This window comes from Isoptericola sp. NPDC056134 (genome assembly GCF_042264825.1).
Taxonomy (GTDB): domain Bacteria; phylum Actinomycetota; class Actinomycetes; order Actinomycetales; family Cellulomonadaceae; genus Isoptericola; species Isoptericola nanjingensis.
The window spans coordinates 1-55983 of the sequence record NZ_JBHJVM010000003.1 but is presented as its reverse complement, the minus strand read 5'-3'; the positions used below and the strand labels follow the sequence as shown (position 1 = coordinate 55983).

Annotated in this window: 52 protein-coding genes and 1 pseudogene (1 of these 53 only partly in view); 31 read left to right on the top strand and 22 right to left on the bottom strand. The window is 75.5% G+C overall.

All coding sequences use genetic code 11. From position 1 onward, the window contains the following. On the top strand, nt 1-448 hold the 3' portion of the coding sequence (locus tag ACFCZN_RS04220; RefSeq protein ID WP_430555921.1) for an HAD-IA family hydrolase. It extends 281 nt beyond the left edge of the window; the window shows 448 of its 729 coding nt (coding positions 282-729); its start codon lies beyond the left edge, outside the window; the stop codon is at nt 446-448. 4 nt (nt 449-452) lie between these two features. Here ACFCZN_RS04220 and ACFCZN_RS04215 read toward each other — a convergent pair whose 3' ends face one another. The 3 genes from ACFCZN_RS04215 to ACFCZN_RS04205 all read right to left on the bottom strand — a co-directional run bounded on the left by ACFCZN_RS04215 (nt 453) and on the right by ACFCZN_RS04205 (nt 4740). After that, complete coding sequence (locus tag ACFCZN_RS04215; RefSeq protein ID WP_430555920.1) at nt 453-1616, bottom strand: trans-sulfuration enzyme family protein; 1164 nt, start codon at nt 1614-1616, stop codon at nt 453-455. A gap of 131 nt (nt 1617-1747) precedes the next feature. Beyond that, a complete protein-coding gene (locus ACFCZN_RS04210; protein ID WP_430555919.1) occupies nt 1748-3310 on the bottom strand; it encodes a pyridoxal phosphate-dependent decarboxylase family protein in 1563 nt (520 codons plus the stop codon). After that, nucleotides 3307-4740: an MFS transporter gene (locus ACFCZN_RS04205; RefSeq protein ID WP_430555918.1), complete on the bottom strand. Its 1434-nt coding sequence runs from the start codon at nt 4738-4740 to the stop codon at nt 3307-3309. Before ACFCZN_RS04205 ends, ACFCZN_RS04210 begins: the two co-directional genes overlap by 4 nt. Before the next feature lie 57 nt (nt 4741-4797). Between ACFCZN_RS04205 and ACFCZN_RS04200 the strand changes: the two genes are divergently transcribed. Then, on the top strand, nt 4798-5757 hold the full coding sequence (locus tag ACFCZN_RS04200; protein WP_430555917.1) for an aldo/keto reductase: 960 nt from the start codon (nt 4798-4800) through the stop codon (nt 5755-5757). Between the two features lie 76 nt (nt 5758-5833). On the opposite strand, the gene ACFCZN_RS04195 is transcribed toward ACFCZN_RS04200, so the two are convergent. The 3 genes from ACFCZN_RS04195 to ACFCZN_RS04185 all read right to left on the bottom strand — a co-directional run bounded on the left by ACFCZN_RS04195 (nt 5834) and on the right by ACFCZN_RS04185 (nt 9550). Then, nucleotides 5834-7042 carry an acyl-CoA dehydrogenase family protein gene (locus ACFCZN_RS04195; protein ID WP_430555916.1) on the bottom strand — a complete coding sequence of 403 codons (1209 nt, stop codon included), beginning with the start codon at nt 7040-7042 and terminating at the stop codon, nt 5834-5836. 67 nt (nt 7043-7109) lie between these two features. Beyond that, nucleotides 7110-8141 (bottom strand): CNNM domain-containing protein, encoded by a 1032-nt coding sequence (locus ACFCZN_RS04190; protein WP_430555915.1) that lies wholly within the window; start codon nt 8139-8141, stop codon nt 7110-7112. After that, entirely contained in the window at nt 8138-9550 is a 1413-nt protein-coding gene (locus ACFCZN_RS04185) for a hemolysin family protein (RefSeq protein WP_430555914.1), read from the bottom strand. Before ACFCZN_RS04185 ends, ACFCZN_RS04190 begins: the two co-directional genes overlap by 4 nt. 230 nt (nt 9551-9780) lie before the next feature. On the opposite strand from ACFCZN_RS04185, the gene ACFCZN_RS04180 reads away from it, so the two are divergent. Then, nucleotides 9781-11385: an AMP-binding protein gene (locus ACFCZN_RS04180; protein WP_430555913.1), complete on the top strand. Its 1605-nt coding sequence runs from the start codon at nt 9781-9783 to the stop codon at nt 11383-11385. 43 nt (nt 11386-11428) lie between these two features. Beyond that, the gene (locus tag ACFCZN_RS04175; protein ID WP_430555912.1) at nt 11429-12610 is read left to right on the top strand and encodes a D-alanine--D-alanine ligase family protein; all 1182 of its coding nucleotides are present in this window, start codon (nt 11429-11431) and stop codon (nt 12608-12610) included. Between the two features lie 19 nt (nt 12611-12629). Here ACFCZN_RS04175 and ACFCZN_RS04170 read toward each other — a convergent pair whose 3' ends face one another. Both ACFCZN_RS04170 and ACFCZN_RS04165 read right to left on the bottom strand, forming a co-directional pair. Then, complete coding sequence (locus ACFCZN_RS04170; protein ID WP_430555911.1) at nt 12630-13043, bottom strand: VOC family protein; 414 nt, start codon at nt 13041-13043, stop codon at nt 12630-12632. 46 nt (nt 13044-13089) lie between these two features. Then, nucleotides 13090-13590, bottom strand: coding sequence for a DUF3515 family protein (locus tag ACFCZN_RS04165; RefSeq protein ID WP_430555910.1), 501 nt, complete (start codon nt 13588-13590; stop codon nt 13090-13092). Between the two features lie 53 nt (nt 13591-13643). On the opposite strand from ACFCZN_RS04165, the gene ACFCZN_RS04160 reads away from it, so the two are divergent. Beyond that, nucleotides 13644-14666: a thiamine-phosphate kinase gene (locus tag ACFCZN_RS04160; protein ID WP_430555909.1), complete on the top strand. Its 1023-nt coding sequence runs from the start codon at nt 13644-13646 to the stop codon at nt 14664-14666. 17 nt (nt 14667-14683) lie between these two features. On the opposite strand, the gene ACFCZN_RS04155 is transcribed toward ACFCZN_RS04160, so the two are convergent. Next, on the bottom strand, nt 14684-15202 hold the full coding sequence (locus ACFCZN_RS04155) for an N-acetyltransferase family protein (protein WP_429763999.1): 519 nt from the start codon (nt 15200-15202) through the stop codon (nt 14684-14686). 199 nt (nt 15203-15401) lie between these two features. Next, nucleotides 15402-15593, bottom strand: coding sequence for a 50S ribosomal protein L28 (rpmB, locus tag ACFCZN_RS04150; protein WP_069984843.1), 192 nt, complete (start codon nt 15591-15593; stop codon nt 15402-15404). Nucleotides 15594-15700: 107 nt separating this feature from the next. Here rpmB and ACFCZN_RS04145 point away from each other — a divergent pair, with 107 nt between their 5' ends. The 3 genes from ACFCZN_RS04145 to rsmD are packed head-to-tail and all read left to right on the top strand — an operon-like array spanning nt 15701 to nt 20387. Continuing rightward, on the top strand, nt 15701-17482 hold the full coding sequence (locus ACFCZN_RS04145) for a DAK2 domain-containing protein (protein WP_430555908.1): 1782 nt from the start codon (nt 15701-15703) through the stop codon (nt 17480-17482). Beyond that, the gene (locus ACFCZN_RS04140; protein ID WP_430555907.1) at nt 17479-19734 is read left to right on the top strand and encodes an ATP-dependent DNA helicase RecG; all 2256 of its coding nucleotides are present in this window, start codon (nt 17479-17481) and stop codon (nt 19732-19734) included. The genes ACFCZN_RS04145 and ACFCZN_RS04140 overlap by 4 nt, the downstream gene beginning before the upstream one ends. Nucleotides 19735-19760: 26 nt before the next feature. Continuing rightward, nucleotides 19761-20387, top strand: a complete 627-nt coding sequence (gene rsmD, locus ACFCZN_RS04135) for a 16S rRNA (guanine(966)-N(2))-methyltransferase RsmD (protein WP_429764002.1) — start codon at nt 19761-19763, stop codon at nt 20385-20387. Here the strand turns inward: rsmD and ACFCZN_RS04130 are convergent. Beyond that, nucleotides 20321-21136 (bottom strand): GNAT family N-acetyltransferase, encoded by an 816-nt coding sequence (locus ACFCZN_RS04130; protein ID WP_429764003.1) that lies wholly within the window; start codon nt 21134-21136, stop codon nt 20321-20323. The two genes, rsmD and ACFCZN_RS04130, sit on opposite strands and share 67 nt — an antisense overlap. A gap of 84 nt (nt 21137-21220) precedes the next feature. Between ACFCZN_RS04130 and coaD the strand changes: the two genes are divergently transcribed. The 6 genes from coaD to mutM all read left to right on the top strand — a co-directional run bounded on the left by coaD (nt 21221) and on the right by mutM (nt 24947). Further along, the gene (gene coaD, locus ACFCZN_RS04125) at nt 21221-21706 is read left to right on the top strand and encodes a pantetheine-phosphate adenylyltransferase (protein ID WP_429764004.1); all 486 of its coding nucleotides are present in this window, start codon (nt 21221-21223) and stop codon (nt 21704-21706) included. 46 nt (nt 21707-21752) lie between these two features. Beyond that, nucleotides 21753-22322, top strand: coding sequence for a hypothetical protein (locus ACFCZN_RS04120; RefSeq protein WP_429764005.1), 570 nt, complete (start codon nt 21753-21755; stop codon nt 22320-22322). 182 nt (nt 22323-22504) lie between these two features. Beyond that, nucleotides 22505-23056 (top strand): YceD family protein, encoded by a 552-nt coding sequence (locus ACFCZN_RS04115; RefSeq protein ID WP_429764006.1) that lies wholly within the window; start codon nt 22505-22507, stop codon nt 23054-23056. 2 nt (nt 23057-23058) lie between these two features. Continuing rightward, on the top strand, nt 23059-23253 hold the full coding sequence (gene rpmF / locus ACFCZN_RS04110) for a 50S ribosomal protein L32 (RefSeq protein WP_079574722.1): 195 nt from the start codon (nt 23059-23061) through the stop codon (nt 23251-23253). Nucleotide 23254: 1 nt separating this feature from the next. After that, entirely contained in the window at nt 23255-24010 is a 756-nt protein-coding gene (gene rnc / locus ACFCZN_RS04105; protein ID WP_429764007.1) for a ribonuclease III, read from the top strand. Next, entirely contained in the window at nt 24003-24947 is a 945-nt protein-coding gene (gene mutM / locus ACFCZN_RS04100) for a bifunctional DNA-formamidopyrimidine glycosylase/DNA-(apurinic or apyrimidinic site) lyase (protein WP_429764008.1), read from the top strand. The genes rnc and mutM overlap by 8 nt, the downstream gene beginning before the upstream one ends. A gap of 21 nt (nt 24948-24968) precedes the next feature. Here mutM and ACFCZN_RS04095 read toward each other — a convergent pair whose 3' ends face one another. Continuing rightward, the gene (locus ACFCZN_RS04095) at nt 24969-25529 is read right to left on the bottom strand and encodes a TetR/AcrR family transcriptional regulator (protein ID WP_430555906.1); all 561 of its coding nucleotides are present in this window, start codon (nt 25527-25529) and stop codon (nt 24969-24971) included. Between the two features lie 60 nt (nt 25530-25589). Here ACFCZN_RS04095 and ACFCZN_RS04090 point away from each other — a divergent pair, with 60 nt between their 5' ends. After that, complete coding sequence (locus ACFCZN_RS04090) at nt 25590-26354, top strand: DUF3995 domain-containing protein (RefSeq protein ID WP_430555905.1); 765 nt, start codon at nt 25590-25592, stop codon at nt 26352-26354. Nucleotides 26355-26376: 22 nt separating this feature from the next. Here ACFCZN_RS04090 and ACFCZN_RS04085 read toward each other — a convergent pair whose 3' ends face one another. Further along, nucleotides 26377-27315 (bottom strand): NAD(P)-dependent oxidoreductase, encoded by a 939-nt coding sequence (locus ACFCZN_RS04085; protein WP_429764011.1) that lies wholly within the window; start codon nt 27313-27315, stop codon nt 26377-26379. Nucleotides 27316-27441: 126 nt separating this feature from the next. Here ACFCZN_RS04085 and ACFCZN_RS04080 point away from each other — a divergent pair, with 126 nt between their 5' ends. From ACFCZN_RS04080 to ACFCZN_RS04065, 4 genes are read left to right on the top strand one after another with little or no spacing between them, the layout of a single operon-like run. Continuing rightward, nucleotides 27442-28923 (top strand): APC family permease, encoded by a 1482-nt coding sequence (locus tag ACFCZN_RS04080; RefSeq protein WP_430555904.1) that lies wholly within the window; start codon nt 27442-27444, stop codon nt 28921-28923. A 1-nt stretch (nt 28924) separates the two neighbouring features. Continuing rightward, nucleotides 28925-29464, top strand: coding sequence for a hypothetical protein (locus ACFCZN_RS04075; protein WP_430555903.1), 540 nt, complete (start codon nt 28925-28927; stop codon nt 29462-29464). After that, nucleotides 29461-30825, top strand: coding sequence for a dipeptidase (locus tag ACFCZN_RS04070; protein ID WP_430555902.1), 1365 nt, complete (start codon nt 29461-29463; stop codon nt 30823-30825). Before ACFCZN_RS04075 ends, ACFCZN_RS04070 begins: the two co-directional genes overlap by 4 nt. Next, a complete protein-coding gene (locus ACFCZN_RS04065; RefSeq protein ID WP_430555901.1) occupies nt 30822-32444 on the top strand; it encodes a phytoene desaturase family protein in 1623 nt (540 codons plus the stop codon). The genes ACFCZN_RS04070 and ACFCZN_RS04065 overlap by 4 nt, the downstream gene beginning before the upstream one ends. On the opposite strand, the gene ACFCZN_RS04060 is transcribed toward ACFCZN_RS04065, so the two are convergent. From ACFCZN_RS04060 to ACFCZN_RS04035, 6 genes are all read right to left on the bottom strand, one after another. Beyond that, entirely contained in the window at nt 32441-33256 is an 816-nt protein-coding gene (locus ACFCZN_RS04060; RefSeq protein WP_430555900.1) for an ABC transporter permease, read from the bottom strand. The two genes, ACFCZN_RS04065 and ACFCZN_RS04060, sit on opposite strands and share 4 nt — an antisense overlap. Next, a complete protein-coding gene (locus ACFCZN_RS04055) occupies nt 33253-34176 on the bottom strand; it encodes an ABC transporter ATP-binding protein (RefSeq protein WP_429764017.1) in 924 nt (307 codons plus the stop codon). Before ACFCZN_RS04055 ends, ACFCZN_RS04060 begins: the two co-directional genes overlap by 4 nt. A 66-nt stretch (nt 34177-34242) precedes the next feature. Continuing rightward, nucleotides 34243-36003 carry a thiol reductant ABC exporter subunit CydC gene (cydC, locus tag ACFCZN_RS04050; RefSeq protein WP_430555899.1) on the bottom strand — a complete coding sequence of 587 codons (1761 nt, stop codon included), beginning with the start codon at nt 36001-36003 and terminating at the stop codon, nt 34243-34245. Then, nucleotides 36000-37784, bottom strand: a complete 1785-nt coding sequence (gene cydD / locus ACFCZN_RS04045; RefSeq protein WP_430555898.1) for a thiol reductant ABC exporter subunit CydD — start codon at nt 37782-37784, stop codon at nt 36000-36002. Before cydD ends, cydC begins: the two co-directional genes overlap by 4 nt. Nucleotides 37785-37836: 52 nt before the next feature. Continuing rightward, the gene (gene cydB / locus ACFCZN_RS04040; RefSeq protein ID WP_430555897.1) at nt 37837-38886 is read right to left on the bottom strand and encodes a cytochrome d ubiquinol oxidase subunit II; all 1050 of its coding nucleotides are present in this window, start codon (nt 38884-38886) and stop codon (nt 37837-37839) included. A 43-nt stretch (nt 38887-38929) separates the two neighbouring features. Further along, nucleotides 38930-40429, bottom strand: coding sequence for a cytochrome ubiquinol oxidase subunit I (locus ACFCZN_RS04035; protein ID WP_429764020.1), 1500 nt, complete (start codon nt 40427-40429; stop codon nt 38930-38932). Between the two features lie 459 nt (nt 40430-40888). On the opposite strand from ACFCZN_RS04035, the gene ACFCZN_RS04030 reads away from it, so the two are divergent. Together ACFCZN_RS04030 and ACFCZN_RS04025 are read left to right on the top strand one after the other, a co-directional pair. After that, entirely contained in the window at nt 40889-44392 is a 3504-nt protein-coding gene (locus tag ACFCZN_RS04030; protein WP_430555896.1) for an Rne/Rng family ribonuclease, read from the top strand. Between the two features lie 108 nt (nt 44393-44500). Then, nucleotides 44501-45079 carry a thymidine kinase gene (locus ACFCZN_RS04025; RefSeq protein ID WP_429764022.1) on the top strand — a complete coding sequence of 193 codons (579 nt, stop codon included), beginning with the start codon at nt 44501-44503 and terminating at the stop codon, nt 45077-45079. 29 nt (nt 45080-45108) lie between these two features. Here the strand turns inward: ACFCZN_RS04025 and ACFCZN_RS04020 are convergent, their stop codons facing one another. From ACFCZN_RS04020 to ACFCZN_RS04010, 3 genes are all read right to left on the bottom strand, one after another. Then, a complete protein-coding gene (locus ACFCZN_RS04020) occupies nt 45109-46212 on the bottom strand; it encodes a fatty acid desaturase family protein (RefSeq protein WP_429764023.1) in 1104 nt (367 codons plus the stop codon). 76 nt (nt 46213-46288) lie between these two features. Then, nucleotides 46289-47137 carry an inositol monophosphatase family protein gene (locus ACFCZN_RS04015; RefSeq protein WP_430555895.1) on the bottom strand — a complete coding sequence of 283 codons (849 nt, stop codon included), beginning with the start codon at nt 47135-47137 and terminating at the stop codon, nt 46289-46291. Between the two features lie 34 nt (nt 47138-47171). Continuing rightward, entirely contained in the window at nt 47172-47789 is a 618-nt protein-coding gene (locus ACFCZN_RS04010) for a protein-L-isoaspartate O-methyltransferase (RefSeq protein ID WP_430555894.1), read from the bottom strand. Here ACFCZN_RS04010 and ACFCZN_RS04005 point away from each other — a divergent pair. From ACFCZN_RS04005 to ACFCZN_RS03960, 10 genes and pseudogenes are all read left to right on the top strand, one after another. Then, nucleotides 47788-48126, top strand: a complete 339-nt coding sequence (locus ACFCZN_RS04005; protein WP_430556057.1) for a dodecin family protein — start codon at nt 47788-47790, stop codon at nt 48124-48126. The two genes, ACFCZN_RS04010 and ACFCZN_RS04005, sit on opposite strands and share 2 nt — an antisense overlap. 234 nt (nt 48127-48360) lie before the next feature. Beyond that, nucleotides 48361-48669, top strand: coding sequence for a 50S ribosomal protein L21 (gene rplU, locus ACFCZN_RS04000; RefSeq protein WP_429764291.1), 309 nt, complete (start codon nt 48361-48363; stop codon nt 48667-48669). An 84-nt stretch (nt 48670-48753) separates the two neighbouring features. Next, nucleotides 48754-49011, top strand: a complete 258-nt coding sequence (gene rpmA, locus ACFCZN_RS03995; RefSeq protein WP_429764026.1) for a 50S ribosomal protein L27 — start codon at nt 48754-48756, stop codon at nt 49009-49011. 92 nt (nt 49012-49103) lie between these two features. After that, the gene (gene obgE, locus ACFCZN_RS03990; RefSeq protein ID WP_429764027.1) at nt 49104-50621 is read left to right on the top strand and encodes a GTPase ObgE; all 1518 of its coding nucleotides are present in this window, start codon (nt 49104-49106) and stop codon (nt 50619-50621) included. Between the two features lie 25 nt (nt 50622-50646). Further along, nucleotides 50647-51777: a glutamate 5-kinase gene (proB, locus tag ACFCZN_RS03985; protein ID WP_430555893.1), complete on the top strand. Its 1131-nt coding sequence runs from the start codon at nt 50647-50649 to the stop codon at nt 51775-51777. 72 nt (nt 51778-51849) lie between these two features. Next, nucleotides 51850-53334, top strand: a complete 1485-nt coding sequence (locus ACFCZN_RS03980) for an alpha/beta hydrolase family protein (protein ID WP_430555892.1) — start codon at nt 51850-51852, stop codon at nt 53332-53334. A gap of 43 nt (nt 53335-53377) precedes the next feature. Continuing rightward, entirely contained in the window at nt 53378-54706 is a 1329-nt protein-coding gene (locus ACFCZN_RS03975) for a glutamate-5-semialdehyde dehydrogenase (protein WP_430555891.1), read from the top strand. Nucleotides 54707-54757: 51 nt separating this feature from the next. Further along, a complete protein-coding gene (locus ACFCZN_RS03970) occupies nt 54758-54910 on the top strand; it encodes a hypothetical protein (protein ID WP_429764031.1) in 153 nt (50 codons plus the stop codon). 18 nt (nt 54911-54928) lie between these two features. Further along, nucleotides 54929-55546, top strand: a complete 618-nt coding sequence (gene nadD, locus ACFCZN_RS03965; protein WP_430555890.1) for a nicotinate-nucleotide adenylyltransferase — start codon at nt 54929-54931, stop codon at nt 55544-55546. Beyond that, nucleotides 55539-55983 (top strand): annotated as a pseudogene (locus ACFCZN_RS03960) (hypothetical protein); the annotation flags it as partial. The gene nadD and the pseudogene ACFCZN_RS03960, both read left to right, overlap by 8 nt.

Genomic DNA, 55983 nt, shown 5'->3' with positions numbered 1-55983 from the left:
CCTCGCGACCGCCGCCGAGCGGCTGCGCCCCTGGCCGGACTCCGTGGCGGGCGTGGCGGCGCTGGCGCGGGACTTCACCGTGCTCGGCCTGTCCAACGCGGACCGTCGCACGCTCGCCGCGCTGCGCGGGGACGCCGGCCTGGCATGGCACGAGGTGCTGTCGGCGGAGGACGTCGGCACCTACAAACCGGATCCTGCGCTCTACGTCGCGGCGGTCGCGGCGGCGACGGGCGGTGCGACGGGCGAGGCGAGCGCCGGCCCGCCCGTCATGGTCGCCGCCCACGCCTGGGACCTGCGCGCGGCCGCCGCCGCGGGGATGCGCACCGCCTACGTGCCGCGGCCCCAGGGCGACGCCCCGCGGGACGACGACGCGTTCGACCTGCACGCCGCCGACCTGGCGGACCTGCACGGCCGCCTGCTCGACGGGGAGCTGCGGACGGTGGGCTGACGCGTCAGGTGGCGGGGCCGGCCCCCGAGCGCAGCGCCTGGTCGAGGTCCGCCCAGAGGTCCTCGACGTCCTCGACGCCCACGGACAGGCGCAGCAGGTCCTCGGGCACGGTGCGCGACTCGGTGGCGAACCGCCGGCGACGCTCGAGCGTGGACTCGACGCCGCCGAGGGACGTGGCGGGCACCCAGAGGCGCACGGCGGCGACGACGGCGTCGGCGGCGGCGGGACCGCCGTGCGGACGGACGCCGAGGATCGCGCCGAAGCCGTTCATGAGGCCGGCGGCACGCTCGTGCCCGGGGTCGCCGGGCAGCGACGGGTGCCGCACCTCGGCCACGCCCGGGTGCTCGGCGAGGCGGCGGGCGAGCTCGGCCGCCGACGCGTTCGCCCGCTCCACCCGCAGGTGCAGCGTGCGCAGGCCACGCAGTGCCAGCCACACCTCCATCGGGCCGGGGATGGCGCCGTGCAGCGTGCGGTACGCCCGCAGCCCGGCGACGATCTCGTCGTCGCGGGCGACGGCGGCGCCCAGCACGACGTCGGAGTGCCCGGCCAGGTACTTGGTCACCGAGTGCACGACGACGTCCGCACCGAGGTCGAGCGGGCGCTGGCCGAGCGGCGTCGCGAACGTGTTGTCGACGACGCTGCGCACGCCGCGCTCGCGCGCCGCCGTGAGGATCGCGGGCAGGTCCGCGACCTCCAGCATGGGGTTGGTGGGCGACTCGGCGAGCAGCACGTCGGCGCCGTCGAGCGCCGCGACCACCTGCGCGGTGTCGGAGATGTCGACCCGGCGCACGTCGACCCCGTGCCGGGCGGCGAGGTCGTCGAGGTAGCCCAGCGACACCTGGTACGCGTGCCGCGGCACCACGACCGCGCCGCCGTGGGGCACGTCGCCGACCGCCGCGATCACGGCCGCCATGCCCGAGCCGAAGACCACGCCGTGCCGGGCGCCCTCCAGCGCCGCCAGCGCCTCCTCGAACGGGTGCCACGTCTCGGTGTCCATCCGCGTGTACAGCAGCTCGCCGGGGCCGGTCACGCCCTGGTTGACGTAGGTCGAGCTGAGCACGACCGGCGGGTTCACGGGACCGCCCTGGACCCGGGGCGGGCGGCCCGCCGTCACGGCGAGGGTGGCGGGGGAGAGCGGCACATGCGGTCCGTGCGGGTCGTGCGTCATGGCCGCAGGGTACGACGGCGCACCCGGCCGGCGACGCGCCGTCCCATCGACCTGGCTCTGACACGTCCTGGGCAGCACGGACCGTCAGAGCTGCGGCGGGATCCATGCCGACGTGACTCTGACACCTCGGGTCAGACGGCGGCGCGTGGCTCGACGAGGCGGGCCAGCAGCTCGACCAGCAGGCGTTCGACGAGCGGCGCGGGCAGCGCCTCCACGAGTGCCAGCAGCGGTGCCATCGGACCGACGCCGGGAGCGGCGTCCGGGTCGTCGCCGACCGTCCCCAGGCCGACCGCGTCGAGCAGGGCCGCCGCCGTCGCGGAGTCGAGAGGTGCGGCGGGGTCGAGGGGCGGGAGGGAGCCGAGCAGCGCGCCGGCGTCGGGCCGTGGCAGGCCGCGGACGTCGTCGGCCGCCGCGCGCAGCACGGGCACGAGCTCGCCGAGCACCCCCTCGGTGACCGGGGTGACGGTGAGGTGCGTGGTGTGCGGCAGTCGGGTGCCGTCGCCCTGCTCCAGCCCGGGCTGGGCCTGGAGGGTCCAGCCCCGGGTGGAGACGGCGTCCGCCCACAGGTGCGGGTCCACGCGGCGCTCCGCCGGCACGGCGTCGTCGGCGGCGACGGCGAGCAGCGGCCCGACGGGGGAGCCGACGACGCGCAGCCCGTCGATCCCGGCCGGTCCGTCGACGGCGTCGCGCAGCGCGAGGGTGGCGCGCCGGGCGCGGCCGGCGAGCGTCGCGAGCCCGTCCGCGCCGAGGGCCTGCAGGATCGCCCACGCGGCGGCGAGCGGGCCGCCGGAGCGGGAGCCGAGCAGCGTCGGGTTCACCACGGGGTACCCGGGCCAGCGGGTGGTGGCGAAGTACTGCGCGCGCTGCCGGTCGCGGTCCCGGTGCAGCAGCACGGACGCGCCCTTGGGTGCGAAGGCGTACTTGTGCAGGTCGGCGCTCACGCTGGTGACGCCCGGCACGCGCAGGTCCCAGGCGGGCAGGCCGGGCCAGAACGGCAGGGCGAACCCGCCGATGCACGCGTCCACGTGCACGGGCACGCCCGCCGCGGAGGCGAGGGCCGCGACGTCGGCCACCGGGTCGGCGGCGGCGTGCGGGTACGACGGCGCTGAGACGACGACGAGGGCGACGTCGGCGGCTCCCTCCGGGCCGGCGGCCAGGCGCGCGCCGAGGGCCGCGGCGTCCACGGCTCCCGCCGCCGGGCCGTCGGCGGCGACGGGCACGAGGTCGAGCTCCAACCCGTACAGGTGCGCGGCCTTCTGGAACGCGGCGTGCACCGTGACGGGCGCGACCAGCCGGGGTCGCGCCTCGCCCGGCCGCAGCCCACGGGCGGTGAGCCACATGTCCCGCGCGGACTGCACCGCGAGCAGGCAGCTCTCCGTGCCGCCGCTGGTCACGGTGCCGACGGTGTCGGCATCGCCGCCGAGCAGGTCGCGGGCGAAGGCCACGACGTCGCGCTCCAGGGCGGCCACCGAGCCGAACGTCGTCGGGTCGAGCCCGTTGACGGGCTGCATCGCGCGCGCGGCGTCGCCGGCGAGCGCGTCCAGCTCGGGGACGCCGGGGTCGTACACGTAGCTGAGCACCCGGCCGCCGTGGGTGGGGGCGTCGCGGTGGCGCAGGGTGGCCAGCGCGGCGAGCACGGCGGCAGGGTCCTGGGCCAGGTCGAGCGCGCCGTCGGGCAGGGCAGGGCGGTTCACGGGGCCTCCTGGGGTCGGGGAGCGGGAGTGTCGGCCCGGGTGGGGCCGGGGTCCGCGGAGGAGTAGGGGGCGACGTCGGGGGCGGCGTCGGGCGCGTCGACGTCGCGGCGGCGCAGCGGGTACCGGCCGAGGGGCAGGAGGCTCGCGGCCACGAGCAGCGCGGGCAGGAGGCTGAACGACGCGACGACGCCGAGCACGGCGGCGGCGGGCTGGACGACGGTCTGCCCGCCCGTGGACTCCACGTAGCCGGTCACGGCGAGCACCACGGTCAGCAGGGTGGTACCGAGCGCCATGCCGGTGGTCTCGCCCGCGGTCCAGACGCCGCCGAACGCGCCGGCGCGGTCGGTGCGCGTCGTGCGGGCGTCGTGCGCGATGACGTCGGGGAGCATCGCCATCGGCAGCGACTGCATGCCCGCGTACGCCGCGCCGGCCAGGGCCACGGGCCCGTACACCCAGGCGCCGGGCGACCAGGCGAGGGGCAGCAGCGCGAGCGCCGCCACGGCGAACAGCACCGACGCCAGCCGGAACGCACGCTCCTTCCCGACGCGCCGGGCGAGCACGCCCCACGCCGGCGTCACGACGAGCGCCGGCCCCACCAGCGCGACGAACAGGAACGTCACGGCGGCGGTGTCGTGCAGCACCCAGGTGGCGACGTACTGGGCGCCCGCGAGCATGGCGCCGGTGGCGAGCGCCTGCAGCACGAAGGTGCCGAGCAGCGTGCGGAACGGACGGCTCGAGCGCAGCAGCCCGAGTCCCTCGCGGTAGTGCGCGGCGAGCCGCGCCCGCGCTCGTACCGGCCGTGGCGGGGCGGGCGGCCCCGCCGAGCGCTCGGCCGTCGACGCGAGCAGCAGCGCCGCCCCGAGCACCAGCGACGCGGCCACCGCCATGAGCAGGTACCCGAGCCTCTCGTCGTCGCCCCCGAGCCCGCGCAGCGCGGGCCCGCCGCCGCCGAACAGCAGGATCGCGGCGGTGAGCACCACCACCCGCGCGGTGAGCAGGCGGGTCCGGGCGTCGTAGGTGGCGGCCAGCTCGGCAGGCAGGGCGATGTACGGCACCTGGAACAGGCTGAACGCCGTCGCCGCCGCGAGGAACGCGAGGAGCACCCAGGTCGCGGCGCCCGCCGGGGCGAGGGAGGCGGGGACGGCGAACGTCAGGGTGAAGAACACCGGCAGGGCGAGGCCGCCCACCACCATGAGGCGGCGACGACGGCCGGTGCGGGCGCGCTCGCGATCGCTGGCGGCGCCGATGAGCGGGTCGATGACGACGTCCCACACCTTCGCGGCGGTGACCAGGAGGCCCGCGAGGCCCGCGGCGACGCCGAGCGTGTCGGTGAGGTAGAAGACCAGCACCAGGCCGGGGAGCGTCGCGAACCCGCCGGTGCCGACGGACCCGACGGCGTACCGGGCGACCGTGCCCCTGCGCAGCGTCATGACGCGGGATCGTAGCGGTCCGGGAATGCCGCGGGCGCCACCGTGCTTGTGCGTGCTGTGACCCAGGCGACGAACTCTGCCCCGGCCGGCCCCGCGCTCGGCTCCCTCGACGTCGACGCGGCGCCCCTGGTGCTCGGCGGCAACGTGTTCGGCTGGACGGCGGACGACGCGGCGTCCTTCGCCGTCCTCGACGCGTTCGCCGACGCCGGTGGCCGCATGATCGACACCGCCGACGGCTACTCCGCGTGGGTGCCGGGCAACTCCGGGGGCGAGAGCGAGGAGACGATCGGGCGCTGGCTGGCGCGCACGGGTCGCCGCGACGACCTGCTGGTCGCGACCAAGGTCGCCGCGCACCCGCAGTTCCGCGGGCTCTCGGCGTCGAACGTGCGCGCCGCCGCGGAGGCGTCGCTGAAGCGCCTCGGCACCGACCGCATCGACCTGTACTACGCGCACTTCGACGACGCCGACACCCCACTTTCGGAGACTGCCGCGGCGTTCTCGGCCCTCGTCGACGACGGCCTCGTGCGCGAGATCGGCGTCTCGAACTACACGCCGGAGCGGATCGACGAGTGGTTCGCCGCCGTCGACGCCGGCGGGCTGCACCGTCCCGTGGCCCTGCAGCCGCACTACAACCTCGTGGAGCGCGGGTTCGAGGACGGGCTGCGGCGGCCCGCCGAGCGGCACGGGCTCGGGGTGCTGCCGTACTACGCGCTCGCCTCCGGCTTCCTCGCCGGGACCTACCGTGACGGTGAGGCGCCCGACAGCCCGCGTGCGCACGGCGCGGCGCGCTACCTCGACGACCGCGGGCGGCGCGTGCTGGCCGCGCTCGACGACGTCGCGGCCGCCCACGACGTGCCCGTCGCGTCCGTCGCGCTGGCCTGGCTGCGCGCGCAGCCGACCGTCGTCGCTCCCATCGCAAGCGCCCGGCACACGGGCCAGCTCGGCGCCCTGCTGCGCTCGATGACGCTGGAGCTCACCCCCGACGAGCTCGCCCGGCTGGACGGCGCCTCGTCCTGAACCCGGAGCTGTCAGGGCCACGGTGACGCCAACCTCCACGTGGCTCTGACAGCTCGGGAGGCGGGTCGGTCCTCGCTCAGTCCTCGAGGGGGCCGAGCACCGCCTGCGCGACGGTGGAGTGCGCCGACTCGTCGTCGGACGGGTGGAAGATCCCGGCCAGCACGTCGCGGTAGAGCCGCCCCAGCTCGGAGCGGTTGAAGTACGTGGAGCCGCCGGAGCAGCGGATCGCCTCGTCCACGACCTGCCGTGCGGTCTCGGTGACGCGGACCTTGAGCCCCGCCGTCGAGCGGAAGAAGCCGGCACCCTTGTCGACCTGGGCGTCGACCTCCCCGGCCACCAGGTCGAGCTGCGGCCACAGGCCGTCGAGCGCGAGGGCGGCCGTGCCGATGCGCCAGCGGATGTCCGGGTCCTGCGAGTAGGCCTTGCCGGTCTTCATCGAGCGCCGCTTCCCGACCGTCTCGACGGCGAGCGTCAGCGCGCGGTCCGCGATACCGAGGTACACGCTCGCGAGCAGGATCTCGAAGCTGGTGAAGATGCCCAGCACGTACGGGTCGAGGCTGGGGCCGGGCGCGATGCGGCGCAGCACGCGGTCGGCGGGCGCGAGCGCGCCGTCGAGCACCGTGGTGCAGGACTGCGACGCCCGCATGCCGAGCGTGTCCCAGTCGTCCTTGATCTCGAAGCCGCCGCCGTCGCGGGTGACGAACGCGTGCACGACGCGCGGGTCGTCGGGGTCGGTCGCGTTGTCCAGCCCCATGACGCCCAGGCGGGTCCAGCCGGGGGAGTTGGACGTGAAGATCTTCGTGCCGTGGAAGGAGTACCCGCCCTCGCCGTCCGGGCGCGCCTCGGTGCGCGAGCCGAGCAGCACCAGGTCGTTGCCCGCCTCGGAGTAGCCGAAGCCGAAGACCTCGCCGTGCGCCGTCTCCTCGAGCAGCCAGTCCAGCGAGTGGTCGCCGCGCTCGTGCAGGAACCGGGCCACGCCGACCCACACGTGGTGCATGTTCACCGCGAGGGCCGTGGCGGGGGCGGCACCGGCGAGCCGCGCCTGCTCGCGTGCGGCCTCCCGCAGGGTCAGCCCGGCGCCGCCCAGGTGCTGGGGCACCATCGCCTGCAGGTACCCGGCGGCCTTCAGGTCGGCGAGGTCGTCGGCGAAGAACGCGTTCTCGCGGTCGTACGCCGCCGCCCGGCCGCGGATCGTCTCCAGCAGCTCGTCGGTGAGGATCTGGCGAGGGGCGGAGAGCGGCGAGGGGAAGGGCGACGGCGCGGCGTCCGGCGAGGTCACAGGCATGACCTCACCGTACGCCGCGCCCTGGCCCGGCCGCCCGGGCTTCGACGGCGGCGGGCCTGACGACGGGTCAGACGTCCGCCGTCGCCTCCTGCGCCTGCGGCAGCAGGCGGTACAGCACGTCCGCCAGCGTGACGACGCCCAGCGTGCGCCCGTCGTGCCGCACCAGCGCGAGCTGCTCTCCCGCCTCGCGCAGCAGCGAGATCGCCGCGTGCACGGTGGTCGCCGCGTCGAGCACGAACGGCGCGCGCGCCACGGGTGCCACGGGGGCGGCGTCGTCGAGCAGCAGGGTGTCGCGCACGTGCACGACGCCGGTCACCTCGCCGTCGACACCGCCGTCGCGCAGCAGGATGCGCAGGTGGCCGGAGGTCACGGACGCCGCCCGCACGTCGGCCGCCGTCGCGTCCGCCGGCACCGCGGTGGGCCGCGCGCCCGCGGCCAGGAGCGTGTCGACCGTGAGGGTCTCCAGCTCCAGAGCGCCCGCGATCTGCGAGGAGTACGCGGCGTCGAGGGCGCCGACGTTCGCCGAGTGCTCCACGAGGTGACGCAGCGTGGTCGGGTCGTGACCCGCCTCGATGTGGTCCACCGGCTCCACGCCGACGGCCCGCAGGCACCGGTTGGCCAGCGCGTTGAGCCAGCGCAGCACCGGCCGGGTGAGCCACATGAACGCCCGCATCGGCAGGGCGAGCAGCGTGGCGGACGCCTCGGGGTGCGCGATGGCCCACGACTTGGGCGCCATCTCGCCCACCACGAGGTGCAGGAAGGTGACGATGATCAGCGCGAGCACGAAGCCTGCGACGTCGGCCACCCAGTACGGCGCCCCCCACCCGGCGAAGAGCGGCGTGAGCCAGTGGTGCACGGCGGGCTTGGTCACGGCGCCGAGCGCCAGGGTGCACGCCGTGATGCCGAGCTGGGACCCGGCGAGCAGCAGCGTGAGCTCGGACGAGCTGCGCAGCGCGGCCCGCGCGGACCGGCTGCGCGGAGCGGCGTCCTCCAGCCGGTGGCGGCGCGCCCCCAGCAGGGCGAACTCCACCGCCACGAAGAACGCGCTCAGCGCGATGATGACGACGGTCGCCGCGACGACGACCCAGGGGTTGCTCATCGGTCGTCCTCCTTCGCGGGGGCGGGCGTGGCGTCCGGGACCGGCTCGACCGTGCCCTCCGCGGTGCCCTCGAACAGGCGCACGCGCACCAGGTGGGGCACGTGGCGCTCGACCGAGATCACGTCGACCTCCAGCCAGCGACGGCGGGGCTCGTCGTGCACGAGGTCCGCCGGGTCCGGCGGCAGCTCGACCGTCACCGCGTCGCCCGCGCGGGGCAGCGCGCCGGTCTGCGCGATGAGCAGCCCGGCGACCGTCTCGTGGTCGCCGCGCGGCAGGTCGTGCCCGATGGCGCGCTCCGCCTCGTCCAGGTGGACGTCGCCGCCCATCACCCAGGCGCCGTCGTCCTCGGGCGAGACGGTGACCGGCAGGGCCGGGTCGTGCTCGTCGGTGATCTCGCCGACCAGCTCCTCCGCGAGGTCCTCGAGGGTGAGCACGCCCGCGAACCCGCCGTACTCGTCGACGACGACGGCGAGCTGGTTGCGGGTGCGCGTCAGCTCGGTGAGGGCGTCCGGCAGCGCCATGAGGGTGGGCAGCACCGTGACCGGTCGCATGAGCTCGGTGACGGGCGCGGCGTCGCCGAGGCCGGTCCGCAGCAGGTCGGTGAGCTGGACGACGCCGAGCGCACGGTCCTCGGCGTCCACCACGGGGTAGCGGGAGTGGCCGCCGGCCATGAGCGTGCGCAGCTCGCCCACCGTGAGGGCGGGGTCGACGGTGCCGACGCGCGAGCGCGGGATCATGGCGTGCTCGACGTCGTGCTGCGGGAAGTCGAGGATGCGGTCCAGCAGCACCGACAGGTCGTCGGGCAGGTCGCCGCTCTCGCGGGAGTCCGCGACGATGTGCTCGAGGTCGCGGGCGGTGGCGGAGTGCTCGACGTCGTGCACGGGCTCGATGCGCAGCAGCCGCAGCAGGGCGTTCGACGCCTTGTCGAAGACGGCGATGAGCCAGCCGAGCACCGTGAGGTACGCCGTCGTCGAGCCGGCCAGGCGCAGGGCCGTGGGCTCGGGGCGGGCGATGGCGAGGTTCTTCGGGAACAGCTCGCCGAAGAGCATCTGCACCAGCGTCGAGACGACGAGGGCCGCGACGGTGCCGACGGCCACGCCGACCCCGGTCGGGACGCCGACGCCGCCGAGCAGGGTGCCCAGCGCGTCGCCCACCAGGGGCTCGGCCACGTAGCCGACCAGCAGGCCGGTCACGGTGATGCCGAGCTGGGCGCCCGAGAGCACGAAGGACGTGCGGCGCGTGACGGCGAGGGCACGCTTCGCGGTCGCGTCACCGGCCTCCGCGCGGGCGGCGAGCCGGGAGCGGTCCACGGTCATGTAGGCGAACTCCTGGGCGACGAAGTAGGCCGTCGCCGCCGTGATCACGAGGATCACCAGGATGCCGAGGAGGAGGGAGAGGACGGCGGTCACCGGTGGTGCACCGCCTCAGGGTCGTGCGGAGTCGGGGGCTGCGAGGAGCCCGGACTATGACTGGGATCGTCGGCGGGCGCGGCCTGGTCCTCGGCCGCGGGCGCCGCGATGGCGTTCGCGTCGTTCGTGATGTCCACGATCGCCCCAACGTCGCTCCCGTGCCATCGGTTCCCGGCGCTACGCTCCCGTGCACACGGTCGACGAGGACCGTGCCGCACGAAGGGACCGCCATGTCCGAGACCAGCACCGACCGCTCCGTCATCCGCAGCCCGCACGCCGACGTCGAGATCCCCGACGTCACCCTCCACGAGTTCCTCTTCGCCTCGTTGGACGACGCTGACCGGGGTCGTGTCGCCCTGGTCGACGGTCCGAGCGGTGCCACGACCACGTACGGCGAGCTGCGCGACCGCGTGGACGCCATCGCCGGGGCGTTCGCCGCCCGCGGCCTGGGCGTCGGGGACGTGGTGGCCCTGCACAGCCCCAACGTGCCCGCGTTCGTCGCCGTGTTCCACGGCCTGCTGCGGGCCGGGATCACCGTGACGACGATCAACGCGCTCGCGTCCGGGCGCGAGGTCGCCAAGCAGCTGGGGTCGTCGGGGGCGAAGGCGCTCGTGACGGTCTCCGCGCTGCTGCCGGCGGCCGAGGCGGGTGCCGACGCCGTCGGGATGGCGACCGCCGACGTGGTCGTGCTCGACGGCGCGGACGGCCACCCGTCGCTCGGCGAGCTCCTCGCGGGCGGCCACGCCGCGCCCGACGTCGCGTTCGACCCCCGCACGCACCTCGCCGTCCTGCCGTACTCGTCCGGCACGACCGGGCTGCCGAAGGGCGTGATGCTCACCCACCGCAATCTCGTGGCGAACGTGGTGCAGACGGAGGCGTACCTGCCCCTCACGCGCGACGACGTCATCCCCGCGGTGCTCCCGTTCTTCCACATCTACGGCATGACGGTGCTGATGAACGGCGCGATCTACCAGCGTTCGACGCTCGTCACGCTGCCGCGGTTCGACCTCGCCGAGTACCTGCGCGTCGTCGAGCAGCACCGGGCCACCGTGCTGTTCGTCGCGCCGCCCATCGCGCTGGCGCTCGCCAAGCACCCCGCGGCCGCCGGTCGTGACCTGTCGAGCGTGCGGATGCTCATGTCGGGGGCGGCGCCGTTCGACGAGCACCTGGCCGAGGCCGTGGCCCGACGCCTGCCGGGCGCCCGGGTGCTGCAGGGGTACGGGATGTCGGAGATGTCGCCGGTCTCGCACGTCGTGCCCGTCGACCGGACCGACATCTCCCCGGGCACCGTCGGCCTGCTGGTGCCGAACATGCTCGCCCGGGTCGTCGACCCGGCCACGGGGGAGGCGATCGCGCAGCCGGCCGAGGGCGTGAGCGCGCCCGGCGAGCTGCTGTGCGCCGGTCCGAACGTCATGGTCGGGTACCTCGCGGACGAGCAGGCCACCCGCGACACCCTCGAGCCGGACGGCTTCCTGCACACCGGCGACATCGTGACGGTCGACTCCGACGGCGCGTTCACCGTCGTCGACCGGCTCAAGGAGCTCATCAAGCACAAGGGCTACCAGGTGGCGCCGGCGGAGCTGGAGGCGCTGCTGCTCACGCACCCCGAGATCGCGGACGCGGCCGTGATCGGCGTGCCCGACCCGGAGTCGGGGGAGGTGCCGAAGGCCTTCGTCGTGCGGGCCGAGGGCAGCGCGTTGAGTGCCGCGGACGTGCAGGACTTCGTCGCGGCACAGGTCGCGCCGTACAAGAAGGTGCGGGTCGTGGAGTTCGTCGACGCGGTCCCGAAGTCCGCCGCGGGGAAGATCCTGCGCAAGGAGCTCCGCGCCCGCTGAGGCGGTCGGGACGGCGGGCCCGGGTCCGGTAGGTTGGGCGGCGATGTCCGACGCCACCGCCGCTCCCACGACGAGCCCCGTCCCTGCCGTCCCGACCGCGGGTGACGGCACCCCGCGCAAGACCCGCGTCGCCGTGCTGTTCGGCGGGCGCTCGGGCGAGCACGCCATCTCCGCGTCCACCGCGGCCGGCGTGCTGCGCGCGATCGACCGCGACCGCTACGACGTCGTGCCCGTGGGCATCACGCGCGAGGGCCGCTGGGTGATCGCCGCCGACGACCCGGAGCGCTGGCAGATCACCGACGGCCGCCTCCCGGAGGTGACGGCCGACTCCGGCGCCGAGGTCGTGCTGTCGCTCACCCAGGGAGAGCGCACCCTGCGCGTGCTGGAGCCGGGCCAGGTGCCCGCGCTGCTCGGCGAGGTCGACGTCGTCTTCCCGCTGCTGCACGGCCCGTTCGGCGAGGACGGCACGGTGCAGGGCCTGCTGGAGCTGTCGGACGTGCACTACGTCGGCGCGGGCGTGCTGGCCTCGGCGGTCGGCATGGACAAGCACTTCATGAAGCTCGTGCTCGCCGGCCAGGGCCTCACGGTCGGCCCGTACGTCGTGATCCGGCCGCGGGACTGGGAGCGGGACCGCGCCGCGTGCGTCGCCGCCGTCGAGCCGCTGGGCCTGCCGCTGTTCGTCAAGCCCGCCCGCGCGGGGTCGTCGCTCGGCATCACGCGCGTGGACGACCTGGCCGACCTGCCCGCCGCCGTCGAGGCCGCGCGCGAGCACGACCCCAAGGTGGTCGTCGAGGCAGGGATCGAGGGTCGCGAGATCGAGTGCGCGGTGCTCGGCGGGCACGACGGCGCCCGGGCGCGCGCGTCGCTGCCCGGCGAGATCGTCGTCGACCACGACAGCCACGCGTTCTACGACTTCGAGGCGAAGTACCTCGACGAGGCGCACGTCGACCTGCGCTGCCCGGCCGAGCTGCCGCAGCCCGTCATCGACGAGATCCGAGAGGTCGCGGTGCGCACCTTCGAGGCCGTGGAGGCCGAGGGGCTGTCCCGGGTCGACGTCTTCGTCACCCCCGACGAGCGCGTGATCGTCAACGAGATCAACACCATGCCGGGGTTCACGCCGTTCTCGATGTACCCGCGCATGTGGGAGGCCTCGGGCGTGAGCTATCCCGAGCTCGTCGACGAGCTCATCCAGCTCGCCCTGGAGCGGCCGACCGGCCTGCGCTGACCGCGCCACGCCCGGAGGGTCAGGGCACCACCAGCTCGCCGAGCGGGCCCGGCGCGTGCGCGACCTCCCACAGGAACCCGTCGGGGTCGGTGAAGTAGCCGGAGTAGCCGCCCCACTCGCGCCGCACGCCGTCGCGGACGGTCGGCGCCCCGGCCCGGCGCGCCTGCTCGAGGACGGCGTCCACGCCGGCAGGGGCCCCGACGTTGTGCGCGAGGGTCAGCGGCGCGGTGCCGCCGCGCACGACCGGCCCGATCTCCTCGGTGGCGTGCTCCTCGTCCCACATCGACAGCACGACGTGCTGGCCGACCTGGATCATCAGCACCTCGCCGGGGGCCTCGAGGAGCGGTTCCCAGCCCAGGCCGTCCACGTAGAACCGCCGGGTGGCGGCGAGGTCGGAGACGACGAGGGTCACGAGGCTCAGGCGTTGGTCCATCCGGACACCGTGCCACGGGCGGCCGACGCGCGCCTCGGCAGTCGCGTCAGGTGCACTGCGCGGTCGGCGGCACGTTGCTCACGGCCTGGGCGAGGTCGCCGATGAACGACGTCGAGTGGCTCTCGGTGACCGACGGCGGCACGACGACTTCGACGGCGGGCTCGCGGCCGTAGGTGGTGAACCGCCACGTGCCGTCCTTCCCGGCCTCGACGATCCAGTCGACGGCGCCCGCGGGCGACTCGACCCGCTGGCAGTCGGGCGACGGCCCGGGCGGGGTGACGCCGCAGCGCAGGGTCACGGCGGCCCCGGGCTCGCCCCAGGCGGCGGTGGCCTGGGCGTTGGTCTTCGCCTTGTCGAGGTCGCCCGCGAGCACGTCGGGCAGCGCGAGCATGACGGGCGCGCAGTCCGGGTTCGCGGCGTCCTCGGCGGGCGTCGCGCCGATCGTGGTGGCGCAGGCCGCCAGCGGGAGGACGAGGACGCCCAGCGCGGCGGTGCGGGCGGCGCGGGACGACATCAGGGCACGAGCACGTCGGAGCACACGGGGCACGGCGACCACGCTACCGGGCGGGACGTGCCCGACGACCGCCTACAGTCGTCCCCGTGACCGACGCCACCCGCGCCCTCGTGCGCGACCTGTCCGAGGAGGACCTGCTCGCGCGGATCTTCCCGCTGCTGCCCCTGGCGTCGGCGACCCTGCTCGGCCCGGGGGATGACGCGGCGGTGGTGGCGGCCCCGGACGCGCGGTTCGTCGTCACGACGGACGTGCTCGTCGAGGACCGGCACTTCCGCCGGCGCTGGTCGGGCGGGTACGACGTCGGGGCGCGGGCCGCGACGGCCAACCTCGCGGACGTCGCGGCGATGGGCGCGCGCCCGACCTCCGTGGTCGTGTCGCTCGTGGTCCCGGGGGACCTGCCGGTCGACTGGGTGACCGGGCTGGCCCGCGGCCTCGCTGACGTGTCCGCGCCGGTCGGCGCGGGCGTCGTGGGCGGGGACCTGTCGGGAGGCGAGACCGTGGTCGTGGCGGTCACCGCGCACGGCGACCTGGAGGGCCGTGCCCCCGTGACGCGCGCCGGCGCGCGGCCGGGCGACGTCCTGGCCTACGCGGGGCACCGTGGGCTCTCGGCGGCGGGCCTCGCGCTGCTCGACGCCGGCGCGGCGACCCCGGCGGACGCGACGACCGTCGACGACGCGGCGGGGGTCGGGGCCTGCGTGGCCGGCTACCTGCGCCCGCAGGCGCCGCTCGCCGCCGGCCCGGCGGCGGCCCGGGGCGGGGCCACCGCGATGCTCGACGTCTCCGACGGACCGCTGCGCGACGCGGGCCGGCTGGCTCGCGCGAGCGGTGTCGGCGTGGACGTCGAGGCGGGCGCGCTGGCGGGCGACGTCGAGCGGCTGCTGCCCGCCGCCCGGGCGCTGGGGCTCGGGCCGGAGGCCGCCCGGGACGCCGCGCTGGGGTGGGCTCTCACCGGGGGAGAGGACCATGGCCTGCTCGCCGCGTTCCCGCCCGGCGTCGCGCTGCCGGCGGGGTTCCGGCGGGTGGGGAGCGTGCGACCGGGGCCCGCCACCGTCACCGTCGACGGCACGGAGCCCGCCGCGCGCGGCGGCTGGGACCACTTCGGCGGCTGAGCCGCGGGCGACGACGCTCAGCCGCGGCGGTAGCGCACCTCGGTGACGGGGGTGTCGCCGATGTCGTCCATGCGCTCGACGCCGTCCGCCTGGAAGCCGTGGCGGCGGTAGAAGTGCCGTGCGCGCTCGTTCTGCGCGAGCACCCACAGCGACATCGGCGTGCCGTCGGGGACGTCGGACAGGACGGTGCGCATGAGGTCGCGGGCCACACCGCGGCCCCAGGACTCGGGGTCGAGGTAGATCGCGTAGAGCTCGAGGTCGCCGTCCTCGGCGTCCTCGTCGCGCGACGGTCCGTAGCTCGCGAAGCCCAGCAGGCGCCCGTCGCCCTCGGCGACGAGGGTCGTGCGGGTGCCCTCGTCGAGGATCTGCTGCCACTGGGCGGCGCGCTCGGCCGCGTCGAGGGAGTCGAGGTACTCGGCCGGCAGCACGCTGGCGTAGGCGCCCTTCCACGAGGTGAGGTGCACCTGGGCGATCCGCCCGGCGTCGGTCACGGCGGCGGGCCGGATCTCCACGTCGCTGTCGGTCTGCACGATCATCTGCTCAGAGTGCCACGCCGCCGCCGCTTCGGCCAAGGCCGTTTGGTGAATCCTTCACGAATTCTTTGCCGGTGTCCGCGGGCGACGAGCGCGCCGGGACGCGGGGGGTGTGCGAGGGGACGACGAGACGCCCGTCGGGAAGATCCCGACGGGCGTCTCGTGGAAGCGTCGATGCACCGGGCGTGCCCGGTGCGCAGGCTCAGGCCTGGCGCGTGACCTTGCCCGCCTTGAGGCAGGAGGTGCAGACGTTCACACGCTTGGGGGTGCCCGCGACCACGGCACGGACGCGCTGGATGTTCGGGTTCCAGCGGCGCTTCGTGCGGATGTGGGAGTGCGAGATGCTGTGCCCGAAGCCCGGGCCCTTGCCGCAGACGTCGCAGTTGGCAGCCACGGTCTCTCCTGAATCGTCGTGACACGACCCGCGCCAGGGCAGCAGGACGTGAAGCTTGGTGGTTGGGGGAGCCCGGAACAAGCCGGGCAACCACACGAGGATAGCCGATGTCGGGAGTGCCCCTCAACGTGGGGTCCCTCACCGCTACCGTGGGGGGCGTGCAGCAGCCCGAGCTCCTCGACGCCGCCGTCGTCCGTGCCTGGGTGAGCACCGCCGCCCGCGCCCTGGCGGAGGCCCGCGCCGAGATCGACCGCGTGAACGTCTTCCCGGTGGCCGACGGCGACACCGGCACCAACATGTACCTCACGATCCGCGACGCCGCGGCGGCCGTCCGCGTGGCGCCGGCCGACGCGGGTGGTGCGCGGCTCCTGCGGCTGGCCGCCCGGGCCGCGCTGCTCGGGGCCCGGGGGAACTCCGGGGTGATCCTCAGCGAGTGGCTCCGCGGCCTCACGGTCGCGGCCACGCGGGGCGACAGCCTCGCGATCGCGCTCGACACCGCGGCCCGGACCGCGCGCCGCGCCGTCGCGCACCCGGCACCGGGCACGATCCTCACGGCGGCGGAGTCCGCCGCGGCGGCGGCCCGGCACGCCGAGGCGGGAGGGATGGTCGGTCCCGCCGGGGCGGCCGCACGACTGTCCACGACCGACGCGGCGTGCCGCGGCGCGCGGGAGGCGGCGCTGCGCAGCGTGGGGGCGCTGGAGCCCCTGCGTGCGGCGGGCGTGCTCGACGCCGGCGCCTGCGGGCTGGTGCTCGTGCTGCTGTCGCTGGCGGCGGCGCAGCGGGCGGCCGCCGAGGGAGTGTCGGGGGCGTCCGGCAGCATCGGCCCCGTGCTGCTGGACATCGACCTGCGCGGCCATGTCGGTCATGCCGCTCCCGCGCCCGCCGCGGGGGGCGACGACGCGTCGTCGCCCGACCAGGGCGCGGCGTCCGGTGGCGTCCGTGACGCCGGCCGGCACGAGCACGAGCACGGCGGCGTCGCGACGGACGACGTCGAGCTCATGTTCGTGCTGGAACGGTCGGCGTCCGCTGCCGACTTCAGCCCCGGCGCGGTGGCCGACGCGCTGCGCGCCGACCTGGACGACGTCGGGAGCTCGGTCGTCGTCGTGGGCGGCGGCGCCGAGGACGGCGCGGGCGCGGGTGACGCCGACCGGTCGCTCTGGCAGGCCCACGTGCACACCGCGGACCTCGACGCCGCGCTCGGCGTGGCACGGCGCTGGGCGTCGCGGGGCGCCGTGTCGCGGGTGTCGGTGCGCCACCTCGCGGTCCCGCCCGACCGGTGGGCGGTGGTGGTCACGACGGCCGCGCCGGCGCTGGCCGCGGAGCTCGCGCGCGGCGGCGCCGTCGTGGTCCTGGACCTCGACGTCCCCCCGACCGCGGCGGACCTCGTCGCCGCGGCCGTCGGGGCGGGTGCCCCGCGGGTGCTGGTCCTCGCGCCCGAGGCGCTGCAGCCCGACCCCGCGGGCCCCGGGGCGGAGGCCGCGGACGAACCCGAGGCGGCACCCGAGATCGTGCGGGTCGTCGCGCCCGGGGACGTGCACCTCGTGGCGGGGATGTCCGCGCTGGCGGCGACGCTCGACGACCCCCGGGAGGAGGACGCGGGCGTCCCCGACGCCGTCGGCGCGGTGGTCGCCGGGCTGCGCGTCGGCGGCGGCCCGGCCGTCACGGTCGGCGCGGTCGTCAAGCGGCTCGTGGCGGGTTCCCCGACCGCGATCGTCACCCTGCTGCCGGACGACGACGTCCCCGACGCCACGGTCGAGGTGCTCGCGTCGAGGGCCGCGGCCGTGTCCGACGGCGCGGACGTCGTCGTCATGCGCACCGGCCGCCCCGGGGACCACGTGGCGATCGGCGTCGAGCCGCTCCACGCCGACGCGGCGGAGGGTCGCGCATGACCGGGCGCGAGGGCGAGGGGCTGACCAAGGTGCTGGGGGCCCGCAGCGCGGGCCCGCTCGCCAAGCTGGGGCTCGTCACCGTCGGGGACCTGCTGCGGCACTACCCGCGCCGGTACGGCGACCCCGGCACGCTCACGGACATGGACAGGCTGGTGCTCGGCGAGCACGTCACCGTGATGGCGCGGGTCGCGCGGGCGACGGTCCGGACCATGCGCTCGCGCGCGGGCGCGATGCTGTCGGCGGTCGTCACGGACGGCCGGCACGAGCTGGCGCTGACGTTCTTCGCCAAGCGTGCCGGCGCGTTGCGGCCGCACGAGGACAAGCTGCGACCGGGGCGCGTGGGGTTGTTCACGGGGGTGGTGAGCGAGTACCGCGGCACCCGCCAGCTCACCCACCCGGACTACGTCCTCGTGGGCGTCGACGCGGACGACGCCGAGGAGGCGATGTTCGAGGCGAGCCGCCCCATCCCCATCTACCCCGCGTCGTCGTCCGTGCCCTCCTGGCGCATCCAGCGGGCCGTGCGCACGGTCCTCGACCCGCTCACCGAGGCGGACGTCGAGGACCCGGTGCCCGACGAGGTCCGCGCCCTCCACGGGCTGCCGGGCCGGCTCGACGCCCTGCGCGCGATCCACCACCCCGTCGACCAGCGCGCGTGGCAGCAGGCGCGCCACCGCTTCCGCTTCGAGGAGGCCTTCGTGCTGCAGGCGGCGCTCGCGCAGCGCCGGGCGCACGCCGCCGAACAGGAGGCCACCGCCCGTCCCCTCCGCGGCCCGGGGGAGCCGAGCCTGCTCGCCGACTTCGACGCGGGCCTGCCCTTCACGCTGACGGAGGGGCAGGCCTCGGTGGGCGAGGACCTGGCACACGAGCTCTCGCAGGCACGCCCCATGCAGCGGCTGCTGCAGGGCGAGGTGGGGTCCGGCAAGACGGTCGTGGCGCTGCGGGCGATGCTGCAGGTGGTCGACGCCGGCGGGCAGGCCGCGCTGCTGGCGCCCACGGAGGTGCTCGCGGCGCAGCACGCCCGCACGCTGCGGTCGCTGCTCGGGCCGCTGGCCGAGGGCGGACTGCTGGGCGGGGCCGCGCACGGTACCCGGGTGGCGCTGCTCACCGGCTCGCTCGGCGCGGCCGCGCGCAAGGAGGCGCTGCTGCAGGCGGCCAGCGGCGAGGCGGGGATCGTCGTGGGCACGCACGCCCTGCTGGGCGACCAGGTGCAGTTCGCGGACCTGGGCCTCGTCGTCGTCGACGAGCAGCACCGGTTCGGCGTCGAGCAGCGGGACGCGCTGCGCGCGAAGGGGCGGGTGGCTCCGCACGTGCTCGTCATGACGGCCACGCCCATCCCCCGGACGGTCGCGATGACGGTGTTCGGCGACCTCGAGACGTCGTCGCTCACGCAGGTGCCGGCCGGCCGGGCCGGCATCACGTCGCACGTGGTCCCCGCCGGCAACCCGCGGTGGATGGAGCGCACCTGGTCGCGCGTGCGCGAGGAGGTCGACAAGGGTCACCGCGCCTACGTCGTGTGCCCGCGGATCCACCCTGACGACGACCTGCCCGCCGGGGGCGGGGCCGCGGCGAAGGACTTCGACGACGTCCCGGACCTGCTCGAGCTCGTGGACGGCGACGGCGCGGGGGACGAGCGCCCGCCCCTGCGCGCCGTGCTCGAGGTGGCGGACATGCTGCGCGAGACGCCGGCGCTCGCGGGGCTCGACGTCGGCGTGCTGCACGGTCAGATGGCGCCCGCGGACAAGGAGTCCGCGATGGCGCGGTTCGCGGCCGGCGAGCTGCAGGTGCTGGTCTCCACCACCGTGATCGAGGTGGGCGTGGACGTACCCGAGGCCACGGTGATGGTCGTCTTCGACGCCGACCGGTTCGGGCTGTCCCAGCTGCACCAGCTGCGCGGCCGCGTCGGGCGCGGCGCGGCACCCGGGCTGTGCCTCCTGGTCTCGACGGCGCAGCCCGGCACGCCCGCCGCGACCCGGGTCGAGGCGCTCGCAGAGACGACCGACGGCTTCCGGCTCGCGACCCTGGACCTCGAGCTGCGCTCCGAGGGCGACGTGCTCGGGGCCGCCCAGTCCGGCCGGTCCAGCTCGCTGCGGCTGCTGCGCGTCGTGCAGGACGCCGACCTCATCGCCGACGCGCGGCGCGAGGCCACCGCCGTCGTCGACGCGGACCTCGAGCTCGGCTCCCACCCGGAGCTGCGCGCGGCGATCGCCGCCCAGCTGGACGACGAGCAGGAGGAGTTCCTCGAGAGGGCGTGACCCGTCGACTGGTTAGGCTCGGCGCCATGACGAGGATCGTGGCCGGCCGGTTCGGCGGGCGCTCGCTGCAGGTGCCGCCGAAGGGCACGCGACCCACCAGCGACCGGGTCCGCGAGGCGATCTTCTCCCGGCTGGACCACCTCGACGTGCTGGACGGCGCGCGGGTGCTCGACCTGTACGCGGGCTCCGGCGCGCTCGGCCTCGAGGCCGCGAGCCGCGGCGCCGCCGCGGTCGTGCTGGTGGACGCGAACCGGCGGGCGGCGGACGTCGCCCGCCGCAACGTGGCGACCCTGGGCCTGCAGCGCGAGGTGCGCGTCGTCGCCGACTCCGCGGAGCGGTTCGCGGCGGGTGCCTCACCGTCCGCCGGGACGGCCGGGGCGTCCGGGTACGACGTCGTCTTCCTCGACCCGCCCTACGACCTGGCCGAGGACGCGCTCGCGACGGTCCTGGCACATCTGGCCGCGCCCGGGGTGCTGGCCGCGGGCGCCGTCGTCGTGGTGGAGCGGTCCACCCGCAGCCCCGAGCCGGTCTGGCCCGCGGGCATGGAGGCGTTCGCCCGCAAGGACTACGGCGAGACGGCGGTGCACTACGCCGAGCCTGCCGACCCCGCCGGGGCCGCCGCGCCGGACGCCCCGGGGGCCGGCGGGGCGTAGCGCTCCGCCCCCTCGAGGACGGCGACGGGTACGGCGGCCAGCGCCTCGGCGTGGGCCGGGTCGACGAGCGCCACGGACTCCCCGGCCGCCGCGTCGAGCAGCCGCCGGACCGCGGGGTCGCCGGGCACGGTGCCCTCGCACTCCCGGAGGTGCTCGAGGAGGAAGCCGCGCACGGCGGCGGCCGGCACCGAGCCCGCGCCCGGCTCCGTCCCGAGCGCCACCAGCAGCATCGCGGGGACCCGCGGCGACCCCGGGCCCCCGATGCCCGGCTGGAAGTAGGGCAGGGCGAGCGCACGCGCCCCGTGCCGCGCGTAGAAGCGCAGGCGGGCCGCCGGGTCGCCATGGGTCGGGTGGACGGGGTGGTGGCCGGGGTGCTCGACCTCCGCCAGCACGATCACCGGGTGCAGCTCCTCGCGCCACCCGGCGAGCGACCGGTCCAGCAGCCGACCGCCGACCCCGCCGCCACGGTGCCCGGGCGCCAGCGCGAGGTAGTCCACGAGCAGCACCTGCGTGGCCCGCGACCACGAGGCCACGATCCCGGCGACCACCCGCCCGTCCCGCTCCACGCCGTAGGCCGTGAGCTCGCCGGAGGCGAGGCCGGCCCGCAGGTCGTCGGGCGACGTGAGCTCGTCGGGCGGGAAGGACGGCGCCAGGACGTCCCGCCACAGCGAGTCGACCTGGGCGGCACCGGTCAGGGGCACCACGGTCGGCTCCGCGGGCGACGGGTGGGGCGTGGCGTCGTCGGTCATGCCCCCAGGGTGTCCCCGTCGCGGGGTGACGGCACCCCGACCGGGCTCCCGGGGATCGCGACACCGCTGTACTAGCGTGACGGCGTGAGCATCGCCGTCTGCCCCGGGTCGTTCGACCCGATCACGCTCGGCCACCTCGACATCGTGCGGCGCACGCGCCGGATGTTCGACGTCGTGGTGGTCGGGGTGGCCCGCAACGCCGCCAAGAACGCGCTGCTCGGCCCCGAGGAGCGGGTGGAGCTGGCCCGGGCGGCGCTCGCGGCCGACCCGGAGACCGCCGACGTGCGGGTCGAGGTGGTGCCCGGGCTGCTGGTGGACTTCTGCCGGGAGCGCGGGGCGGTCGCGGTGGTCAAGGGCCTGCGCGGCGGCGCGGACTTCGACTCCGAGCTGCCGATGGCCCTCATGAACCGACACCTGACCGGGATCGAGACCGTCTTCGTGCCGGGGGAGCAGCGGTACGCGCACGTCGCGTCGTCGCTGGTCAAGGACGTGGCCCGGTACGGGGGACCGATCGACGACCTGGTGCCGGACGGCGTCGCGGACGCGGTGCGAGCCGCCCTCCGCAGATGACGCAGGGCTGATGAGCTGGACCGAGCAGCAGGGCAAGGAGCAGGGGATGAGCGAGACGACCGAGACCACGACCGGGACCGGCCAGGGGGACAACCCGGCCGGCGGGCTGCTGGACATCTTGGAGGACCTGGCCGCGCTGGTCGAGAACGCGCGCTCCGTGCCGCTGTCGACCAACGTGAAGGTGGACCGCGACCAGGCGCTCGCGCTCGTGGACGAGCTGCGCGACGCGCTGCCCACGCAGGTGGCCCGCGCCGACGAGGTGCTCGCGGCCGCCCGCGACACCCTGGACGACGCGCACCGCCAGGCGGAGGAGATCGTGGCCGCCGCCCGCGCCCGCGCGATCGAGCTGGTGCAGTCCGAGCAGGTCGTCGTGCAGGCGCAGTCGCGGGCTGCGGAGGTGGTCGCGGAGGCGGAGACGCGCGCGGCGGCGCTGCGCACCGACGCCGACTCGTACTGCGACGGGCGCCTGGCGGACTTCCAGCAGGACCTCGAGGCCCTGACGAACCAGGTGCGGGCCGGTCGGGAGAAGCTGGCCGAGCGCCTCGAGCAGGGGGCGCCACGGGTGCGGTGGGACGCCGTCGCCGACCCGCGCTGGCCGCAGGAGCGGCGCTCCTGACCTGCGCCGTCGGTCGTCGCCAGGCGTGAGAGGCGCGTCACTCCCGGGCGTGCTGCGCCGCGGCGCCAGGATGGCCTAGACTAGGTCGCTGGCCCGAGTCCGGGCCCCACCCCCTTCCCGCCCGTCGGGTCCACCCCTGTTCATCGGAGCCTGCCATCGCCACCGCGAAGCCCTCGCCGCTCGTGCTCGACACGCACGAGCTGTCTCGGCGACCCGGTTCGATGGAGGAGGTCGCGCGCGTCGTGCCCGCCCCCGCGGACATGGGGACCGCCGTCATCGGCGTGCCCGAGGGCGACGACCTCACCCTGGGCCTCCGCCTGGAGTCGGTCATGGAGGGGGTGCTGGTGTCCGGCGTCGTGCGCGGCACGGCGGTGGGGGAGTGCGTGCGCTGCCTCGACCCGGTCTCCCAGCAGGTGACGGTGCGCGTGCAGGAGCTCTTCGCCTACCCCGAGAGGGCGCAGGCGGCGGAGGAGTCCGGGGACGAGGACGCCGAGGACGAGCCGGTCCTGGTCGACGACCAGGCCGACATCGAGCCGGCGGTTCGGGATTCCCTCGTGACTGCACTACCATTTCAACCGCTGTGCCGTCCGGACTGCCCCGGCCTGTGCTCCGTCTGCGGGGCGCGGCTGGCGGACGACCCGGACCACCATCACGACCTCGTCGACCCCCGGTGGTCGGCGCTGCAGACCATGCTCGAGGATTCGAGCGTGTCCGACGAGACGAAAGAGAGCTAGCCGTGGCTGTTCCGAAGCGCAAGATGTCGCGCAGCAACACCCGTGCGCGCCGTTCGCAGTGGAAGACCACCGCGGCGGTTCTCACGACGTGCCCGAGCTGCAAGGGGCAGAAGCTGTCCCACGCCGCGTGCCCCACCTGCGGTGCCTACAAGGGCCGCCAGTACGCCGAGGCGCTGCGCACCGAGCACGCGGGCTGACATGCCTGCATCCGGCAACCGGCCCCGGCCGGAGCCGACCGCTCTTCTCGAGAAGCTCGGGGTCCACCTGGATCCCGAGCTTCTCGTGCTTGCCCTGACGCACCGGTCGTTCGCGCACGAGGCCGGGGGCATCCCGACCAACGAGCGGCTCGAGTTCCTGGGCGACACCGTGCTGGGGCTGGTCGTGACCGAGGCGCTCTACCGGCGTCACCCCGACCAGTCCGAGGGCGAGCTGGCGAAGATGCGCGCGGCGACGGTGTCGCAGCGTGCGCTCGCGGCGATCGCCCGCCGCCTCGACCTCGGCGGCTACGTGCTGCTCGGCAAGGGCGAGCTCCGCACCCGCGGGTTCGACAAGGACTCGATCCTGTCCGACACCGTGGAGGCGCTGATCGGCGCCACCTACCTGTCGCACGGCCTGGAGCCGGCGCGCGAGCTGGTGCACCGCCTCGTGGACACGACGCTGGACGCCGCCGCCGGGCTCGGCGCGGGGCTCGACTGGAAGACGTCGCTGCAGGAGGCGGCCGCCGTGCGCGGCTTCGGCGCCCCCGTGTACGAGGTCACCGGCGAGGGCCCCGAGCACGCGCGCGTCTTCCACGCCCAGGTGACCGCCGGCCCGGTGCTGGGCCTCGGTACCGGTTCCGCGAAGAAGCACGCCGAGCAGGCCGCCGCCGAGGAGGCGTACCGCGCCCTGCAGCAGGTCCCCGTGCCGGGCGTCGAGCCGGCGTCGGGCGTGACGGGCGACGCCGCCGGTGCCTGAGCTCCCCGAGGTCGAGACCGTCCGCGACGGCCTCGACCGGTTCGTCGTGGGCGCCGTCGTGCGCGACGTCGAGGTGTTCCGCGACTACTCCGTGCGGCGGCACGACGGCGGCCCCGCGGGGTTCGCCGACCAGCTGCGCGGCCGGCGCCTGGCCGCCGCGGTGCGGCGCGGCAAGTTCCTCTGGCTGCCCCTCGAGAGCGACGCGCCGGGGACCGCCGACGCCGCCCCCGCGGCCGCGTTGCTCGCGCACCTCGGTATGTCCGGGCAGCTGCTCGTGCGCGACCCCGCCGTCGCGGGCGACTGGGCGCACCCGCACCTGCGTGCCCGCCTCCACCTGACCGGTGCCCCGAGCGGCGCGGAGTACCTCGACTTCGTCGACCAGCGCACGTTCGGTCACCTGTCCGTCGTGGACCTGGAGCCGACGTCCGACGGCGCCCCCGGCGGCCTCGGCAGCGACCTGCCGGCCGTGCCGGAGCCGGTGGCGCACATCGGCCGGGACCCTCTCGACCCCGCGTTCGACGCCGACGCGGTGGTCGCCGCGATCCGGCGGCGGCGCACGGGGATCAAGCGGGCGCTGCTCGATCAGACGCTGCTGTCCGGCGTGGGCAACATCTACGCCGACGAGGCCTTGTGGCGCGCCCGCCTGCACTTCGCTCGCGCGACCGACCGGCTGCGGCCGGTGGAGGTGCGCCGCGCGCTCGACGCCGCCGCCGAGGTCATGGCCGAGTCCCTGGCACAGGGCGGGACGAGCTTCGACGCGCTCTACGTGAACGTCAACGGCGAGTCCGGCTACTTTGCGCGCGGCCTCGCCGCCTACGGCCGCGAGGGCGAGCCCTGCCCGCGCTGCGGGGCCCCGATCCGGCGGGACGCGTTCATGAACCGCTCGTCGTACACCTGCCCGGTCTGCCAGCCGCGGCCGCGCAACGGCCGCTGGTGACGCGCTCCTGACGCCGCCGGTTCACCGGCCCAGGGCCCAGGCGGCCAGGTCGTCGACCGCACGCCGGTCGAGCGCGCCGGCCCCCGCGTTGCGCATGGCGTACTCGCCGAGCAGGGCGCGGTAGAGGATCGCGGCGCGCCGCGGGGCGTCCGGGGCGCCGGCTCCGATGAGGAGGCGTTCCAGGTAGGCGGTCCGTGCCCCGTCGACGGCGTGCACCGCGTCGCGGGCGCGGGTGTCGTGGGCGGCCCAGGCGCGGACGGCGCCGTCGAACCGGCCGTCGAGGACCGCGCCGGGCCCGCCGCCCGCGTGCTCGAAGGCCAGGCGCAGGAGCCCGAGCAGCCGGTCGGCCGGGTCGTCGGAGGCCTCCTCCACCCGGGTGATCACGCCGGCGGTGCCGACGGTGCGCCAGTGCTCGAGCAGGGCGTCGAGCAGGGCGGCCCGGTCGGCGAAGTGCCAGTAGAAGCTGCCCTTGGAGACGCCGAGCTCGCGCGCGAGGGGCTCGACGCGGACGGCGTCGACGCCGTCCGCTGCGAGCCTCCCGGCGGCGGCGCGGACCCAGTCGGCGGCGGAGAGCGAACCCATCCGTTGACCATACGCCACCGTACGGTTACCGTGACCGTACGCCACCGTATGGAGGATCCGATGTCGATCGCCGCCGCCGTCCTGCTCGCCGTCGTCGCCACGCTGCACGCCGTGCTCGGGGAGCACGTGATCGTCCGCCCGCTCCTCGCCTCGCCCGGCTGGCGCACCCGGCTCGCGCATCCCTGGGACGGCCGGCTGATCCGCGCCGTCTGGCACGCGCTGTCGCTCGCCTGGTACGCGCTCGCCGCGATGCTGCTCGGCTGGTCCGTGCCGGTCACCGTCGGCGTGCTGTGCCTGGCCACCGGAACCCTGATCTTCGCCTCCGTGCCCGGCCACCTCGCCTGGCCGATCTTCGCCGCGGCGGGACTGCTCGCCCTCGGGGCCGGCGGGGCGATCCCCGAGGCAGCGTTGTGGGCGGGAGCCGGGGCCGCCGTCCTCGCCGCGCTCGTCGCCGCCGGCTTCCACGCCGCCTGGGCGTCGGGCGCGACGGCCGGGGCGGGCCGGGTGCTGCCGCAGCGCCGCGGCACCCGCGAGCCCGTGGTCCGGCCGGGGCCGGTCGCGGCGCTGGCCGTCGTCGTGGCGCTCGTCTCCTACGCGGCGGTGATCGTCGCCCTCGCCGTCGGTGCCGACGGGGGCTGGTGGCGTGGGCTCGGCGTCGCGGCCCTGGTCGTCCTGCTGGCCCGCGTCGTGGGGGACGGGCGCTACGTGGGTGTCTCGAAGCGGGTGCGGGGCACCCGGTTCGCCCGGGCCGACGACCGGTGGTGGACGCCGGCCGTCGGGCTGCTGGCCGCCGGCGCCGCGGCGGGGCTGGCGCTGGGCGCCTGATCCCCGGCGGATCGGTGGGGCGTCAGCGCGCGACGACGTTGCGCAGCCCGGCGGCGCCGTCGGCCTGCCAGGCCCGTACCTGCTCGGCGACGAAGCCGGCCGCGCCCTGCGGCCGCCCGCCCGCGACGTGCGGCGTGAGGATGAGGTGCGGGGCGTCCCACAGCGGCGAGTCCTCGGGCAGCGGCTCGGTCTCGGTGACGTCGAGCGCGGCGCCGGCGATCGTGCCGTCGCGGAGGGCTGCGACCAGCGCTTCCTCGTCGACGGTGGCCCCGCGGCCGGCGTTGACGAACCGCGCGTGCGCGGGCAGCAGGCCGAGCACGCGGGCGCCCGCCGCGTGGTGCGTCGCCTCGGTCGCGGGGAGCAGCGAGACGAGCACGTCGGTCGTGGGCGCGACCTCGTCGATCGACGCCACCACGGGGAAGCCGTACCGCTCGCCCGCCGACGACGCGACGCCGGTCACGCGCGCGCCGAGCGCCGCCAGCAGCGGGGCGAGGACGGCGGCGATGGAGCCGAAGCCCCAGATCGTGACCCGGGCGCCGTGCAGCGTGAACTGCGACTCGTGGTTCGCCTGCTCCTTGCCGAGGTCTCGGTCCCAGCGGCGCTCGTGCTGGGCCTCGAGCGTGCGGTCGAGGCGCCGCACGGAGGCGAGGACGAGCGCGAGGGTGTGCTCGGCGACGGTCGCGTCGTGCAGGGAACGCCCCGAGGAGATGACGACGTCGGGCGCGAAACCGGCGGCGAGCGCCTGGTCGGGGCCGGCGTTGAGGGTCTGCACCCAGCGCAGGTGCGGCATCCGGCGCGCGGCGTCCTCCATGACCCGCTGCGGGCTGGACCAGGTGACCAGGGCGTCGGCGTCGGTGTGCTCCTCCGGCACCGGGTCGCGCATCACGTAGCGCGCCACCTCCACGCCGGGGACGTCGATCGTCAGGTCGAAGGGCACGTTGCCGGGCACGAGGAGCTTCACGCCTCGCGACGTTAGCAGCCCGCCGGCGGGTGGTTCGGTGCCGTTCGCCGTGCGCCCCGTGACCTGCGCTCATATCGTGCGAGAGGCCGGCGTCCGCCGGATGGGCAGAGTGTCGAGGAGGTCGGCATGACGACGTCGGGGACGGGGACGGCGCCGCCGAACCGCGAGCAGGTGCGGCAGGCGATGACGGCGCGCACGCCGCGCAACTACGTCACGTGGATCACGCTCGCGTTCATGATCACGTCGTCCGTGGCGAGCCTCCGGGCCGCGCCGACGATGGCGGTCTACGGGCTCGCGGCCGTGTTCCTGTACGTGGTGCCGGCGCTGGTCTTCCTGCTGCCGACGTCGCTCGTCTCGGCGGAGCTGGCGTCCGGCTGGTCGGGGGGCGTGTACCGGTGGGTGGCGGAGGGCCTGTCCAAGCCGCTCGGCTTCCTGGCCGTGTGGTGCCAGTTCGCGATGACGATCTTCTACTACCCGAGCCTGCTGGGGTACGTGGCCAGCACGTTCGCCTACGTCATCAACCCGGCCCTGGCGTCCAACGGCGTGTACGTGGCCATCGTCATCGTCGTCATCTACTGGGCCGGCGTGTGGGTGTCGTCGCAGGGCACGAAGACGGTGGCGGGCCTGTCCAGCGCCGGGCTGATCATCGGCACGCTGATCCCGGCGGCGATCCTCGTCGTCCTGGGCATCGTGTTCCTCGGGCAGGGCAACCAGTCGGCGGCCCCGATGGACGCGTCCCACCTGCTGCCGCAGTGGACGGGCATCGCCTCCCTCGTGCTCATCGTCAACAACTTCCTGTCGTACGCCGGCATGGAGATGAACTCCGTGCACGTGAACACGCTGCGCAACCCGGGCAAGGAGTTCCCGCGCGCGATGTTCCTGGCGATCGGGCTGGTGCTGGTGATCTTCATCCTCCCGGCGGTCGCGATCAGCTGGGTGATCCCGGCCGACCAGCTCTCCCTCACCGCGGGCGTCATGCAGGCGTTCGACGCGTTCTTCGCCAACTTCGGGGTGTCGTGGCTGACGCCGATCCTCGGCCTCATGCTCATCGCGGCGTCGATCGGCGGCATGCTCACCTGGCTCGCCGGGCCGTCGAAGGGCCTGCTGACGGTGGCGCGCGAGGAGGGCTACATGCCGCCCTTCCTGCAGCGGCTCAACAAGAACGGCGTGCAGCAGAACATCCTCGTCGCCCAGGGCGTGTTCACCACGGTCATCGCGCTGCTGTACGCGTTCATCCCCGACGTCTCCAGCGCGTACTGGATCCTGTCGGTCATCACCACGCAGGTGTACCTGATCATGTACCTGCTGCTGTTCGTCGCCGCGATGCGGCTGCGCCGCACGGCGCCCGACCACCCGCGCGGCTATCGCGCCCCCGCGCTCGGGGTCCTGTGCGTGGTGGGGTTCCTCGCCTCGGTGGCCGCGATGATCATCGGGTTCGTGCCGCCCGCGCAGTTCTCCAGCGGTTCCGTGTGGACCTACATCCTCATCGTCGGCGGCGGGCTCGGCATCATCGGCCTGCTCATCCCGTGGCTCTTCCTCCGGCTGCGGAAGCCGTCGTGGCGGCAGCCCGCGCCCGAGGTGGCCGCGACCGACGAGCCGGAGGCGTGAGATGACCACCACGACGCCGTCGCACGAGGCCGGGCGCGGGACCGGCGGTCAGCGACGCTGGATCACCTACACGGCGGCCGCGGTCCTGCTGATCCTGCTCGGCGCGATCATGATGATCCAGTTCGCCGGCCACCAGGACCGGCAGGACGAGCGCGAGGCGGAGCAGAAGGCCGCGACCCTGCACGCCGCGTTCGCCGACATCGGCATCACGGCCTTCTCGGAGGAGACCATCGCCCGGGTGCTCGGGTCCGACGGCGGCGGGTTCTGCACCGATCCCGCCGCGCTCGTGGACGCCACGGCGAACCTGGGCTCGGCGAACGGCGCCGCCGGCCCGGGCCTGCGGCCCTCCGTGCTCGACGAGCGCCGCCTCGAGGGCGACCGCCTCGTGATCGAGACCTACTGCCCCGACCAGCTCGACGAGTTCGACGCCTACGTCGACTCGCTGAACCTGGACGACACCACCACCCAGCCCGCCGGCGAGCCCACCAGCGATCCCAGCACCGATGCCAGCACCGATGCCAGCACCGAGGAGACCTCATGACCGCCACCGACGTCGAGGCCGTGCGCGCCGCCGTCGCGCCGCTGCTGCCGCGGGCGCTCGACGACCTGCGCACCCTGGTCGCCATCCCGTCCGTCGCGGACGAGCGGCTCTTCCCGCGCGAGGAGTGCGAGCGCGCGGCCCGGTGGGTGGTCGACGCGTTCCGCGCCGAGGGCATCCACGACGCGCGTCGCGAGCGCACCCCCGACGGCTCGGACGTCGTCGTCGGGTACCGGCCCGGCCCGCCCGGCGCCCCGACCGTGCTGCTGTACGCCCACTACGACGTGCAGCCGCCTCTCGACGACGCCGCCTGGACCACGCCGCCGTTCGAGCTCACGGAGCGTGACGGCCGGCTCTACGGGCGCGGCGCGGCGGACTGCAAGGGCAACATCGTCACGCACCTCACGGCGCTGCGGGCGCTGCGGTCGCTGGTGGGCGACGACCTGCCGGTGGGCGTGCGCATCGTGATCGAAGGCTCGGAGGAGCAGGGCACCGGCGGCCTCGACGGCTGGGTGGAGGCGAACCCGGGCGCCCTGGCCGCCGACGCGATGCTCATCCAGGACACCGGCAACGCGACGCTCGGCCTGCCCACGCTCACCGTGTCGCTGCGCGGCGCGACGAGCGTCGTCGTGCGCGTGGAGGCGCTCGAGGGCGAGATCCACTCGGGCATGTTCGGCGGCGCCGCGCCCGACGCCCTCGCGGCGCTGGTCGCGCTCCTGGCCTCGCTGCGCGACGCCGAGGGGAACACGACGATCGACGGCGTGGAGGCCTCGGGGGGGTGGCCGGGCGTCGGGTACGACGCCGACCAGTTCCGTGCCGACGCGGGCGCGCTGCCGGGCACGCGGCTGCTCGGCGACGGCGCCGTGGCCGACATGCTGTGGGCCCGCCCGGTCGTGACGATCCTCGGCATCGACGCGCCGTCCGTCGTCGGGTCGGCCGCGGCGATCCAGCCGCGCGCCGCGGCCCGCCTCAACCTGCGCGTGCCGCCCGGCGCGGACGCCCGCGATCTGCAGGACAAGCTCGTCGCGCACCTCGAGGCGCACGCGCCGTGGGGCGTGCGCGTCACCGTGGAGAGGGACACGCCGGGCCAGCCGTTCGCCGCCCGCACCGAGGGGCACGTCTTCGAGACCCTCTCCACGGCGCTCGCGGACGCCTACGGCCGCGCCACCGTGACCGCCGGGCAGGGCGGGTCCATCCCGTTGTGCAACATCCTCGCGGGCCAGTACCCCGACGCGGCGATCGTGCTGCTCGGCGTCGAGGAGCCGGCCTGCCTCATCCACGCGCCGAACGAGAGCGTCCACCCGAGCGAGATCGAGAACCTGGCGGTGGGGGAGGCGCTGTTCCTGGCCCGCCTCGGCGCATGACGGCGGAGCACCGCCCGGCGGCCGCCCGCTACGACGCCGTCGTGGTGGGCGGCGGGCACAACGGGCTCACGGCGGCCGCGTACCTGGCGCGGGCGGGGCGCAGCGTGCTGGTGCTCGAACGCCTCGACCACGTGGGCGGCGCGGCGGTGTCGGCGCGGGTGTTCCCGGGCGTGGACGCGCGGCTGTCGCGCTACTCCTACCTCGTGTCGCTCCTGCCGCGCCGGATCGTCGAGGAGCTGGCTCTCCCGGTGACCCTCCGGCGCCGCCGGTACTCGTCGTACACGCCCGTGGGGGACGCCGGCCTGCTCGTCGACACCGGGGACGACGCCGCCACGCGGGGCTCGTTCGCGGCCGTCGGCGCGGCGGACGACCACGCGGCGTGGCAGCGCTGGTACGCCGCCACCGGCCGCCTGGCGAGCCGGCTCTTCCCGACGCTCACCGAGCCGCTGCCGTCGCGGGCCGAGGCCCGCGCCCTCGTGGACGACGCCGCGACCTGGCGCGACCTCGTCGAGCGGCCGCTGGGGGAGGCGTTGCGCGAGCGGTTCGCCTCCGACGTCGTGCGGGGCGTCGTCGCCACCGACGGGCTGATCGGCACGTTCGCCGACCTCGACGAGGGCTCGCTGGCGCAGAACCGCTGCTACGTCTACCACGTGATCGGCGGCGGGACCGGGGACTGGGACGTGCCGGTGGGCGGCATGGGCGCCGTGTCCGGGGCGCTGCGGGACGCGGCCGTCGCCGCCGGCGCCACCGTCATGACGCGGGCCGTGGTGTCCGCCGTCGACCCCGGCAGCGGCGGCGAGGCGCGGGTCGCGTGGACCGACGAGGACGGTCGTGACCACGAGGTCGCGGCGGGCACGGCGCTGTGCGGCGCGGCGCCCGCCACCCTCGATCGCCTGCTGGCCGCGGCCGGCGCGGCGCCGTCGGGCCGCGCCACGTCCGCGCCGCCCGAGGGCGCCCAGCTCAAGGTGAACCTCCTGCTGCGCCGCCTGCCCCGGCTCCGCGACGGCGTCGACCCGGCCGCCGCGTTCGGGGGCACCTTCCACGTCAACGAGTCGGCCGCGCAGCTCCGGGCCGCGCACGCGCAGGCGGCGTCGGGGCAGATCCCCGACCTGCCGCCGTGCGAGACGTACTGCCACTCCCTGACGGACCCGTCGATCCTCGGGCCGGACCTGCGCGCGTCGGGCGCCCACACGCTCACCCTGTTCGGCCTGCACATGCCCGCGCGGCTGTTCCGAGGCGACGCCGCCACGCACGACGCCACCCGGGAGCGGGCGCTCGCGGCCACGCTCGCGTCGCTGGACGCGGTCCTTGCCGAGCCGATCGGGGACGTGCTGCTGCGCGACGCCGAGGGGCGTCCCTGCCTCGAGGCCCGCAGCCCCGTGGACCTGGAGGGGGACGTCGGCCTGCCGGGCGGTCACATCTTCCACCGCGACCTGTCGTGGCCGTGGGCGCCGGACGACGAGGCCGGCCTCGACCGCCCGGGCTCCTGGGGCGTGGAGACCGCGCACCCGCGCGTGCTGCTGGCCGGCGCGGGCGCGCGGCGCGGCGGGGGAGTGAGCGGCATTCCCGGCCGCGCCGCGGCGATGGCGGTGCTCGGCGCCTCCGGTCAGGGCGGCTAGCGGATCTCGACCCGCAGCAGCCGCCGCATGCCGACGGCGAGCGGCAGCCCGATCCACACGAGCCCCGCCGTCCCGAGCTGGGCCCACTGCTCGTCGGTGACCGCCGGCGCGCCGAGCACGCTCATCGCCAGGCTCAGGTCGAGCCAGGAGCCGTGCTCGGCCCACCACGGGGCGAGGCCGGCGATCATGCCGGACAGGGACGGCAGGATCAGGACGAACCCGAGGTAGGCCACCAGGGCCGGCGCGGACGCCCGGATCAGCACGGCGAACCCGAAGCCCACGGCGAGGGCCACGACGTCGAGCAGCGCTGCCCGCGACGCCTGTTCGAGCGTCAGGTCCCAGGCGGGGTCGATACCGCGGAACGCGGAGGCGGCGAAGGTGCCCAGGGCCGCGGCGGCGAGCTGCACGACGCCGGCGGCCAGCGCCACCGCGACGGTCGCGACCCCCTTCGCGAGGACGACCCGGCCGCGGCGGGGCACCAGCGCGAAGGTCGTCAGGGCGCTGCGCTGGTTCCACTCGCTGGTGACGGCCAGGACGGCCACCATCGGCAGCACGAGCTGCATCGGGAACCCGATCATGGACGTGAACGAGGCGAAGCCGACCTCGTCGTCGCGCCCCCACACCGCCACGGCACCGACCACGGCACCGGCGATGAGCGCGATGGAGACCAGCAGCCACGCGCCGGCGCGGGTGTCGAGCATCTTGCGCACCTCGACGTCGACAAGGCGGGTCATCGGCACGGGCGCGGGCCTGCGGTTCCCGGCCAGGGCCGGGGCGGGGCGCTCGGAGGCGGTGGTGTCGACGGCGGTCATGCGGCGGCTCCGTTCGTGGTGACGGTCGATGCGGGGTCGCGCTGGTCGGCGGCAGTGAGCTCGAGGAACATCTCCTCCAGGCCGGCGCCGTCGGCGGTCCGCAGCTCCGTCACGGCGAGGCCGGCGCCGAAGGCGACGCGCCCCGCGGCCGCCAGGTCGGCGTCGGTCGCGACCGCCCCGTCGGCGGTGGGTGTGACCTGGAACCCCGCCGCCGAGAGTGCTGCGCCGAGCGCCGCGGCGTCGTCGGACCGCACGAGGGTGCCGACCCCCGCGAGCAGGTCGCGGGTAGGCCCGGAGGCGACGATGCGGCCCCGGCCGATCATGACGATGTCGTCGGCGATCATCTCGATCTCGGCGAGCAGGTGGCTGGAGAGCAGCACCGTGCCGCCGTCGTCGGCGAAGCCGCGCAGGAGGTCGCGCATCCAGCGGATCCCGGCCGGGTCGAGCCCGTTCGCGGGCTCGTCGAGCACGAGCACCCGCGGGTCGCCCAGGAGGGCGGTGGCGATCCCGAGGCGCTGGCGCATCCCGAGCGAGTAGTCGCGGACCCGGCGCCGGCTCTCGGTGCCGGTGAGGCCCACGAGGTCGAGCATGGCGTCCACCCGGGCTGCGGGCAGACCCATCGTGCGCCGGGCGAGGTCGAGGGTCTCGCGGCCCGTCCGGCCGCCGTGCTGCGCCGACGCGTCCAGCAGCACCCCGACCTCGAGCCCCGGGTTCGGTAGGTCGCCGTACCGGCGGCCGAGCACGCGCGCGCTGCCCGACGTCGGCTCGGCGAGGCCGACCAGGATGCGCAGCGTCGTGGACTTGCCGGCGCCGTTGGGCCCCAGGAAGCCCGTCACCCGCCCGGGGGCGGCCGTGAACGACGCGTCGTCGACGGCCGCGAAGCCGCCGTACCGCTTGGTGAGGGACTCGATGGTGATCACCATCGGACGCTAGCCGCGCTCCGCGGCCCGGGGCGTCATCCCTGGGGTGGACGGCGACGGGCCGGGTCAGCCGACGGGAGGACCCGCGAGCGCCCCCTCCTGGCTCACGGCCCAGGCATAGCCCGCGTCCTCGCACAGCAGCGTGTCGTGCGGGCCGCGCGTGACCACCCGCGCCGGGGCGCCCCCCGGGCTGCCCGTGGCGTCGCCGTCGGCGGTGCCGAGCAGCAGCACCTCGTCCGCGACGGCGAGCGGCGTGAGGCGGTGCGACGCCACGACGACCGCGCGCCCGGTGTCGCGGGCGTGCGCCGCGAGGGTGGCGACGAGGGCGTCGGCGGTGGCGTCGTCGAGGTGCTCCGCGGGCTCGTCGACGAGGAGCACGCGGGCGGGCGCCAGCAGGGCCCGGGCGATCAGGAGCCGCCGGCGCTCGCCGCCGGAGACGTCGGCGCCGTCCGGGCCGAGCATGGCGTCCAGGCCGTCGGGCAGCCCGGCGAGCCAGGCGTCCAGGCCGACGGCCGTGAGCGCGTCGCGCGCGTCGTCCGCGGTGACGTCGGGCCGTGCGACGCGGAGGTTCTCCAGCACGGTGGTGCCGAACAGGTGCCCGTCCTCGGCGACGAACAGCGCGCCGCCGTCGCCCGCCCGGACGGCGCCGCAGCGCGGCGGCAGCAACCCGGCTGCCGTGAGCAGCAGCGTCGTCTTGCCCACGCCGGACGGTCCCGCCAGCGCGACGACGCCGCCCGGCCGCAGCGCGAGGTCGACGCCCGCGACCACGGTGCGGTCCGCCCAGCCGGCGTCGACGGCGTCGAGCTCCAGCAGCGTGTCGGACGTGCGGCGTACCCCGGTGGGCTGGGTGTCCGTCAGGTCGGGCAGGAGGGCCACCAGCCGGCGCGCGGCCTCCCGCGACCGGCGCAGCTGGACGGCGGCGGCGGGCAGCGTCGACGTCGCCTCGAAGACGGCGAGCGGCGTGAGCACGACGACCGCCAGCTCGACGGGCGTCAGCGTGCCCGCCGCGACGGCGGGGAGCCCGAGCAGCAGCGAGCACAGCACGGCGAGGGTCTGCGTCCCGGCGTCGATCGCGGCCGATGTGCCGGAGACGCGCGCGCCGTCGTCGGTGGAGCGGGTGAGCCGCGCGTCCGCGGCGCGCAGGCCGGCGAGCCGGTCGTCGAGCCGGCCGGCGACGCGCACCTGCTGACCGTCCTCCAGCAGCTCGAGCGCGCGCCCTGTCACCTCGGCCCGGGCGGCGGCGCCCCGGCGCTCGACCGACGCCGCCGCGCGGGACGCCAGCCACGGCGCCAGCACGCCCGTGAGCAGCAGGCACCCGAGCAGGGTGGCGCCCGCGGCGGGCAGGAACGCCCCCACCAGGACCACGGAGCCGAGCCCCACGCACGCGGCCACCCCGGCCGGGATCAGCGCCCGCACGACGACGTCGCCCACCGCGTCCACGTCGGCGCCCACGCGGGCGAGGAGGTCGCCGCGGCGCAGCGCGATCACGCGCGTCACCGGCCCGCGGGCCAGCGCGTCGTAGAGGTTGGCGCGCAGGGCGGCCATGCCGCGCAGCGCGACGTCGTGGGAGGCGAGCCGCTCGAGGTAGCGCAGCACGCCGCGGCCGGTGCCGAAGGCGCGCACGGCCACGACGGCCACCGAGAGCTGCAGCACGGGCGGCATCTGCGACGCGCGGGCGATGAGCCATGCCGCGGCGGCGGCCAGGCCCACGGAGAACCCGAGCGCCAGGGTGCCGAGCGCGACGGCGCGCGCCACGCGGGCCCAGCGCACCTCCAGCAGGGGCAGCACCCGGCGCAGCGGGTCGGCGGGGCGGGTGGCGGCGTTCACGACGCCACCGCCTCGGCCTGCCCGACGGCGTGCGCGGCGACGTCCACCACCTGGTCCGCGAGCGCCAGCAGCGACGCCCGGTGCGCCACGACGACGACGGTGCGCCCGGCGTCACGCCAGGCGCGCACGGTGTCGAGCACGACCTGCTCGCCGCGGGCGTCGAGGTGCGCGGTGGGCTCGTCGAGCAGCACGAGGGGCGGGGGAGCGCCGTCATCGGGGGCCTCCCCGTCCAGCAGCGCGGCCGCGAGCGCGACCCGCTGCCGCTGCCCGACGCTGAGGCCGGTGCCGCCGAGCCCGACCGGGGTGTCCCACCCCAGCGGCAGCGCCGTGACGACGTCGTCCAGGCCGGTGGTGCGGGCGGCGGCGGCCAGGGCGTCGTCGGGCACCGGGCGACCGTCCGTCACGGCGTCGCGCACCGTGCCGGGGGCCAGGGTGGGGCGCTGCGGCACCCACGTGACCTGGGGCCACCAGGTGGCCGGGTCGACGTCGGCCAGGTCGACGGGGCCCACGTCGACGGGAGCCCCGCCGACGCCCTGCGCGACGGGCTCGACGAGCACCCGGCCCTCGTCGGGGCGCAGCAGCCCCAGGAGGACGAGCGCCGCCGTCGACTTGCCCGCACCGCTGGGGCCGCGCAGCGCGACGACCCTGCCGCCGCCGGGGCGGCCGGTGCCGAGCGGCACCCGCGCCGTGAGCCCGGCGGGGGCGAGGACGCCGCGGTCGCCGGCGCGCACGCCGACGCCGTCGAGCACGAGGGTCGCGCCGGCGAGGGCCGGCGCGGGCGTGGTGCCCGCGGTCGGGGTCGGCCGCTCGAGGAGGGCGAAGGCCCGCTCGGCGGCGGCGAGGCCGTCGGTGGACGCGTGGAACTCTGCGCCGACGCGGCGCAGCGGCAGGTAGACCTCGGGCGCGAGCACGAGCACGGCGATGGCGGGCACCAGGGCGATCATCCCCTCGACGAGGCGCAGGCCGACGCCGACGGCGACGATCGCGACCGACAGCGTGGTGAGCAGCTCCAGCACCATCCCGGACAGGAACGCGATCCGCAGCGTGCCCATCGTGGCGCGCCGCGACGCGTCGCCGAGGGAGCGGACGCGGGCGCCGGGCCCGATCTCGCGACCGAAGGCCCGCAGGGTCGGCAGCCCGGCCAGCAGGTCGAGCACCTGCGACCCGAGCCGCTCGATGGTGCGCAGCCGACGCTCGGAGGCGCCCGCGGTCATGACGCCGACCAGCCACATGAACAGCGGCACGAGCGGCAGCGTCACGACGCAGATCAGCGCGGAGACCCAGTCCAGGCCGAGCACGACCAGCACGAGCACCGGAGTGAGGATCGCCGTGAGCAGCAGCTGGGGCAGGTAGCGCACGAGGTACGGGCCCAGGTCGTCCAGGCCGCGTGTGGCGAGCGTTGCCGTGGCGGCGGGTCCCTCGCCCTCGCTGCCGTCCCCGGCCGGCCGCGGGCCCAGCGCCACGGCGTGCGCCACGACCTGCTCGCGCAGCTCGGCCACGACGTCGGCCGCCGCCTTCTGCGCGTACCGCTCCTGCGCCCAGGCGATCAGGGCGCGTGCGGCGATCGCGGCGACGAGCGCCCCGAGCCACGGCGCGACGTCGGCCAGGGCGAGCGGCGCGCCCGCGCTGCCCGCCGTGACCGCCGGCCCGAGGGTGTGCGCGATGGCGAAGGCCTGGAGCACGACGGCCCCGGCGGCGGCGACGCCGAGGGCCGCGGTCAGGGCGACGTACCACCGGGCCGCGCGCGCACGCCGCAGCAGGCGGGGGTCGAGGGGCTTCACGGGATCAGGCCAGGGGTCGGCACAGCGGTCAGTATCGACGACAAGGCGCGCGTCAGAACGCCGCGTCCTTGATCTTCTGCCACGACAGCCCGGCCGGGGCGGGGATGTCCTTGCTGGAGAGGCGCCGGCGGAAGATCCAGTACGTCCACGCCTGGTAGGCGATCACGAGCGGCGTGAGCACCACCGCGACCCACGACATCACGGTGAGGGTGTAGGGCGTCGAGGCCGCCTCCGCCACCGTGAGGGCCTCGCCGCCGTCGAGGGCGGGGATGACGTCGGGGTACATGGAGCCGAAGATCAGCACGACGGCGCTCGCGATGGCGACGGCCGACAGCGTGAACGCCCAGCCCTCCCGCCGCGCCCGGGCGGCCACGACCACACCGACCAGCGCGAGGGCCGCGACCGCGACGGCCGCCCACGTCCAGGTGACCGAGTAGGCGACCTGCGCCCAGACCGCCCAGCCGCCCGCGACGACGAGCGCCACGACCGACAGCGCCGCCGCGAGCCGGCCCGCGCGCTCGCGCACGTCGCCGTCGGTCTTGAGGGCCACGAAGACGCTGCCGTGCAGGAGGAAGAGCACCAGCGTCGTGAGGCCGCCGAGCAGGGCGAACGGGTTGAGCAGCGCCCAGAACCCGCCCACGTACTGGTGGGACTCGTCCAGCAGCAGCCCGCGCACGAGGTTGCCGAACGCCACGCCCCACATGATCGAGGGGACCCACGACCCGAACTGGATGGCGACGTCGCAGCGCCGCGCCCAGCGGGTGTCGGAGATCTTGCCGCGGTACTCGAACGCGACGCCGCGGGCGATGAGGCCCAGCAGGATGATCAGCAGCGGCAGGTAGAAGCCGGAGAACATCGTGGCGTACCACTCCGGGAAGGCGGCGAACGTGGCGCCGCCCGCGGTGAGCAGCCACACCTCGTTCCCGTCCCACACCGGCCCGATCGTGTTGATCAGCACCCGACGCTCCTTGTCGCGCTGCTCCTTGCCGCCGCGCGGCAGGATCGACAGCAGCATGCCGACGCCGAAGTCGAAGCCCTCGAGCACGAGGTAGCCGGTCCACAGGACGGCGATGATGACGAACCAGAGGATCGCGAGGTCCATGGGTCTCCCAGTCTCGGTCTCGATGCCAGCTACGCGATGGCGCTCAGTAGGCGAAGGACAGCGGGCGGTCGGCGTCGTCGGGGTCCTGCGCCTCCGGCGACTCGTCGCGGACGACGTCGGGGACGCCCTCGACCGCGTACCGGTGCATGAGGCGGTACCAGACGACGGCGAGCACCGCGTAGACGAGGGTGAGCACGATCATCGACGTGAGGATCACCCCCGCCGGCACCGCTGTGGACACGCCGCGCTCGGTGAGGAGCCGCACCTGGTCGATCCCCGTCGGGTTGGGCGCCACCACCCAGGGTTGGCGGCCGACCTCTGTGAAGATCCACCCGAACGAGCAGGCGAGGAACGGTGTCGGGATCGCGAGGAGGCCGAGCCTGCTCAGCCAGACGCTGTCGCTCACCCTGCCCTTGCGGGTGGCCCACAGCGCCGTCAGCGCGAGCGCCAGGGAGAACACCGCGAGGCCGATCATGAGCCGGAACGACCAGTAGGTGATGGCCAGCGGCGGGGTGTAGGTGACGGGCTCGCCCGAGGCGGTGACGTCGCCGTACCGCTCGGTGTACTGCTCCTGCACGTCGTAGACGCCGGGCAGGTAGGACTCGGGGCCGGAGAAGTGGCCGGTGCCCAGGAAGCTGGTGACGCCGGGCACGGAGATGAGGTGGTCCACGTCCTCGCACCCGGCGTACAGGGGGCCGACGGCGAGGATGGAGAACTCGGCGGCCTCGGTGCCCTCGCACAGGGCCTCGGCCGACGACATCTTGCCCGGCTGCTGCTCGTACATGAGCTTGCCCTGGAGGTCGCCGGACCAGATCACGCCGGCGCCGGCGATGATCATGGTCCACACGCCGACCAGGACCGCGGGCCGGTAGACGGTGCGCGCCTTCTCGACGTTCTCCGGCTTCCTGCTGCGCACGAGCCGCACCATCCACCAGGTGGCGACGCCGCACACGAACGTGCCGGCGGTGAGGAACGCGGCCGAAATGGTGTGGGGAAAGGCGGCCCACAGCGTGTTGTTGCTGAGCACGGCGCCGATCGACTCCATCTCGGCGCGGCCGGTCTCCTCGTTGAAGATCGTGCCGACCGGGTGCTGCATCCACGAGTTCGCGGCGAGGATGAAGAACGCCGAGAGGTTCGTCGCGAGCGCGAACAGCCAGATCGCCGCGAGGTGCACCTTCTTCGACACGCGGTCCCAGCCGAAGATCCACAGGCCGAGGAAGACCGACTCGACGAAGAAGGCGGCCAGCGCCTCCATCGCGAGCGGCGCGCCGAAGACGTCGCCCACGAAGCGGGAGTACTCGCTCCACGCCATCCCGAACTGGAACTCCTGCCAGATGCCGGTGACCACGCCCAGCGCGAAGTTGATCAGCAGGAGCTTGCCGAAGAACTTGGTCAGCCGGAGCCAGCGCTCCTTCTTGGTGACGACCCACGCCGTCTGCATCCCGGCGACCAGCGGTGCGAGACCGATGGTCAGCGGGACGAAGATGAAGTGATAGACGGTCGTGATGGCGAACTGCCAGCGGGCCAGTGCGAGGGCGTCCACGGGTTCTCCTTGCTCACTCGTCGGAGCGGTCCTTCGACCGTAGGACCACCGGTGTGCGGGCGCACGACCAGTGCTGTCGTCGTCACGGGACGGGGTTCGTGAAGACTTTCACGATCTAAGTAGTGAAGGTCTTCACAAGTCAAGCCGGCGCGGCGCCTGCTCGGTGTCCGACCGCGCCGTGCGACGGCGGGTCACGCGGTGGGGCGCTCAGGATGCGATACTGGTCCGAAGCCGTCCTGGCCCACATCCCGGGGCGGCCCACGAGCTCGCAGCACTCGCGATCCGCACGCGATGCCGCCGCCAGGCACGAGGCCCGGCGGCGCGTCCGCGAAGAGCGCGGTGCCGCAGCCGGAACCGAGACTTCCGTCGGCCGGCGCGCCGAGCAGCGCGCCTGTCCGACGACGACCATCGGAGGCCCGCACGTGTGGGGGCGGGGCCGCCGGAGCTGGAGCGCCTTCCGTGACGTCCGACAACCCGACCGACGCCGCCCGCAAGCCCGCCCGTCGTCGCGCCACCCGGCCCGCTGCCGCCCCGACGGGCCCGCAGGCCGAGCAGGCCGCCGCCCCCGCCGCCACGCCCGACGTGGCGCCGCCGTCGTCTCTCTCCGACCTCGTGCTGCCGGAGCGCGCCGACGCCCAGGCCGACGCGTCCGCCGGGGCCAGCGCGTCCCTCGCCGACATCGTCCTGCCGGAGGGCCCCGCCGGCCGCGCGGCCGACGCCGCGGCCGAGAAGCCGGCACGCACGCGGCGCCGCGCCACCCGCGCCACCGGCGCGCAGCCCGCCGCGGAGCCCGCGGCCGAGCCCGCCGCGAAGCCCGTCGAGGCGGAGCCGGCCGGCGACGCCCCCGCCGCCGAGGCCGAGGCTGCACCCGCCACGGGGCGTGGCGCGTCGGGCACCGCCCGGACCCGTGCCCGTCGGACCGCCGCGCCGAAGGCGGAGGCTGCCGCCGAGACGGCCGAGGAGGTCGCGCAGGCCGAGGCCGCCGAGCCCGCCCCCGCGACGAAGGCTCCGGCGAAGAAGACGACCCGGAAGACCGCCACGCGCAAGGCCTCGGCCGGGGAGAAGTCCACCGAGAAGGACACCGAGAAGACCGCGAAGAAGACCGCCGAGAAGGCCACCGAGAAGGCCTCGGCGAAGCCGGCCGAGAGCGCCGCGGAGGCGTCCGCCGAGCAGGCCGCACCGCGGTCGCCGGCCGCGAGGGGCGGCGGGTCGGCCACCCCGCGGCTCGCGACGACCGCCGTGCTGTTCCAGGCCCCCGACCTGTCGACCGCGCGCCGGTCCCGCCGCGCCCAGGCTCCCGCCGGCCCGCCGCGCCCGCACGACGCCCCGGCCGAGGAGACGGCGACCGCGACCGAGCCCGAGGCGGCGACGAGCGCGCCCGAGAAGGCTTCCGCCGTCGAGGCGTCGAAGGGCGAGCCGACGCGGACCCGCTCGCGCCGTGCCACGCGCGGCACCCGTGCGGCGAAGGTCGCGGACCCCGCCGAGCAGTCGGCTCCGGAGGCCCCCGTCGAGGAGCCCGCCGCCGACGCGGCGCCGGTCGTGGAGCCTGTCGAGTCGCCGGTCGAGTCGCCGGTCGAGGCGCCCGCGGTCGCCGACGTCGAGCTCAGCGAGGACGAGGCCGCCGCGGTCGAGGAGGTCGGCGCGATCGAGTCCGAGCTCGTGGCCGAGGGCGTCGAGCTCGTCGACCTGGGCCCGGAGGACCTGAGCGACGAGGAGGGCGAGGACGACGAGATCCGTCCGCGCCGGCGCCGTCGCCGGGGTGGGCGTGGCCGTCGCGGCGGTCGCCGCCCCGAGGGTGAGGCCGGCTCCGACGGCGACCTCGACGAGGACTCCGACGAGGGTGCCCGCGAGGACGAGCGCCCCGCCGAGGCGGACGCCGACGAGCAGGGCGACGACCGCGGCGAGGACCACGCCGGTGAGCAGGGCGACGAGCAGGGCGAGGACGACGGCGGCGACTCCGCCTCGAGCCGTCGCCGTCGCCGTCGTCGGCGCGGCACCCGCCAGGAGCGGGCCGAGGCCGCCGTGGCGCGCACCCGCGACCGCGACGAGGTCACGGCCCTCAAGGGCTCGACGCGACTCGAGGCGAAGCGTCAGCGCCGCCGCGAGGGCCGCGACGCCGGGCGCCGCCGCCAGATCATCACCGAGGCCGAGTTCCTCGCGCGCCGCGAGTCCGTGAACCGGTCGATGGTCGTGCGCGAGCGCGACGGCCGCACGCAGATCGCCGTGCTCGAGGACGGCGTGCTCGTGGAGCACTACGTCTCGCAGCAGTCGCAGGCGTCGATGGTGGGCAACGTCTACCTCGGCCGCGTGCAGAACGTGCTGCCGAGCATGGAGGCCGCGTTCGTCGACGTCGGCAAGGGGCGCAACGCGGTCCTCTACGCCGGCGAGGTGAACTGGGACGCCGCAGGGCTCGAGGGCCAGCCGCGCCGGATCGAGGAAGCCCTGAAGTCGGGCGACTCCGTGCTCGTGCAGGTCACCAAGGACCCGATCGGGCACAAGGGCGCCCGACTGACCTCGCAGGTCACGCTCGCCGGTCGCTACCTGGTGTTCGTGCCGGGCGGGGGCATGACCGGCATCAGCCGCAAGCTCCCCGACACGGAGCGCAGCCGGCTCAAGAAGATCCTGCGCGACGTCGTGCCCGAGGGCGCGGGCGTCATCGTGCGGACCGCCGCCGAGGGGGCGAGCGAGGCCGAGCTGCGCGCCGACGTCGAGCGCCTCGAGTCGCAGTGGGCCTCGATCCAGAAGAAGTCGTCGTCCGCCAGCGCCCCGGCGCTGCTGCAGGGCGAGCCGGACCTCGCGATCCGCGTCGTGCGCGACATCTTCAACGACGACTTCTCGTCGCTGCAGATCGAGGGCCAGGGCGCGTGGGACGAGATCGCGCAGTACGTCGAGGAGCTCGCCCCCGACCTGCGCGACCGCGTGACGAAGTGGACGGAGAACACGGACGTGTTCGCCGTGCACCGCGTGGACGAGCAGCTGGCCAAGGGCATGGACCGCAAGGTCTGGCTGCCGTCGGGCGGGTCGCTGGTCATCGACCGCACCGAGGCCATGACGGTCATCGACGTCAACACCGGCAAGTTCACCGGCGCGGGCGGCACGCTCGAGGAGACCGTCACGCGGAACAACCTCGAGGCGGCCGAGGAGATCGTGCGCCAGCTGCGGCTGCGCGACATCGGCGGCATCGTCGTCATCGACTTCATCGACATGGTGCTCGAGTCGAACCGCGACCTGGTGCTGCGCCGCCTCGTGGAGTGCCTGGGCCGCGACCGGACCAAGCACCAGGTGGCCGAGGTCACCTCGCTCGGCCTCGTCCAGATGACGCGCAAGCGCGTGGGCCAGGGCCTGGTCGAGGCGTTCTCCGAGACCTGCGAGCACTGCAAGGGCCGCGGGTTCATCGTGCACAGCGAGCCGATCGAGAGGAACGGCGCCCACCAGCATCACGACGGCGACCAGGGCGAGGGGTCGAAGCGGTCGCGCCGCAAGCGCGGCGGCAAGCAGGCCGAGACCGCCCCGGCGCCCGCGGCCGAGGTGCCGACCCTGCCCGAGGACCGCTCGGAGGCGCGCGAGGCCGTCAAGGCCACGCTCGCCACGATCGCGGCCGCGGCGGCGCACGCCCACGAGCACGAGCACGATGCCAAGGACGGTGCCGGCGACGGCGCGAAGGACCGTGCGCAGGCTGCCGCCCCGGCGGCGGACGCGCGCGTCGCGGAGGCTCAGGCCGCCCCGGCGCCTCTGGCCCTGCCGGAGCCGGTGGAGCCCTCGGCCGTGACGCCCGTCGCGCCGGAGACGCTCATCGAGCTGCCCGAGCGGAAGCCGGAGCCCGAGCCCGGGACGGCGGCCGAGACGGCCACGAAGCCCGCGAAGAAGGCTCCGCGCCGCGCGCGCAAAGGAGCCGGAGCCCCGAAGCCTGCTCAGTCGGGTGCTGGGGAGACTGCGGCCTCGGGAGTGACCGGCACCGAGTGACCTGAGCGCGAGGTCGAGGCGACGGGCCCGGGGGTGATGTCCATGACATCGCCCCCGGGCTCTGTCGTCGGGCCCCGCCGCGTCGTCGGGGCATGTCATGCTCGGGCCATGACGGGGGACGACCGCAGCGGTGGGCGGCTCGAGGTGATCGCCGGCCCGATGTTCGCCGGCAAGACGGAGGAGCTGGTGCGCCGCGTGCACCGGGCGCAGGTGGCGCGCCGCGGGGTGCTCGTCGTCGCGCACTCGCTCGACACGCGCAGCGGGCCCGGCCGGGTGGCGTCCCACTCCGGGCTGGAGATGCCGTCGCGCAGCGTGCGGGACGCCGAGGAGATCCCGGGCCTCGTCGCGGAGGGCACGGAGCTGGTGGCCGTCGACGAGGCGCAGTTCTTCGGTCCCGACCTCGTGGACGTCGTCACGGCACTGGCCGACGCAGGGCTCGTGGTCGTGGTCGCCGGGCTGTCCGTGACGTTCGACGGCCGCGCGTTCGCGCCGCTGCCCGAGCTGATGGCGGTCGCCGAGTCGGTCACGAAGCTCACCGCGGTGTGCGCGGTCTGCGGCCGTGACGCGGCGTTCCACGTCCGGCTCGAGGCGACGCCGGCGGACGACGACGCCCTGGCCCCGACGTCGGGCCACGTGGGCGGGTCCGAGTCGTACGAGGCGCGCTGCCGGCAGCACCGCGCGGGCTGACGCAGGAGCGGCGGCGCGTCGCGGGACGTTCAGCGGCGCCCGAGCCGCTGCCGCATCGGGCAGTCGAACGGGTCGCGGGCGGCGAGCCCGACCTCGTTGAGGTAGCGCACGACGATCGCGTACGAGCGCAGCAGCGAGGTCTCGGTGTAGGGCAGCCCGAGCCGTGCGCAGTGCGCACGGACGAGGAGGCGTGCCCGCGCCAGGTGCGGCCGGGGCATGCTCGGGAACAGGTGGTGCTCGACCTGGAGGTTGAGGCCGCCCATGAGGATGCTCATCCAGGCGCCGCCGCGCACGTTGCGGGAGGTGAGCACCTGCTTGGAGAGGAAGTCGATCCGGCTGCCCTCGGGGATCATGGTCATGCCCTTGTGGTTGGGCGCGAACGTCGCGCCCATGTAGACGCCGAACACGGCGAGCTGCACGCCGAGGAACGCGAACCCGAGGCCGAGGGGCAGCCACCAGAGCACGACGGCGACGTACAGGGTCAGGCGCACCAGGATCGTCACGAGCTCGCGCTGTCGCGAGGCCCGGTCCTCCGGCGTGCCGGTCAGCAGCGACCGCACGGCGGTCACGTGCAGGTTGATCCCCTCGAGGGTGAGCAGCGGGAAGAAGAGCCAGCCCTGCCGCCGGGTGATCGCGCCCAGGAACCCGTGGTGGTCCGAGGCCGCCTCCTCGGTGAAGGAGATGACGCCCGGCGCGACGTCGGGGTCCTTGCCCACCTGGTTGGGGTTGGCGTGGTGGCGGGTGTGCTTCGTCATCCACCACGAGTAGCTGATGCCGACCACGGCGTTCGCCAGGATGCGTCCGACGCGGTCGTTGAGGGGCCCGGACGCGAAGACCTGCCGGTGCGCCGTCTCGTGCGTGAGGAACGCCAGCTGCGTGAGCACGACGCCCAGCGCGGCCGCGATCAGGAGCTGGAACCACGAGTCGCCCAGCAGGACGAACCCGGTCGCCACGCCACCGAGCGCCAGGACGAGGACAACCCCGTTGACGAGGTAGTAGCCGTACGCCCGGCGCAGCAGCCCGGCGTCGCGGACCTCCCGGGACAGTGCGCCGTAGGTGCTGGTGAACTTCGCCGCGGCGCCGCCGCGCGGAGCGGCGGAGCTGTCGAGGACGGCCGGGACGACTGGGGGCATGCGTGCCTCGCAGGGGTCGGGGTCGACTTCCCAGCCGAGGTGTGAGCGGTCGCTCGGTCGCGCGGATGTCCCGAGCCTACGGGGCCGTAGGTTGGGGACAAGGGGGTTGTCCCCCCAGAGCGCGGAGCCGGTCGAGCACCTCGCGCGCCGTGGCGGCGTCCGCGGCCGCGAGGATCCCTCGCCCGCCGTGCACGGGCCCGCCGTCGAGGTCGGTGACGACGCACCCGGCCGCCTCGCACACGGCGACGCCGGGCAGGAAGTGGACGCTGCCGTCGACGTCGGCCCCGGTCACGTAGGCGGCGTGCCGGCCCGCGGCCACCCAGGCGAGCGCGAGCGAGCTGGACGCGACCCGGACCGCCCAGGTCTCGCGCAGCCCGGCGTCGGCGACGAGCGCAGGCGCCCCGCGGCCGTTGTCGACGTCCACGTTGAGGAGGCGGGTCACGGGAGTGGGGGAGGCGTCGACGTCGGGGGAGCCCGCCGCGCTCCGCACGCGGGTGCGGACGCCGTCGGTCCACACCACCTCGCCGGTGAGCGGGTCGGCGACGGCCGCCGCCAGCACGCGCTCGACGCCGTCACGACACTCCGCGAGGGCGACGTTGACGCCGAACGACGGGACGCCGGCGGCGAAGTTGAGCGTGCCGCACAGCGGGTCGACGTACCACCGCCGGGCGCTGTCGCCGCCCGAAGCGCCGAGCTCCTCGCCGACGACGGCGTCGCCCGGCCGGGCCGCGGCGAGGACGTCGCGGACCGCCCGCTCGGCGGCGACGTCCGTGTCGGTGGCGAAGTCCAGCCCGACCTTCGCGTGGCGCGTCACGGGGCGCCGGAAGGCGGCGGCGACCACCGCCGCACCGGCCAGGGCGGCGGAGACCGCCACCTCGACGTCGCTCGATGAGACGCCGGGAGAGCGTCGGGGCGCGGCTGTCACGACCGGCATCCTGGCACGCCGGTCCCGGGGACGCTCAATCCTCCACGAGCGGGACGAACGAGTACGTCCCGTGCTCGGAGGTGCGGACCTCTCCGTGCTCGTCGCGGGTCACGAGCACCATCACGTGCCGCACGGGGATCACCATCCGGCCGCCGGGGGCGACCTGGTCGACCAGCTCCGGGGGCAGCCGGGTGGGCGCGGCGGACACCAGCACCCGCTCCCATCCACCGACGCGCGGGGCGCCCAGACGGCCGGGGACGGCCCGGGCCACCCGGGCCCAGGGCATGCCGGTGCGACGCACGTTGGCCGCGCCCCAGGCGGCGAGGTCCGCGTGCCGCTCGAGGCCCAGCACCGACCCGGTGGGCCCGACGAGGCGGGCGAGCAGCGCCGTCGTCCAGCCGGAGCCGGACCCGACGTCGAGCACGTCCGCGCCCACCGGCACCTCGAGGAGCCGGAGCATCGCCGCGACGGTCGACGGCTGCGAGCACGTCTGGCCGTGCCCGATCTCGACGGGGCTGTCCGCCTCGGCGCAGCGGGCGCCGGCGCGGGGCAGGAAGCCCCGCCGGTCGACGTCGCGCAGCGCGGCCGTCACCGCGTCGTCGACGCCCCCGGCCCCCGTCGGCAGGGCCGGTCGTCCCGTCCGCCCGGTCATCCCTCCATCGTCGCCCCGGAGCGGTCCGAACACCGGGCGGGACGCCGGGCGAGCGGGCCCGGCCGGGTCGACGATCGGAGGGACGGCCGGCGACGGACGCCGGCCCGCCCGAGATCGGAGGACGACATGGCAGGCACGGTCGCGCGCGTCACGGAGATCACGGCCCGGTCGGACACGAGCTTCGAGGACGCGATCCGCGTCGGCCTCGAGCCGTGCCGGACAGACGGTCCGCCACATCACCGGCGCCTGGGTCAAGGAGCAGAAGGTGGAGGTGTCGGACGGCGCCATCGTCGCGTGGCAGGTGGACCTGCAGGTGACGTTCGTGCTCGAGGGCTGACCGGCGCCCGCTCGAGCCGGCCCGCGAGGTGGGGCACGTCACGGCCGCCGACGGTGGAGGACGTTTGAACCGATCGGCACCGTGACGTAGTCTTGGACGTCGGCGCGCCTTCGGTGTGCCAGTCCCGTGTGCTCACGACGCACCGCACTCGACCGCCGCGGCGGGCCGAGTTGCAGACCAAGTCGGTGAAGAACGTCGTGCGGCATGCCCAGACCAGGAGAGATGAGCAGCAACGTGGTGTACGCGATCGTCAAGGCCGGTGGCCGTCAGGAGAAGGTGTCCGTCGGGGACATCGTCGTCATGGACCGTCTCAAGGCCCAGACCGGTGACACGGTGGAGCTGCCCGCTCTGCTTCTGGTGGACGGGGAGAAGGTGACCACCGACGCCGCCAAGCTGGCGAAGGTCAAGGTCACCGCCGAGGTCGTGCGGGACGAGAAGGGCCCCAAGATCACGATCCTCAAGTACAAGAACAAGACCGGTTACCGCAAGCGCCAGGGTCACCGTCAGTCGCTGACCCGCCTCAAGGTCACCGGCATCAAGTGACTCACCGCCGGGCCGAGCGCGACACCCCGCAGCACGGCCCGCGGCACTGATCCCCTCGTTCTTCGCAGAAAGCAGGACTGACAGATGGCACACAAGAAGGGCGCGAGCTCCTCGCGCAACGGTCGTGACTCGAACGCGCAGCGTCTCGGCGTCAAGCGCTACGGCGGGCAGGTCGTCAAGGCCGGCGAGATCATCGTCCGCCAGCGCGGCACCCACTTCCACCCCGGCGAGAACGTCGGCCGTGGCGGCGACGACACGCTGTTCGCGCTGACCGCCGGCTCGGTGGCCTTCGGGACGCGTCGTGGCCGCAAGGTCATCGACATCGTCGCGGCCGAGGTCTGAGCCTCACCGAACGCTTCGACTCACCCGAGTCCACGACGAGGGGCGCACCGTCGCGGTGCGCCCCTCGTCGCTTTGCCTGAGAGGATCTGACCATGGCCAGCTTCGTCGATCGCGTGGTGCTGCACGCCGTGGGCGGTGACGGCGGCCACGGCGTCGCGTCGATCCGCCGCGAGAAGTTCAAGCCCCTGGCGGGGCCCGACGGCGGCAACGGCGGCGACGGCGGCACCGTGAAGCTCGTCGTGGACCCGCAGACGACGACGCTGCTCGAGTACCACCACTCGCCGCACCGCCGCGCGACCAACGGCACGCAGGGCATGGGCGACGACCGCGACGGCGCCAACGGCGGCGACCTCGTGCTCGGCGTGCCCGACGGCACCGTCGTCAAGGACCGCGACGGGAACGTGCTCGCCGACCTGGTGGGCGCGGGCGCGGAGTACGTCGTCGCGCAGGGTGGGCGCGGCGGGCTGGGCAACCGCGCCCTGGCCTCCCCGAAGCGCAAAGCCCCGGGCTTCGCCCTCCTCGGTGAGCCCGGCGAGGAGCACGAGGTCGTCCTCGAGCTCAAGTCGATCGCCGACGTCGCCCTCGTCGGGTACCCGAGCGCCGGCAAGTCCTCGCTGGTCGCGGCGATCTCCGCCGCGCGCCCCAAGATCGCGGACTACCCGTTCACGACGCTCATCCCCAACCTCGGCGTCGTGCAGGCGGGCGACACCCGCTACACCGTGGCCGACGTCCCCGGCCTCATCCCCGGCGCCAGCGAGGGCAAGGGCCTCGGGTTGGAGTTCCTGCGCCATGTCGAGCGCACCGCCGTGCTGGTGCATGTGCTCGACTGCGCCACCCTCGAGCCCGGCCGCGACCCGCTCAGCGACCTGGACGTCATCGAGGCGGAGCTGGCCGCGTACGCCGGCGACCTGGGCATCGAGGGCGGCCGCGTGCCGCTCACGGAGCGCCCCCGTCTCGTCGTGCTCAACAAGATCGACGTGCCTGAGGCGCGCGAGCTCGCCGAGCTGGTGCGGCCCGACCTCGAGGCGCGCGGCCTGCGGGTGTTCGAGGTCTCGACCGCCAGCCACGAGGGCCTGCGGCCGCTCACCTTCGCGCTGGGCGAGCTCGTGGAGCGCGCCCGTGCTGCGGCCCCGGCGCCGGAGCCGACGCGCGTCGTGCTGCGCCCGCGCGCCGTCGACGAGGCGGGCTTCACGGTCACCGCGAAGAAGGACCACGAGGGCGTCTACTACGAGGTGCGCGGGTCGAAGCCCGAGCGCTGGGTGCGCCAGACGGACTTCAACAACGACGAGGCCGTCGGGTTCCTCGCGGACCGGCTCGCCAAGCTGGGCGTCGAGGACAAGCTCCTCAAGGCCGGCGCGGTCGCGGGCGACGAGGTGCGCATCGGCGACCCGACCAACGCCGTCGTCTTCGACTGGGAGCCCACGCTCACCACGGGCCCGGAGCTGCTGGGCGCGCGCGGCACGGACCTGCGTCTCGACGAGAGCGCGCGGCCGACGCGCGGCGAGAAGCGCCGCGAGCACCACGAGCGCATGGACGCCAAGACGGAGGCGCGTCGCGAGCTGTGGACCGAGCGCGAGTCGGGTCACTGGACGGACCCCGACGACGCCTGACCGCCGATCCGGTGAGAATGCACGGGTGAACGCCGCCACCTCCCGCGCCAGCCTGCCCACGGCACACCGGATCGTCGTCAAGATCGGTTCGTCGTCGCTCACCGGCCCGGACGGGCACCTGGACCTGGCGGCGCTGCGGGCGCTCGTCGACGTCCTGGCCGCGCGGGTGGCGGGCGGCGCCCAGGTCGTCCTCGTGTCCTCCGGCGCGATCGCGGCCGGCATCGGGCCGCTCGGCCTGAGCGCACGCCCCCGCGACGTCGCGACCATGCAGGCCGCCGCCATGCTGGGCCAGGGGCAGCTGGTGGCCCGGTACACCGAGGCGTTCGCGGCGCACGGCCTGCAGATCGGGCAGGTGCTGCTCACCGCGGAGGACACGGTGCGCCGGTCCCGGTACCGCAACGCGCAGCGCTCCCTGGAGCGCCTGCTCGCGCTCGGGGTCGTACCGGTCGTCAACGAGAACGACGCGGTGACCACCGACGAGCTCACCTTCGGCGACAACGACCGCCTCGCGGCCCTCGTCTCGCACCTCGTGCGGGCCGACGCCATGGTGCTGCTCACCGACGTCGACGGCGTGCACGACGCGCCGCCGTCGCGCCCCGGCGCCCGGCGCATCGCGCACGTGGCGGACCTGGCGGACCTCTCCGGGGTCGAGGTCACCGCGCGGGGGAGCGCGGTCGGCACGGGCGGCATGGTCACCAAGCTGGAGTCGGCCCGGATCGCGACCGGTGCCGGCGTTCCGGTCGTGCTCACCAGCGCGCGGAACGTCGCTGCCGCGCTGGCGGGGGAGGACGTCGGCACCTTCTTCGCCGTGACGGGTCGGCGCACGTCGGCGCGGCGGCTGTGGATCGCGCACGCCGCCCAGGCCCACGGCCGCCTCCACCTCGACGACGGCGCGGCGCGGGCCGTGCTCGGCGGGCGCGCCTCGCTGCTGCCGGCGGGCGTCACGCGCGTCGAGGGCACGTTCGAGGCGGGCGACCCGGTGGAGCTGGTCGCGCCCGACGGCGCGATCGTGGCGCGCGGGCTCGTCGCGTTCGACTCGGGCGAGCTCCCCGGCCTGCTCGGGCGATCGACGTTCGACCTGCGGGCCGAGCTCGGGGAGGGGTACGACCGCGAGGTCGTGCACCGCGACGACCTGGTGCTCGAGCACCGGCGATGAGTTCGCCGGCGCCCGGGCGTCGGTAGGGGCACGGGCGCGCACGGAGCGCGCCACCGAACCCCGGAGGCCGGCATGCGCCGTCCGCACCACGCCACCCCGACCCCTGCCCGCACCGTCGCCGGCGGCGTCCTCGCCGCGACCCTCACCGCCGCCGCGCTCGTCGTCGCGCCGACGGCGTCCGCGTCGACCACCGCGCCGGCCGCGGCCGCCGCGTGCGGGCCCACGGAGCCCGGGGTGACCGAGCACTGCGGCGAGCTGGCGGGCGCCCGCTACCGCGTGCTCGTCCCGGACGACTGGAACGGCACGCTCGTGCTGTTCAGCCACGGCCACTACCCGTCGGAGTTCTTCGGCGGCTTCCCCGCACCCCACATCCTGGGCAACCAGGAGCTCAGCGAGGGCGTGCTCACCGACCACGGGTACGCCGTCGCGGGCTCGCTCTTCCAGGGCGGCGGCCTGGACTTCACCGTCCCCACGGCGGTGGCCGACCAGTCGCGCCTGCTGGACTGGTTCGAGGAGCACGTCGCCGAGCCGGACCGCACCGTGACCTACGGGCAGTCGATGGGCGCGGTGACCGCCGTCAAGCACGCGGAGACCGAGCCTGAGCGGATCGACGGCGTGCTCACCGTGGGCGGCGTCCTGGACTGGGTGGGCCAGCTCGACGCGATCCTCGACATGAACCTCGCGACGCAGGTGCTGCTCACCGACGGCACCGACGCCCACGGCAACCCGATCGAGCTCGTCCACGCCGACGACCCGGGGGCGAGCCGCGACGCCCTGGTGGCGGCGCTCGTCGAGGCCCAGGAGACGCCCCAGGGGCGGGCCCGCATCTCGCTCATCGCGTCCCTCAACACGGTGACGGGCTGGTACGGGATGAACGACCCGCGGCCCGCCACGCCCGAGGAGCGCGCCCGCGGCCAGGCGCAGTGGCTGATCGGCGCCTACACGCTGGGCCTCGGGCCCACAGGCCGGGTCGACCTCGAGGCGACGACGGGCGGCAACCCGAGCAGCACCGACCTGGACCACCTGCGCGCCCGCCTCGCGCGGTCGGGCGCCGCGGCGGAGGTCGTGACCGCCTACGCGAAGGCCGGGCTCGACCTGCGGGACGACCTGGCGGCGCTGGAGGGCGCAGAGTCGATCGAGGCCGACCCGGAGGCGCGGGCGGCGATGGTCGCGCACCGTCCGGAGGGGACGACGCCGTCGCCCGTCCTCACGCTGCACACGACGGGTGACGGCGGGGCACCGCCGTCGGCCGAGCGCTCGTTCGCGCACCGCGTGCGCGAGGCGGGCGACCCCGGACGGTTCCGCAGCCTGTACGTCGAGCGGGGGGCGCACCTGTCCGTGAGCCTGGGGGAGGAGCTCGTGGCGCTGCGCACGCTGGAGCGGCGTATCGACACCGGCCGCTGGCCGTCGCTCGCGCCCCGCACGCTGAACCGGGCGGCCGACGCGCTGGGCCCGGACTACCGGGCCACGTTCGAGGTCGTCACCCTGCAGACCTTCGACCACGCCCCGGCGTTCACCCGGTTCGTGCCGCCGCCCGCGCCCCGTCCCTCCTGGTGAGAGGGGCCTGCCGCCGCGCGCGCCGCCGTCGTACCCTCGGGGGATGACCACCACCCTCACGGAGGACCTGGCGGCGGGCGGCGCGGGTGCCGGCAGCGCCGGCGACGACGTCGCGGCCGCCGTCCGCGACGTCGCCCAGCGGTCCCAGGTCGCGTCGCGGACGCTCGCGACCGCCACCAGGGCCACGAAGGACGCCGCGCTGCACGCGCTGGCCGACGCGCTCGAGGCGGCGGCCGACGAGATCGTGACGGCGAACGCCGACGACCTCGCCCGCGGGCGGGAGCGCGGCCTGAGCGACGGGCTGCTCGACCGGCTGGCGCTCACGCCGGCGCGGATCGGCGCCATCGCCGGCGCGCTGCGCGAGCTCGCCGGACTGCCCGACCCGGTCGGCGAGGTGGTGCGCGGCCAGACGCTGCCGAACGGGCTGCGCCTGCGCCAGCTGCGCGTGCCGATGGGCGTGGTCGGCATGATCTACGAGGCGCGGCCGAACGTCACGGTCGACGCCGCGGGCCTGGCGCTGAAGTCCGGCAACGCCGTGATCCTGCGCGGCGGCAGCGCGGCGGCGTCGTCCAACGCGGTGATCGTCGACGTGCTGCGTCGTGCGCTGGAGGCCCAGGGCCTGCCCGCCGATCTCGTGCAGACCATCGACGCCTACGGGCGCCCGGGCGGCGTCGCGCTCATGCAGGCCCGCGGGCTCGTGGACGTGCTCGTCCCGCGCGGCGGGGCCGACCTCATCCGCACGGTCGTCGAGTCGTCGACCGTGCCGGTCATCGAGACCGGGGTCGGCAACGTGCACGTGTACGTGGACGCCACGGCCGACGTCGCGAACGCCGTCGAGATCGTCATGAACGCCAAGACGCAGCGGGTCGGGGTGTGCAACGCGGCGGAGACGCTGCTGGTGCACGCGGACGCCGCGGAGGCGTTCCTCCCCGCGGCGCTCGCGGCGCTCGGCGGGGCGGGCGTGGTGCTGCACGGCGACGCGCGCACGGTCGCCCTGGCGCCCGAGTCGGTCGAGGTGCTCCCCGCGACCGACGCCGACTGGGCCACCGAGTACCTCGCCCTGGAGCTCGCCGTGCGCGTCGTCGACTCGCTCGACGACGCGATCGAGCACATCCGCACCTGGTCGTCGGGGCACACGGAGGCGATCCTCACCCGGGACCTGGCCGCCTCCGAGCGCTTCGTCGCCGAGGTCGACTCGGCCGCCGTGATGGTGAACGCCTCGACGCGCTTCACCGACGGCGGCGAGCTGGGCCTCGGCGCCGAGATCGGCATCTCCACGCAGAAGCTGCACGCGCGCGGGCCCATGGGCCTGGCCGAGCTCACGACCACCAAGTGGGTCGTGCACGGCGACGGGCACGTCCGGCCCGCGTGAGAGACTGACCCCCGACCGCAACCCGCCGCACACCACGCACAGGAGGAACCCGTGCTGCACACCGCCGTCCAGGTGGCCCAGGAGGCCGCCGAGCACGCCGAGACCATCTCCCCGATCGCGATGGGTCTGCTCGCGTTCGGCGGCCTGGTCGCCGCGCTCGTGGTGACGTACGCCTTCCGCAACGTGTCCAACCGCCACCACTGACGGCCCCGTCCGGTCAGCGTGAACGAGCCGTCGTCGCAGCCGCGCCGTCCGCGCCTGGGCGTGATGGGCGGCACCTTCGACCCCATCCACCACGGGCACCTGGTCGCCGCCAGCGAGGCGGCGGCGCTGCTCGACCTCGACGAGGTCGTCTTCGTGCCCACGGGCAAGCCGACCTTCAAGCAGCACCAGCGGGTGTCCCCGGCCGAGCACCGCTACCTCATGACGGTGATCGCGACGGCGTCGAACCCCCGGTTCACGGTGAGCCGGGTCGACATCGACCGTCCGGGCCTCACCTACACCGTCGACACGCTGCGGGACCTGCACGCGCAACGCCCCGACGCCGACCTGTTCTTCATCAGCGGCGCCGACGCGATCGAGCAGATCCTGACCTGGAAGGATGCCGCGCTCCTGTGGGAGATGGCACACTTCGTGGCTGTCACGCGGCCGGGGCACCAACTCATGGTGGACGGCCTGCCCCACGACGGGGTCACGACGCTGGAGATCCCGGCGCTGGCGATCTCGTCGAGCGACTGCCGTCGCAGGGCGCAGGCCGGCCAACCGGTGTGGTACCTGGTGCCGGACGGCGTGGTCCAGTACATCGCCAAGCACGGTCTGTATCGAGGTCTCGATGAGTGACAACAACCCGTCCCGCCCGCTGACCCGCCGCGAGATCCGCGAGCGGGAGCAGGCGGCCGCCGCCGCGCAGGCGAGCGCCGTTCCGCCGGCGCCGTCCGGGCCCGAGCACGGCGCGCCCTCCGCGGCGAGGTCGCCGTTCGCCCCGCCCGCCGGGCCGGCGCCGGCGCCGCGGTTCTCCGCGCCGGCGGCCGGTGCGCCGTCCCGCCGCTCCCTCCGCGAGCAGAGCCCGGCGCCCGCCCCCGCGCCCGCGCCGATGGTGCGGCCGCCGTCCACCTCCGCCGGGGTGCGCGGGCTGGACGAGACCGGTCGGCTGGCCCCGATCCAGCGACCGACCGGCGAGATGTCCCGCGCCGTCGCCCCGACGCCCCCGGTGCGCCCCGCGGCGCCGTCCAGCGCCCCGGCCGCGCCGCCCGCGCGCCCCTCGACCCGCCGTGACC

Coding starts and splice junctions, on each gene's coding strand:
- ACFCZN_RS04070 (WP_430555902.1), top strand. CDS start 29,461: ATGACCGCCACCGACGTCGAGGCCGTGCGCGCCGCCGTCGCGCCGCTG.
- ACFCZN_RS04065 (WP_430555901.1), top strand. CDS start 30,822: ATGACGGCGGAGCACCGCCCGGCGGCCGCCCGCTACGACGCCGTCGTG.
- ACFCZN_RS04075 (WP_430555903.1), top strand. CDS start 28,925: ATGACCACCACGACGCCGTCGCACGAGGCCGGGCGCGGGACCGGCGGT.
- ACFCZN_RS04145 (WP_430555908.1), top strand. CDS start 15,701: ATGTCGGGAGTGCCCCTCAACGTGGGGTCCCTCACCGCTACCGTGGGG.
- rsmD (WP_429764002.1), top strand. CDS start 19,761: ATGACGAGGATCGTGGCCGGCCGGTTCGGCGGGCGCTCGCTGCAGGTG.
- ACFCZN_RS04095 (WP_430555906.1), bottom strand. CDS start 25,529: ATGGGTTCGCTCTCCGCCGCCGACTGGGTCCGCGCCGCCGCCGGGAGG.
- ACFCZN_RS04130 (WP_429764003.1), bottom strand. CDS start 21,136: ATGACCGACGACGCCACGCCCCACCCGTCGCCCGCGGAGCCGACCGTG.
- ACFCZN_RS04020 (WP_429764023.1), bottom strand. CDS start 46,212: ATGCCCCCAGTCGTCCCGGCCGTCCTCGACAGCTCCGCCGCTCCGCGC.
- ACFCZN_RS04170 (WP_430555911.1), bottom strand. CDS start 13,043: ATGGACCAACGCCTGAGCCTCGTGACCCTCGTCGTCTCCGACCTCGCC.
- ACFCZN_RS04080 (WP_430555904.1), top strand. CDS start 27,442: ATGACGACGTCGGGGACGGGGACGGCGCCGCCGAACCGCGAGCAGGTG.
- ACFCZN_RS04010 (WP_430555894.1), bottom strand. CDS start 47,789: ATGACCGGGCGGACGGGACGACCGGCCCTGCCGACGGGGGCCGGGGGC.
- rpmA (WP_429764026.1), top strand. CDS start 48,754: ATGGCACACAAGAAGGGCGCGAGCTCCTCGCGCAACGGTCGTGACTCG.
- ACFCZN_RS04215 (WP_430555920.1), bottom strand. CDS start 1,616: ATGACGCACGACCCGCACGGACCGCATGTGCCGCTCTCCCCCGCCACC.
- rnc (WP_429764007.1), top strand. CDS start 23,255: ATGCCTGCATCCGGCAACCGGCCCCGGCCGGAGCCGACCGCTCTTCTC.
- ACFCZN_RS04120 (WP_429764005.1), top strand. CDS start 21,753: ATGAGCGAGACGACCGAGACCACGACCGGGACCGGCCAGGGGGACAAC.
- ACFCZN_RS04190 (WP_430555915.1), bottom strand. CDS start 8,141: ATGAGCAACCCCTGGGTCGTCGTCGCGGCGACCGTCGTCATCATCGCG.
- ACFCZN_RS03980 (WP_430555892.1), top strand. CDS start 51,850: ATGCGCCGTCCGCACCACGCCACCCCGACCCCTGCCCGCACCGTCGCC.
- cydB (WP_430555897.1), bottom strand. CDS start 38,886: ATGGACCTCGCGATCCTCTGGTTCGTCATCATCGCCGTCCTGTGGACC.
- ACFCZN_RS04155 (WP_429763999.1), bottom strand. CDS start 15,202: ATGATCGTGCAGACCGACAGCGACGTGGAGATCCGGCCCGCCGCCGTG.
- ACFCZN_RS04060 (WP_430555900.1), bottom strand. CDS start 33,256: ATGACCGCCGTCGACACCACCGCCTCCGAGCGCCCCGCCCCGGCCCTG.
- ACFCZN_RS04205 (WP_430555918.1), bottom strand. CDS start 4,740: ATGACGCTGCGCAGGGGCACGGTCGCCCGGTACGCCGTCGGGTCCGTC.
- ACFCZN_RS03975 (WP_430555891.1), top strand. CDS start 53,378: ATGACCACCACCCTCACGGAGGACCTGGCGGCGGGCGGCGCGGGTGCC.
- ACFCZN_RS04180 (WP_430555913.1), top strand. CDS start 9,781: ATGTCCGAGACCAGCACCGACCGCTCCGTCATCCGCAGCCCGCACGCC.
- ACFCZN_RS04175 (WP_430555912.1), top strand. CDS start 11,429: ATGTCCGACGCCACCGCCGCTCCCACGACGAGCCCCGTCCCTGCCGTC.
- ACFCZN_RS04090 (WP_430555905.1), top strand. CDS start 25,590: ATGTCGATCGCCGCCGCCGTCCTGCTCGCCGTCGTCGCCACGCTGCAC.
- ACFCZN_RS04140 (WP_430555907.1), top strand. CDS start 17,479: ATGACCGGGCGCGAGGGCGAGGGGCTGACCAAGGTGCTGGGGGCCCGC.
- ACFCZN_RS04025 (WP_429764022.1), top strand. CDS start 44,501: ATGACGGGGGACGACCGCAGCGGTGGGCGGCTCGAGGTGATCGCCGGC.
- obgE (WP_429764027.1), top strand. CDS start 49,104: ATGGCCAGCTTCGTCGATCGCGTGGTGCTGCACGCCGTGGGCGGTGAC.
- ACFCZN_RS04195 (WP_430555916.1), bottom strand. CDS start 7,042: ATGCCTGTGACCTCGCCGGACGCCGCGCCGTCGCCCTTCCCCTCGCCG.